A 47,037-nucleotide genomic window follows, 5' to 3' on the forward strand; every position below is an offset into this window, starting at 1 on the left:
TCCTGGCCGAGGGTCATGGGGACGGCGTCCTGTAACTGGGTGCGGCCCATTTTGACCACGGTGCGGAACTCGGCGGCCTTGGCGGCGCAGGCGTCCTCGAGTTCTTCCAGGGCGCCGAGGAGCTCGCGGACGGCGAAGATGGTGCCGAGTTTGACCGCGGTGGGGTAGACGTCGTTGGTGGACTGGGAGAGGTTGACGTGGTCGTTGGGGTGCAGGCGGGCGTAGTCGCCTTTGGGGTGGCCGAGGATTTCCAGGGCGCGGTTGGCGATGACCTCGTTGGCGTTCATGTTCGAGGAGGTCCCGGCGCCGCCCTGGATGACGTCCACGACGAACTGCCCGGCCAGGTGTCCGCCCATGATGTCGGTGCAGGCCTGTTCGATCGCGTCGGCCCGTTCGGGGTCCAGGAGGCCGAGTTCGCGGTTGGTGCGGGCGGCGGCGAGTTTCACCGCGGCGAGGCCGCGGACCAGGTACATGTTCGTGGACAGCGGCTGGCCGGTGATGGGGAAGTTCTCCACGGCCCTCAGGGTGTGCACGCCCCAGTACGCGGCGGCGGGGATGTCCCGGTCCCCGAGGAGATCGTGTTCGGAACGGGTGTCCGGGGCGGTATCGGCAATGGTGGTCATGGGGTCCTCACAGGGCTTCGTTGACGGGCGCGGACAGGAAATCGGTGGCCTGCAACACACCCACGGACCGTCCGCCGCCGAGGACAGCGCCGGTGGCGATGCCGGCGAGCGGTGCGGTGTCGACGTCGAGCGCTTCCAGTGCGCGGACGGTGACCGGCATGCGGGCGCGGTCCCCGCCGTCGGAAATCTTCATCGCCACGGCGCGGCCGTCCGGCAGTCCCACGAGCTGCACGCCTTCGAAGCCGTCCTTGGCCAGAATGCCGGGGGCGAGCCGCATCAGTTCGGTGACGTCGCGGCCAGTGCCGGCCACCATTTCGGGGTGCTGCGTCATCGCGCGGCCGACGGCGGCTTCCGGGCTTTCGGGGTCGGTCACCACTGCGGAGGTGATCCGGCCGAACGCGCGAGCCATTCCACGGAGGGTGAGGGCGAACAGGGGAGTGCCGCAACCGTCGGTGCTGGTGCGCTCGGGTTCTTCCCTGGTGAGTTGCCGGACTGTGGTGCGCACGAGCTGCTGCAGGGGGTGTCCCGGATCAAGGTAGCCGCGGACCGGCCAGCCGTTGATGACGCAGGTTGCTGCCATGGAGGCGTGCTTGCCGGAGCAGTTCTGGGCCAGCTGGGTGGCGGTTCCGCCGTCGCGGAGCCATTCCTCCCGTTCATCCGTCCCGTAGGGGAGGTCCGTGCTGTTTTCCAGGGCGTTCGCCGTGAGGCCATGCATTTCGAGGATGCGGAGGGCGCCGTCGCGGTGCATTGCGGCTCCGGAGTGGCTGGCAGCCGTGAGGGCGAGGAGATCGGCGGGAAGGTCGAGGCCGGCACTGACCATAGCCACGGCCTGCAGCGGCTTGAGCGACGACCGCGGGTAGAAAGGGGCCAGCGGGTCGCCTGCGGAGAAAAGCGTGCGGAGGCCGCCGTCGGCCGATTCATCCGGGGCGGTGGCGATCAATGAACCGTAGTGGATGCTTTCCACAAGCCCGTCCCGGGTCTGCACCGCCAAGGCGGTGTGCTGCGGCAGCGCCTTGAGGTCCGGGGTTTGAACCGGAGTCTGGGCATGGACGGGCAGGGCTGGGGAGAGCATGGGTTCCTTGGGTTTCGGTGCTGTGTGTCGGGTGTGCGTGGGTTGCCGGGAGCTACCGGTTGAGGATGGAGTCGAGGGCCACGCCCACAGCGTGCAGGTGTTCCTGCATGGCGGAGCTGGCCTCGGCGGCATTGCCGGATTCGATGGCGGCCAAAATCCGCTGGTGTTCGTGGTCGGAGGCATGCTGGCGGTCCGCCACCATGTTGAGCATTTCGGACTGGTGTGCCAGAGCGTCGCGGATGTCGGAGACCACGTTTTCGAACACCTTGTTGTGGCTGGCACGGGCAATGGCTGCGTGGAAGCTGGAGTCGAGGGTCACCCAGGCTTCGGGGTCGTCCTCGGCGGCCATTGCAGCGACGATGTCCCGCAACCCGTCAAGCTCCTCCGGGGTGCGCCGTTCGGCGGCCAGGCCGGCGGCCGGGACTTCGATGTGCGGGCGGGCCTCGGTGAGGTCCAGGGCCGAATACTGGCCGAGGACCAGGTCCTTGGCCACCCGGTTGGCCACCACAAACGTGCCGCGGCCGGTTTTAGTCATGGTCAGGCCGAGGGCGTTGCAGGAGCGCAAGGCCTCACGGACCACGGAACGGCTCACACCGTACTCCTGGGCGAGGGTGGCTTCGGCGCTCAGCTTGGCGCCGACCTCGAGCTTGCCGGATTCGATGTCCGCGCGGAGGACGTTGAAGACTGCTTCGGCCGCGCTAAGGCGGGCGAGCGGCTGTCCTGCTGTCCGGCTGTCTGACAGGTTCATCACGCTTCAAATATGGCACGGGTCACACGGACTGTCAATTGTGAAGTCAGCTTCCAGCGCGGGCGGAGGGTCGTGGAGGCCCTACGGGTGCGCCGCGAATCCACCGGCCGGTACGTTCGTTCCGAAGTCCCCTATTCACGCGGGCGCATCCCGCCGTATTATGGGCGGCAGGCAAGAAAACGGTACGTTCGTGCCTATCAGGAGGTTCGGGATGGCGGATGCGTTCACTGACGGGCTTGCAGCCGAGGTCCGGGCCCGCCGGGCTGCCCTGCGGCTCACCCAGCACGACCTGGCCCAGCTCGCCGGAGTGTCCGAGCGCTTCGTCCGCTTCGTTGAGCAGGGGAAGCGCAGCGTGCAGCTGGACTCACTCCTGGCGCTTCTTGGGACGCTCGGGCTGGAGCTTCAGCTGACCACGCGGACACGTGCCGCAGCCCGGGCCATCGACGGGCAGCGAAGCGCCGCAGGCCGTGCCGCCGACAGACCCGTGCCGGAGGACAGGCCATGAGGCACCGCGTCGCCGACGTCTACAAGGCGGGCGTGCTGGCCGCGCGGCTCGAGCGGCATGAGGGCGGCACCAGATTCAGCTACCTGCCGGCGTACCTCGCAGCCGGAGGTCCCGCCGTCGCCAGTTCCCTCCCTCTGACCGCCGAACCGGTGTTGTCTGCCGCGGGTGCCGCGCCGCCGTACTTCACCGGGCTGCTGCCGGAGGGCAGGCGGCTGAACGCGTTGCGGCGCTCGGTAAAAACGAGCGTGGATGACGAACTCTCGCTCTTGATCGTCGCCGGCGCCAACCCGGTGGGCGACGTGCAGGTCGTGGGCCACGGCGAACCCCTGGACCCGGACGAGCACGCGGTTGAGCTGAACCCGAAGACGCCGGTTGATTTCGACGCGCTGCTGGGCGATTCCGGGCTGATCGACCCCGTGGCCCTCGCCGGCGTGCAGGACAAGCTGTCGGCCGGGATGATCTCCATGCCGGTGGCCAGTGCCGGCCGGCGCTACATCCTTAAGCTCAACGCGCCGGAGTTCCCGCATGTGGTGGAGAACGAGTTGGTGATGTTCCGGTATGCCGCCAAGCTGCGTATTCCGCTGAGCAAGGTGCGGCTGATCCGGGACGTCGGTGGGCGGCCGGGGCTTCTGGTGGAGCGGTTCGATCGGATTCCGCTCCCGGGCGGCGCCCACGGAGCGGTGCAGCGGCTCGCCGTCGAGGACGGTGCGCAGGTGCTGCGGCTCTACCCGGCGGACAAGTACAACGTGGGTTACGGGCAGGTGTGCCATGCCTTGGCGGAATACTGCGCGGCGCCGCTGCCGGCGTTGCGGAACCTGGCCATCCAGGCTGCGTTCGCATGGTTGAGCGGGAACGGCGATCTTCATGCCAAGAATGTGTCGATGGTGCAGCAGCCATCGGGGGAGTGGTCCATCGCGCCTGTGTACGACATTCCCTCCACGGTGGTCTACGGCGACAAGACGCTGGCCCTGATGCTGGACGGCAAGCGCACGGGGATCTCGCGGAGGCATTTCCTCGGCTGGGCCACCGGGCTGGGGCTGGCCGAACGCGCCGCGGTGCAAGTGCTGGAGCTGGGGCTGAAGGCGTCGGGTCCGCTGGTGGCAGATCTGGAAGCGGGCACGGCCTTCACGGGAGCGAACGACGACGGCGCCGCACCGTTTTCGGCGATGGTCACCAGATCGTGGCTCAAGGAGCTGAAGCACCGCCGCCGGCTGCTGGAAGCGTAAGGCAGGCCGTGCCGCAAAGGTGGGTCCCGGCGTCGGGCGTCACCTGCAGCCGGGCGTCACCCTGCAGGAGGGCCGTAATTAGAGGTGCTGGATCCCGGCCCGCTGCATCGCGTCCTTGTAGATTTCAACGCTCTTGCTCAGCAGCTCTTCCTGCTTGTTTGCGGAGACCGCGAAGGCCCGGCCGCCGAGGGCGCTGGCTTTGTAGATCTTGATCCCGGAGTTCTTCAAGGACTGGTGGTACGTCTTTTCGAAGAGGGTCAGGAAGGTCTGGGCGTCCGTGCCGTGGGCGATGATGGCGGAGACGCGCTTGTTGATCTTGAGGAACTGGCGGAAGGGCCTGAGGCCGTCCGTCTTTTCCTGGACATTGAGGGCCGACGGCAGATCCGGGTCGCGCACCCAAGGATAGGCGTTCCACGGCATCACGTAGCGGGGATCGAGTTCCACGATTTCGTAAATTGACGTGGCCCGCCGGGCTGCTTCGTCGTCGTTGAAGTGCGAAACGAAGCCGGATTCGGTGCCCTTGCCGGGGCTGACATGGAGACTGACGATCCTGCACTCGTCCTCATCGTGGACGGGGTCGATGTACGGGACTACTGAGCCCGGCTTCTTCTCCATGAGTTCGTCGCAAAGCTGGGTTACAGCAGCGATGTTCGGTTCCTGCAGCAGGGCCTTTTTTTCGTCCCAGTCAATCGTCACGATTTCTCCCTCAGCACACGGCGTCCAGAATCAGGCGTCTGGTTCCACTCTACGCTTTTGGCCGGGGTTGATGTTCTGCGGATTTCAACTCTTACGCTCACTTCGCTTAGTGGTTGGCTCCATGAGTACTGACGTAGCGCACCAAACCCGGTCTCCAGTAGGCCGCGGCCACGGCTCTTAGCTTGCCGCGTTTGAGCGCCTTGGCCGATGCCGGAGTTCGCGCCGGTGACGGGAGGCTGCTGTTTCAGGAGGCAGATGCCCAGGTAATTGCGGGGCGGTGTAGAGCCGCCGGAGCCAAATGTTCATCGGCCGGTCCGGGTCCGGGACGACGATCTCCCGGGCCCGCCCACCAGGGACAACGCCGTAGCCGGGGAGCCGCGTCGGTTCGCTGTCTCCCTGTAACAGCGTGCGGTCAGTCATGACCAGCTGGATCTCGATGCCGCTGATTCCACCCGGCGTCCCCGTGGTGCGTTCAACGAGCGCGTCGGCCATGATTTGGCGACGTGAACGGGGGTCGCCGTCGGATCGCAACGCGTCCGCATGCCTGGTGAGCGCTGCGTGGACAGCCACACCCTCGGCGACCGGGAGGAACGCCGTCACGTAGCACATGGTGTCGGGCGCCCGCCGGAGACTGACATGGCGCTCGGCGGCGTGGCTGGCACGGTCCGCCACGGACCTCGGATCGCGCCGATACGCGGCGGACCGTGCCGCGGCAATCACCGCACGGTCACCTGCTCCACTGAACCTCCCGGCGTCGGACGCCAACTCTTCGTCAACGGCGCTGCGGTCAGCCGCGGACAGGCAGGCAGTCTCACGGACCAGGAGCGTTGCACGCCATTCGTTGAGCCGGCCTGCCTCCAGCCCGGCGAGGGTATGCGGCATCTCGGTGGCGAGCGCCTTCGCCAAGCCCAGGAGCCGGCTGCCCCTGGCTAGCGATTCCCGCCGCGCGAGGGCGATCTGCGCAGCGACGCCGGTGCCGAGCTCTTCGGCGGGGACGCCCGAGCGTGCCTGGTCACTGCGCTGGCTTATGTCAAAGGCAACCGCGACCCTGGCCTGCAGCGCGGCTGCAGCGGACTTTAGCTCCTCGAGTTTACGAAGCTGGTCGATCATCCCCGCACCGTCCGCCTCAGGCCGTGCGATAGCCAGGGTGGCGATCATCTCGGTGATCGCCACCGCGTCCGCTGCTCCCGAAGTCCGTTCCGGCTCCTGCTCGCCGTCCATACATCAAGTGTCTCCGCGACCATCGACAATCAAGTGGGCACAAGAACGGGGCGTCGCCTCCCGTTCTTGACGGGAGGCGACGCCCCTGGTGCTCGCCCCCAGCGAGACAGCCCTAGTGCTGGCCGAGGCTACCGGCCGCCGGAGGGAGGCCGCCGTCGCGGTTTTCTTCGGCCCTGCGTTCGGCCGCGCTTCTCGTGTCGCTATCTGCGGTTTCGTCCGAATCGCCTTCGAAATCGACCAGGCCGTTGGTCTGGTCGAACGGCTTCGCAATCCGGTCGTCACTCAACGCGGAACCGGAACCGGAACCGGAACCGGAACCGACGCCGGATGCCGTTCCGGCCGCCGTGCCGGCCGCTTCCGCGGGTTCCACATAGCCGGACGAGTTGGTGGCCGGAACGGCGGTGATCGGGGTCTCGGAAACGGGTGCCGTGGTGCGGGTGGTGGGCTCCGTGTCCTTGTCCCGCATGCTGGCGGCTGCGCCTACTGCCGCTGCCGCGGCGACTCCTACTCCCGCGGCGACCTTCCCGGAGACGCCGGCCTTGCCGGAATCGCCGCGTGAAGCCGCGGCCGCCTCGACTCCGGGAGCCCCTGGCGAGGCACCTTCGTTGACGGTCCCGCGCCAGGCGCCGCTTGCATAGCCTTCGTCCTCGATGAAGTCCTTGAACCTCTTCAGGTCCGCTTCTACCTGACGCTCGACGACATGCAGCTTGTCGCCCAGGGTCTCCACGATGCCTTCCGGTTCGTATTCGAGCGAAAGCTGCACCGAGGTCTGACCCCCTCCCACGTCTTCGAAAGTTACGGTCCCCGCATTCGTTGCACCTTCCGTCGCTGCCCAGGCGATCTTCCGGTCCGGGACCTGCTCCAGGATTTTCGCCTCCCACTTCCGGCGGACACCTGCGATTTCAGCCACCCATTCAAGGCGGTCATCGCTGAGTTGCGTCACACTCTTTACGCCACCCATGAAGTGCGGAAATTCCTCGAACTGGGTCCACTGGTTGTACGCCGTGCTTGCCGGGACGTTGACCAGAATGCGTTTGTCGACCTTCGTGCTCATGGTGTCTCCTTTGACTGGAACGGTGGTGCAGTGCCTGACGACGACGAGGATTCGCCAAGTAATCAGTATGCTTACTATAACTTTGGCGACGCCGTCCGGCTAGAGTTTCATTGGCGGCCGCCGCCGTTCCACGTGTTCACGAGCCAAGGACCCCAACCATGCAGGTCAACAGACAGGCGCTTCGTGAAGACGGCTTCGCCGGTTTCAGGCCCTTCGCGGAACTGGAAATAAACCGGATTCCGCAGGCTCCGGGGATCTTCGCCGTCCTCCAGCCCGATGGATTCCAGGTGCAGTTCCTGGCCAAGAGCACGGCTGGCGTGTTCAAGAAGAAAGATCCATCGCTCACTCAGACGGCACTCGCGGCTGAATGGGTCGACGGCGCCGACGTCCTCTACGTGGGCAAGGCCGGTCCCGGCAGCAAGGGCAACCGCGGACTGCGCCGGCAGGTTCAGGAATTCCTGGACTTTGGTAACGGCAAGCCGCCCGGTCACTGGGACGGGCGGCTGATCTGGCAGCTCGCGAACGCCAAGTCCCTGCTCATTGCCTGGAAGGAGCTCCCGGCCGGCGGGCTGAATCAGGCGGAGGCCAAGTATCACGCGGACTTCCGCAGCGAATTCGGCCGCCTGCCGTTCGCCAACCTGGTCCAGGCCCGGGTGAAGGGCTAGAACCGGGCTAGCGTTGGGGCCCTAAGTGTCCGTTTGCGCCGGTCAGCTGCCCGGCGTAGTCAGCTCCCCGGCGTAGCCAGCGCGCCGCCATCGTACGTGAACCGCCCCGCAACGAGCGTCGCCGCCACCGGCATCGACGCGAACGTCTTGTCCGGGACGCCGAGCGGATCGGCATCCAGCACCGCGATGTCCGCCGGATCTCCCACGCGGATCCGGGACCGTCCCCGGGAAGACGCAAACAGGGCTTCCGCCCGGGTGATGGCCTGCTCCGGGTGCCACGGTCCGCGGCCGTCCAGGGCGGACCTCGTGGTCGCTGCCGACATCGCAGTCCACGGATCCAGTGGAGCAACGGGCGCGTCGGAGCCGAGCGCCAGCGTGGCCCCTGCCGCCAGCAGCGACCGCAGCGGGAACGCCCGGCCGGTGCGGTCGCCCCAGTTGGCGTCGGCAGCGTCCCTGTCATCAAGGGCATGCGCGGGCTGGACGCTCGCAGTCAGGCCCAGCCGGCCAAAGCGGGCGAAGTCCTCCTGCCGGACAAACTGGGCATGTTCGATCCGTCCGCGGATGCCGGCGGCCTCAAACGCGTTCAGGGCCACCTCGTTCGCGGCGTCGCCGATCGCGTGGACAGCGGGAACGAAGCCGGATTCATTGGCCCGGACCAGCAATGCCCGCAGTTCGGCTTCGCTGACGGTCAGCAGCCCCCGTCCACCATGCGGATAAGGGTCCACGCAGTAGGCGGTCCGGGTGTTGAGCGAGCCGTCGATCAGTACCTTCAGCGGCCCCACGCGGAGCAGGCCGTTCCCGCCCGGAATGTCCTGACCTGTCCGCATGCCCTCAATCCGGGCACGGTCCAGGTGCTCCGGATAGACGCCGGCGTCCACCCTCAGTGAGCCGAAGCCGCCGCTGACGTGCCTGAGCCACACTTCGCGGTTCCAGGTCATCTCGAAGTCCACGATCCCAACCACGCCGCGGGCGGCGGCTTTCTGCGCGGCTTCGCGGACCCAGGCGTCGACTACGGAGTCCGGCAGGCGGCCGAGCTCGCGCGTCAGGGCAAACGCCGGGTCCTCGCGCAGCAGGCCGCTGGCGTCCACGTCCACCCCGTAGCGTTTCGCGGCGGCACTGTTCACCCAGACGCAGTGGAGGTCGTGGCTGATGAGCGCCGCGGGAACGCCCCGCGTCACGGCATCGAGCATCGCCAGGCTGGGGTGGTCCGCCCAGACGGCGTCGCGGAAGCCGACGCCCACCAGTGTCGGGCCGCCGACGCCGTCGTCCCCCTCCGCGGGACGGCCACCGGTGAGATGGGAATGAACGACGTCGACGGCATCACTCGCCGACGCGGCGTGCGAAAGGTCGACGCGGTTGGCGGCCATGGCCCACTGGGTCATGTGAACATGCTCATCCCACAGGCCCGGGATTGCGTACCGGCCGCTGAAGTCAACGGTGCGCGCCCCGCTCCGCTGCTCATCCGCCGCCGTTATCCGAGTGACCACGCCCCGGGCAATATGGATATCCAAACAGTCCGTCCCCCCGGGCTCCCGGACGGAGGCAAGGACGAGGTCGGGCGCAGCGGGTTCAGGCATAGGGACAGGCTACTAAGAGTTCCCCTCTGCGCGGCTTCTGATCCCGTGGAGCATGCGCCGGGACATGACGAAACTGGCAACCTCCACCACCTCGACCAGGCACCGGGCCCACCACTGCCGGTAGGCGTACCGTTCCCGCACCAACAAGCGGGTGGTGCCGGCAGGCTGCGGCTGCAGGACAAATGCCCAGCTGAAATCGAACGGCCCGGGCGGTGAACCGGGAGGAACACGCAGCACGAGCGCGTTGCCCGGGTCCACCAGCCCCACTTCCAGGTCCGCGGAGGCTGCCGGTGCCAGGTGAAAGCGGTCGCCCGCCTTGATGTCCTGCCACTCCGGGTGGACACGGTCGGCACTGTGGATGTCCAGGCCGGCGAGGTTTTCCAGGAAGTCGTAGCTGTAGAGTCCGCCGCGTCCCTGACCCATCTGCGCCAGCCAGGGCCACACCTCATTCGCCGGAGCCTTGATGGTGATGGCCCGCGTGGACTGCAGATCCGCCGTGGACAGGAAGTCGTCGCCCGGGAGCCCGCCGTCGGCTTCGGCGTCCGTGGCACCCCAGTGCAACTGGAAGCGCCGGAACAGGAAGCCCGATGCCACCAGCCAGGCGAACACTGCAGGCTTTGAAATATGTTTCATGTTCCGTGGCTTCGTCATCGGGCAATTCTCCAGACCGCCGATCGCGCTGTCACGGGCCATAAGCCCCGGGCGGGCACCGGCGCCGCCCAGCAGGCCTCCGTAAAGGGGTCTTTCGTCCCTTACCGTTGCTGGGCGGAGCCGCCATCCTTGATGTGGGGCATCTCACGTCTGCGTTACTCACGCACGCACCTTGGGGAGGGGAAATGCTTCGCCGATCAGGAAACCGGTCTCGCTAAAAATTGGGGAAGGGCTGGCGCAGTGCGCCTCCCGGACATAGCAGGAGACCCGGCTTCATGAATCAGCACGCACGAACTGTCCTGGGTACCCGACCCGCCCTCCACTCCCGTCATGGAGCCCCATCCACCACGCATTACGAACATTCAGAGCACCGGCTGAAGATTGTGATCCGCATTGAAGCGGACCTGGAGGCCGCCAGCCTTGAAGTCCGCGGCGTGGTAACAGGGGCCAGCCTCCGCGCCTTGTATGTCGTTGCCCGGCGTACCACTTCACTGCTGCACGGCAAAGAACTCACCATCGATCTCTCGCGCGCACGGGTCACCGACACGGTCCTCGAAGAACTCCACGAATGCGCCCGCCTGTCCCGGCTGGCATCGGGAGTGGACCGTTCCGTAGTGCCGTGCCGCGTGAAAATCGTGGATCCCGGCTTCATCCACAGAGTCAAGGAGTACGCATGAAAGCGCTTGTCTACGGCGGTCCCGGCGAAAAGTCTTGGACCGACGTCCCGGACCCCAAGATCCGGAACCCCAGCGACGTGATCGTCAAGGTGGACACCACCACCATCTGTGGAACGGACCTGCACATCCTCAAGGGGGACGTGCCCGCAGTTCAGAAAGGCCGGATCCTGGGGCACGAAGGTGTGGGAACCATCACCGAGGTGGGCTCCTCGGTCACCAGCCTGAAAGTAGGGGACCGGGTCATCATCTCCTGTATCAAGTCCTGCGGCCACTGCGCCAACTGCAAGACCGGCCTGTACTCGCACTGCATGGGCGAGGAAGGGGCAGCAGGCATCGGCTGGGTCTTCGGACACCTGATCGACGGTACGCAGGCCGAATACGTGCGCGTCCCGTACGCGGAGAACTCACTGCACCTTCTCCCCGAAGGGGTCAGCGACGATCAGGCCGTGATGCTCTCCGACATCCTGCCCACCGGCTTTGAAATCGGCGTGCAGTACGGGCGGGTCAAGCCGGGGGACACCGTGGCGGTTGTAGGCGCGGGGCCGGTCGGGTTGGCAGCAATCGCCACCGCCGGGCTGTACGGCGCGGCAACCATCATCGCTATCGACCTTGACGCGAACCGGCTGGAAAAGTCCCGCGAGTTCGGCGCCACCGACGTCGTGCTCTCGGGCGACGCCGACTGGAAGGAACAGGTGCTGGCGCTCACGGACGGACAGGGCGTGGACGTGGCCATCGAGGCGGTGGGCATCCCGGCGACGTTCACCATGTGCACGGACATCGTCCGCCCCGGCGGCAATGTGGCCAACGTGGGCGTGCATGGAAAGTCCGTCGAACTCCACGTGGAGAACCTCTGGATCCAGAACATCAACATCAGCATGGGGCTGGTCAATGCCAACACCACGCCGATGCTCCTCAAGTTGGTGGCCCAGAAGAAGGTTCCGGCCGAGAATTTCGCCACCCACCACTTCACGTTCGATCAGTTCATGGACGCCTACGACACCTTCGCCCGCGCCGCCGAAACCAAGGCACTCAAAGTGGTGATCACGGCGTGAAATCGGCGCCCGCTCACAGAGCGGGCGCATAAGACTCCGGGGGGCCAAGCAAGAGGCAAGAAAGGACTGGCCATGAAACCAGGCCGGATAGTCATGCTGGTACTCGGCACCCTCGCCGCCCTGATGGGGCTTGGACTGCTGACAGGCGCCGGCGCCGTCGGATGGGTCAACTTCCAGCAGCGCGACAACGGATATTTGACCACACCCACAGAGCGCTACGACGTGGCCACGCGTGCCATCACCTCGCCTGGCCTGAATGTCCTGGTGGACGAGGAACTGCCGGACGTCCTGCCGGTGGACAGTGCGGGGCGATTGCTGTTGCGCGGCACGTCGGCGTCCGGCCAACAGATCTTCATCGGTATCGGACCCCAGGAGGACGTGGCCCGGTACCTGGACAACGTCCGGCATTCCGAAATCACCGAGTTGAATTCCTACCCGTTCCGCGTCCAGTACCGTGAGGTCCCCGGAGACGCGGTACCCGCTGCCCCGGGCGCCCAGTCATTCTGGTCCACGTCCGCCCAGGGAACCGGAACCCAGCAGATTGAATGGGACCTGCGCAGCGGCCGCTGGGCAGTGGTGGTCATGAACGCCGACGGCGCCGCCCCGGTTTCAGTGGACCTGCAGGCAGGCGTCCGGTCCGACCTGTTGCTGCCGGTCTTCATCGGGCTCCTGATCGGTGGCATCGCCCTGCTGGCCGTGGGTGTGCCACTGATTGTGGCCGGCGCCGCAGGGCTCGGCAGGCACGGCCCGCCGCCGCATTACCCGTCGGCTGCGCCCGCGGGCCCCGGGCCCGTGCCGGTGGGCCGGGACGCCCATGCCCCTTACGCCACAACGCCGGGTGCCGCAGGTCCTTACGCCACAGCCGCTGCCGCGATTCCACCCGGAGGCGGCCGTACGCCGCTGCCCACGGACCCGCAGCCTTCGGACACCTCCCGGTACCCCGTGCGGCTGAATGGCTACCTCGACCCCGGACTCTCCCGCGGCATGTGGCTGATCAAGTGGTTCCTGGCGATCCCGCACTACATCGTGCTGTTCTTCCTGTGGTTCGCCTTCTTCGTGACCACCATTGTGGCCGGCTTTGCCATCCTGTTCACGGGCCGCTATCCGCGCTCGCTGTTCAACTTCAACGTGGGCGTGCTGCGGTGGAACTGGCGGGTGGCCTTCTACGCCTACGCCGCGATCGGGACGGACCGCTACCCGCCCTTCACGCTGGCACGGACCGACTACCCGGCAGATTTCGACGTCGAGTACCCCGAGCACCTCTCCCGCGGCCTGGTGCTGGTCAAGTGGTGGCTCTTGGCCCTTCCCCAACTCCTGATCGTCGCCGCCTTCTCAGGCGCGGCGAGCACCTGGGGCAACCGGCGGACATGGGTGGACGGCAGATGGGTGGACGGCACCTGGGTTGATGGAACCTGGGTGGGCTACCAAGGCGGCGGCGGGATATCGCTGATCGGCCTGCTGGTGATTGTGGCCGGGTTCAGCCTGCTGTTTACGGGGCGATTCGGCCGGAGGCTTTTTGACCTGCTGATCGGCCTGAACCGCTGGACCCACCGCGTTATTGCCTACGTGGCGCTGATGCGGGACGAATACCCGCCCTTCCGCCTCGACATGGGGCCGACGGATCCGGCCGACGCTCCGCCGGCAGGCTATTTGCCGCCGCCGGTCCCCGCCTCGCAATCCGCCGCGCCCCCTGGCACTCAGGTGCCCCCGGCGACGGAACCGCCCCCGGTGCCCCCGCGTGCGGAGCCTCCGGGCGCACCCCGCCAACCCTAGGATCGCGCCACCGCTAGGACATGGTGGCCCCGCCGCTTCTGAGGTTGCAGCCGAAGTGGAACCCTTGCCACCTGCCGCCCACGAGAACATAGTGGAGGGATTCACCACTCCGGGGCAGGAGGCCTGCAATGCTGCTGGAAAACGGTACGGGGCCAAATGGAACAGGGCCGGCTGGCCTGCTGCGGGGCCGCACCGCCCTGGTCTACGGCGCCGGCGGCCCGATCGGCGGTGCTGTTGCCCGGGCCTTCGCGGCGGAAGGCGCCGACGTTTTCCTCGCCGGCCGCACCGAATCACGCCTGCAGAAAGTAGCCCGGGACATCCGTGAGGCGGGCGGCAGAGCGGAAACCGCCGTCGTCGACGCGCTGGACGAAAACCAGGTGAACGCCTTTGTGGATCGGACCGCAAAGAAGACAAAACGCATCGACATCTCCTTCAACCTGATCTCCTACGGGGATGTCCAGCGGCCGCTGATGGAAATCTCCGCCGAGGACTTCAGCCAGCCCGTCAGCGTCGCAACCCGGACCCACTTCCTCACCACCCGCGCCGCGGCACGGCACATGATCAGGCAGCGTTCCGGCGTCGTCCTGATGTTCGGTGGTTCCGGCCCGCAGACCTTGGCCGGGCTTGGCGGGTTCAAGATCGCACTGGACGCCATGGAAGGGCAGCGCCGGCAGTGGGCGCTGGAGCTCGGCAAGAACGGCATCCGGGTGGTCACCCTCGTGACGGGCGGGATCGTGGAGACCATTCCCTGGCAGGCCGAGGGGCGTGAAGAGATCGTAGAGGAAATCACGCGGACGGCGCACCTGAACCGGACGGCCACGCTCGCCGACGTGGGCAACGCGGCCGTATTCATCGCCTCGGACCGGGCTGGCGCCATCACCGACGCGACCGTGAATATTTCCTGCGGCGCGATCGTGGACTACTGAGGCGCCGCCTCGCCGTCACGTTCGGCCAGGAGCTGCCGCAGCTCCCGGAGGATCTCCAACTGTTGGTTGTTGATGGCGGTGAGTTTCTGGATTTCGGCCTCCGCCTGTACATCCGTGTCGTAGTCATGCTGGGCCATGGCGGCTGCGATGGCATCCTGCCGCTTGGCGGCGATGAGCAGGATGGCGCCCTGTAGGCCAGCCAGCATGGACAAGAACAGGTTCAGCAGGATGTAGGGATAGGGATCCCAGGCATTGCTGGCAAGAACCACTGAGTTGACCAGCGCCCACACCATCATGGACGCAATGAAGATTCCCACGAACGGCCAGCTGCCCATGCCGTTGCGCAGGACGTCAGCTGCCCGTTGCCCCCTACTCAGTCCGGCCTTGTGCTCCGCATGCCAGGTGTTCCTTTGCTGCTCGCTCATGTGCCCAGCGTAGGCGGTGGAGCAGGGCCTTCTACGCCACCAGGTTGCCCGCCCGCCAGTGATTCCTGACCCAGCCAACGCGAAGACGAAGCATCGCGGCAACTAGTCGACGTTCACCTTCACGCGCTGCACCACGTTGTTGCCCATGCCCTGGTAGTTCCAGGCCTGCTCCAGCGGCTGCATTGATCCGGTGGAATCGGTGGCCCGGCAGGCGAGTTCATGCTCGCCCCGGTCCGCCACCCACGGCAACGTCCAGTCGCACCACGCAAACGGACCGGCGGAATGCCCGAGATGCGCCGGCACCCACTTCCCGTCGATCGCCACCTCGACGCCGACCACGGAACCTTCGCCGGACCAGGCCCTGCCCTTGAGCATCACCGGACCGGCGGACAGGAACCTGCTGCGGGTGAAGAAGTCCGGGATTCCCGGCGGAACCATGAGCGAACGGACCTTGATGCGCGTGACCGGCGTACCGGCGTCGTCCGCGTCCTTCTGGTAGCGATAGGCTACCGACTGCTGGAAGCCGTCATAGGCGTGGGTCACCACCTGGATGGATTCCAGCCATTTCACGCTGGCCATACCGTACCAGCCGGGCACCACCAGCCGCAGCGGGAAGCCGTGCTGCGGGGGCAGCTCGCGGCCGTTCATCTCGTACGCGAGCACGACGTCGGGACGCATCGCCTCCTTGATCGGCAGGCTGCGCCCGTACTTTTGCCGGACGCCGCCCTGGATGCCGTCGTCGGCGCCCGTGAACACCACTTCGACCGCGTCTTCATCTACCCCCGCCTGGGCCAGCACGTAGGCCAGCGGAACACCGGTCCACACCGCGGTGCCCACGCCTTCGAGCCGCCACGGCTGGCTTAGCGGCCGCGGACGGAGGAGCGACCGGCCGTTGCCGGCGCATTCAAGGGTGACGGGAATGCTAATAGCGGGGTCCCGGCGGAGCGCCCGGAGGTTGATTTCGATGGCCCGTTGCACGGCGCCGCCGATCCGCAAATGCCAGGCATTGGAGTCAATAAACGGGATGTCGAAATGCGTCAGGACATAGTGCAGCCCCGGCGGCGTGATGTCCTCCCGCAGGGCCTCCAGCGGCATTGAATGGTTCCTGACCGCAAGCTGCAGTTCCTCTGCAGTGAGCGGGCCGTTCGTGGGTTCTCCGGTATGCGCCGTGGGCTTTTCGGTCTGGCGGCGCCGGGAAATCTGCTTCGTCATGGCACTGCGTTTCTGGGTAGGGCCGGATTCTGGATGGTGCGGATGCTGTGGCGGGCATAGCCCGTGTTCACAGGTCTACGCCGCCTCCACGGGTGCGTCAAGGCCAGTCTCCGGTCTTCGCAGCTAGAGGTGGTGGGCCTCCTTGAGGAAGTCCGCCAGCCCCAGCGGCTCCCTCCCCGTGAGGGCATGAACGTCCGACGTCGGGCCCGCAAGCTCGCCGTTGGCGATGGCCGTGTAGGTACTGACCCACGCGTCCACTTGCCAGCCCGGTGCGCCGTACGGGGCCCGCGACGCGTACGCTTCCTCCACGGTTTCATTTCTGTAGCTGATGCTGCGGCCGGTGCCTTCCGTGAGCAGTTCCGCGGCCCGCTGCAGGGAGATATCCTCCGGCCCGGTCAGATCGTAGGTGCGGCCCACGTGCAGCGCCGGGTCACGCAGCACCGCCGCGGCGCACCGGGCAATGTCCGCGCGGGCCACGGCCGCCATCACACCCTCGCCTGCCGGGCCGCGGATGACGCCGTCTTCTCCCGTGAGCAGGGGCAGGAAGTCGAGGTAGAAGTTGTCCCGCAGGATCGTGTAGTCCAGCCCTGCGGCCTTGATCCGCTCCTCCGTGGCGTGGTGATCCCGGCCCAGTGTGAAAGTGCAGTCAGCGGACGCTCCGAAAAAGGAGGTATAGACGACGTGCCGCACCCCGGCCGCCGCTGCTGCGTCCACGAACGCGAAATGCGTCCGGAGCCTGTCCTCGGCTTCCGAGGCCGACACCATGAAGAGGGTTTTCACACCCTCAAGCGAGGACCTCGCCAGCGCCGGGTCCGCGTACGCGGAGACCACCGCAACGGCGCCCGGAAGGTCAGGGGCCCGGGCGGCGTCGCGCACCAGCAGCCGCTGCGGCTGCCCGACGCCGGCGAGAACCCTGGCCACGAGTGCGCCGAGCTGCCCGGTGGAGCCGGTGACGGCCAGCTCCGGCAGTGAGCCGCCTGACCCGGTGCCCGTCCCTGTGCCTGTGGTGGTTCCCGTGTCCGCCACGGCTAGGCCTCGCGGGACGCGGGCGACTTGGTCTGGGCCGGGTCGCGTTCGGCCAGAGACCCGATGACGTCGTCGATCTTGTCCATGATGGCCTCGTCCAGCTTCACGCCGGCGGCCGCCACGTTGCCGGCAATCTGCTCGGGACGGGACGCGCCCATGATGGCCGAGGCGACGTTCTTGTTCTGCAGCACCCATGCGATGCTCAGCTGGGCCATGGTGAGTCCGGCTTCCGCCGCGATCGGCTTGAGCTGCTGGACGCCGCTGAGCACTTCGTCGGACATCCAACGTTCGATCATCCTGGCGCCGCCCTTGGAGTCCGTGGCGCGGCTTCCCTCCGGCGCCGGCTTGCCCGGCCGGTACTTACCGCTCAGCACTCCCTGGGCGATGGGGGACCACACGATCTGGGACAGGCCCAGTTCTTCGCACGACGGGATGACCTCGGCTTCGATGACCCGCCAAAGCATGGAGTACTGCGGCTGGTTGGAGATCAGTTGGAATCCCAGGTCCTTGGCGAGGGCATGGCCGTCCCTGATCTGGTCGGCTGTCCATTCACTGACGCCGATGTACAGCGCTTTTCCTTGCCGGACGATGTCCGCGAACGCCTGCATGGTCTCTTCCAGCGGCGTCTCATAGTCATAGCGGTGCGCCTGGTACAGGTCCACGTAATCGGTTTGGAGGCGCGTCAGGGAACCGTTGATGGATTCCATGATGTGCTTGCGGGACAGCCCCACATCGTTGTGGCCCTTGGGCCCGGTGGGCCCGAACACCTTGGTGAAGATCTCCAGGGATTGGCGCCGCTCGTCCTTCAACGCTTCGCCCAGCACCGTCTCAGCTGCCGTGTTGGCGTAGACATCGGCGGTGTCGAACGTGCTGATGCCGGCGTCCAGCGCCGCCCGCACGCATTGGGTGGCTACATCGTTCTCCACCTGGGAGCCGTGCGTGAGCCAGTTGCCGAAGGTGATTTCGGAGATCTTGAAGCCGCTGTTGCCGAGGTATCTGAATTCCATGGGTTTCACCGTAGCCCAATTGGTTGCTCAGGGTAAGGGTTTTCCGGCGGCTGCCTTCGGCTTACCGCCGGCGCAGTTCGGCGTATTCGAGGGAGGGGACCACGGCGCCGGCGTCCCGCTCCACGAAGTTCGTTCCGGGCGGCACCAGCTCGTCAATGGCATCCAGCACGGTTTCGTCCAGCACCGTGTCCGCGGCCCTCAGGTAGGCCTGCAGATGTTCCTCGCTCCGGGGCCCCACAATCACGCTGCTGACAGCCGGGTGGTTCAGCGCGAAACCGACCGACAGGTCCACGAGCGGCAGTTCCAGCTTGTCCGCCAGCCGGGCCAGGGAATCCGCCGCCAGCAGCTTGCGCTCGCTCGCCGGGCCGGAGATGTCGTACCTCCCCGGAAGGGAGTGAACCCGCGTGGGCGGTTTGCCGGCGTCCAGCACAAAGCTACCGGACAGCCAGCCGCCGGCCAGTGGACCGTAGGCCAGCACACCCAGGCCGTACTGCTGGGCGATCGGCAGGACATCGCGTTCATTGGCGCGGACCAGCATCGAATACGGAACCTGGTTCGCCACGGGCGGGATGAGATGGTTCGTGGTGGCCAGCCACTGGGCCTCCACCAGCTGCGCCGGAGTGAACACGGACGTTCCGTAGTAGAGGATCTTGCCTTGGCGGATGAGGTCGTTCAGGGCCGTGATGGTCTCCAGGACGTCCGTGTTGTAGTCCGGACGGTGCGCCTGGTAGAGGTCGATCCGGTCCGTCTGCAGCCGGCGGAGGCTACCCTCCACTGCCTGCATGATCCACCGCCTCGAGTTGCCGGAGTGCGCCGGGTTGGCGCTCATTTGGCCGTGGAATTTGGTGGCGATGAACACGTCGTCGCGGCGGCCCCTCAGGGCGCGGCCCACTACCTGTTCGCTCTGTCCCTGTGAATAGACGTCCGCCGTGTCCACTGCGGTGATGCCGGCGTCCAGTGCCGCGTTGATGATGCGGATGCTTTCCTCCGCACCAGTGGGCGCATAGCCCTGGCCGGCGCCGTGCGCTGCGGCAGCGTTTGCTGCGGACGGGCCGGCCGGCGCGCCTTCGCCGAAGTTCATGGTGCCCAAAGTGAGCGGGCTGATCAGCGTTCCGCTGCGCCCGAACACCCGTAGCTGGTTGAGGCTCATCCCGGTTTTCCTCACGTTTGACTCCCACGCTGATTGCTGTGGATCGTCACGAGGCTACACAAAATCAGCCGTGCGCAGGCCGTTCTCGAAGCACTTCTTAGCTTTCCGTAGTCCGGGGTAACGCAGGAGCTGGCAATGACGATTTGTGAACCGGTTTTTTGGCGGTCAATCAGCCGGCGCGGCGCTGCTCCACCGGCAATGTGCCCCTCAAGGCGGCAGGGTGGCCGGCCAGCGAGACTAGGGACCCGGTATCCAGCATGGCCAACGGACCAGGTCCGGGAGGCTTCTCAAAGGAACGCGGGATGGCCCTGACGGTGGCGTGCTGGTCCGTGGCGGACTCCACGAGGGGAGCCACGGCCCTGACGTCCTCGACCGGGGCGTCCGGGCTGGGTAGATCGCGGACTGTGACTTTCACTTCGGGCGCCGCTGCAGCCCTGGCCCTGGCGGCCTCCCGCGCATCGGCCCGGGCAACGGCTGCCGCCCAGTCTTCGGACAGTGCAGGCGCTTCCCGGCGCGCGGCGCGTTTCTGCGCCGCTTCTTCCCTCGCGGTGCGCAGCTTGGCCCGGAGGGAGGAGGGCGCCCGGGCCGTCTTCAGGTTGAACGTCCGGCGTGGGGCGCGGGCAGGGGTGTCCGTTCCGGATGTCTTGCCGGGGCGGCGGAAAAAGGCCATAACCGCGACGCCGACCAGCCGGCCAAGGCCGGCAATCAGAAGGGTGGCCACAAATACCAGGAAGAGACCGATGAACATGACGAACGCCACACCCAGCGTGCCGAAAAATGTCAGGTTTAGGGCAATGGTGTTGGGATCTTCCATTTACCTCTCCTCAGGGCCTGCTGCGCCCGTGTGCCGGCAGTAATCCGCCGGCAATAGGCACCCCTTAACAATACGGACTTTTGCGGTGCAACACGCCCGCATTACAGGTCCGCGGCCGGGTTGTGTCGAACCTGTTATCCGATATGACACGGCCGTTTCCGTCCGGCCTGCGCATATAGTCGGTAGCAGCCAAATCGGCTCCCTCCGACAGCCCCGAAAGGACGCTCCGTGCCCCAGCAGACCGAGCCCGAAATCCCGCGCCCGGGAGGCCGCGAAGATATCAGGGACAGCAGTTCCCCGGCGTTCAGCGGGAACTGTCCGTGCCTGTCCGGTGAGCAGTATGCCGACTGCTGCGGCCGGTTCCACCGCGGTGACGAGGCCCCGACGGCGGAACAGCTGATGCGCTCCCGGTACAGCGCCTTTGTGGTGCGGGATGTCGATTACCTGCTCCGCACCTGGCACCCGGACACCCGGCCCGCGGAGCTCGAGCTGGACCCGGCCATGGAGTGGCGTCGGCTGGACATTGTGTCCACCAGCCGCGGCGGTCCCTTGGACTCGGAAGGGACGGTGGAGTTCAAAGCCCATTTCCGGCACGACGGCGAGCGGGGAGTCCACCACGAAAAGAGCCGGTTCCTGCGCGTGGACCGGCGCTGGTACTACCTCGACGAGGCCTCCTAGCGTTGCGCCGTGGCACCCCCCGGCTTTAGCGTTCCGAGTCAGCTTCCACCGGGGTGAATCCGGCACGGTCCACCTTGCGGTGGAAGCGCATACCGGCCATGCCGCCCACCACTGCGCCGACCAGGGCGACCGCGGCCACCACGACGGCGGCAATGATGCCTGTGGTGGTCAGCTGCCCTTCATTAACGGGAATGCGCGGGAAGCTGTTCAGGTTGGCCAGGATGTTGAAGCGTTCTCCGGCGATCATGGCCAGCAGGGCAATGATCACTGCGAAGATCGCGGCCCAGACCCACACCATGAATCCCTGCTTCGCGCCGCTGAATCGTGCCATGCGGCCGGCAACGTAACCGCCGCAGTAGTATGCCACGAAGAGGATGACCAGCAGCACGATGACTCCAGTCAGGCCCACGGTCTGGTCGGAGGAGGCCTGATTGACGGCATCGTTCACGTCGGTGTTGGTGGCAAGCCCAACGGCCGTTCCGGCCGCAGCGACCAGTGCGGTTAACAACACGGCCGTGCCCGTAGCAGCCAGCCAGCCAAAGAAGGCGGAGCCGATCTTGATGCCGCCGAACTGCTCCTTCTCGCGGGCCACTACGGTCTCGCGGGTCGCGGCATTCGGGTCCGCAAGCGCAGCGGACTCGGCGGTGGGCGTCACCGCGTAGGCGCGGGTGTCGTCGTCGCGCTCTGTTGCAGGGACGTAGTTCCGGCTGGCCCGCGGTGCGTCAGCAGGGCTGCGCCGGCCCTCCAGCCTGTCTTCGACATTCCTGTTTTCAACGTTCCCGGTGCCGACCTCACGGCCGGCGCCGTCCACGCGGTTGGCGTCCTCGCCACGCGCGGCGCGGCGCGACTGTCTGTCTTCGGGCCCTACTGTGCTGCTCATCAGGCGTTCTCGCTTTCATCGATTGAACCGGACCCAGCGGTTGGGCCGGCCACCGCTATGCGGAGACCTGCATGATGGTCTCTTCTCCACCTAACCACGGCGCAACGGCGGTAGCAATGATGCTTAGCATCGGAGGCGGGGCCAAAATCGCCGTGATTCAGCGGTATTTGCGGTGCAGGTTCTCCTTCACGGTGGCCCGGGGAGCCGCGTCGGCGATCCATGGTCCGGTTCCTTCGGACTGGTCCAGCACCCCCGCCTCCAGCCACGTGTAGTCCCCGGCGAGGACCTTTTCCGTGAGTCCGCGGTCGGCGTCGTCCGTATTCCGCCACAGCTGGTCGAAGTACTCGTCAACGCGGACCCGCGCCTGCTCGCAGTAGGCCTCGGCGAGTTCGTAGGCGGTGGCGGCCCGCTCGGGGTTCGTGTGGAGCATTCCTTCGGCCCGCGAGCAGCAGGCCGCCATGGCGAACAGCTCGGCGCCGATATCCACGATCCGTCCCAGGAATGCCTGCTTGTGCTCCAGTCCGGCCTGCCACCGGCCCATCCCGTAGAACGTCTGCCGGGCCAGCCGCCGCGAGGACCGCTCCACAAACCGCAGCTGCTTGGCGAGCCTGCCGAACTCCGAGTAGGACCGCGGGTCCATTCCTGCGCCCGCCACAAGCTTGGGCAGCCATTTCGCGTAGAAACCTGAAGCGCCGACGGCGGCCCTGGCCTTATCGGACAGGCTGGCATCCGCGGAGGCGAGGTCCCCGGCGGCAGCAAGGTGCGCATCCACGGCCTCGCGGGCAATCAGCAGCCTCATGATTTCCGAGGAGCCCTCGAAGATCCGGTTGATCCGGAGGTCGCGGAGCTGCTGTTCGGCCGGTACGGCCCTCTCACCACGGGCCTCCAGCGAATCGGCCGTCTCGAAACCGCGCCCACCCCGGATCTGCACCAGTTCGTCCGCGATCCGGCAGCTGATCTCCGTGCACCAGAGTTTGGCCAACGCGGCCTCGATCCGGACGTCCTTCTGGCCGGCGTCGGCCATTTCGGCGGACAGCTCGAACACGGCGTCCAGTGCGAAGGCGCTTGCAGCGATGAATGCGATTTTCTTGCCCACGGCCTCATGCTTCCCCACGGGCCGCCCCCACTGCGTGCGTGCGTTTGACCATTCGCGGGCGATCTTCAGGCTCCATCGGCCGGATGCCACACAGAGGGCGGGGATGGACAGCCGTCCCGTGTTGAGGGTGGTGAGCGCGATCTTCAGGCCCTGGCCTTCGCGGCCGAGCCGGTTGGCCGCCGGAACCCGCACCTGGTGGAAGCGGGTCACGCCGTTCTCAATGCCGCGCAGCCCCATAAAGGCGTTGCGGTTCTCCACCGTGATGCCGGGGGAGTCCATTTCCACCACGAACGCGCTGATGCCGCCCTTGTGGACGGTTCCGTCGGAATCCGTGTGGCCCGGAACCAGGGCCATCACCACCACCAGTTCGGCGATCACGCCGTTGGTGGTCCAGAGTTTCACGCCGTCCAGGATGTAGGCGTCGCCGTCGTCCGTGGGAACGGCCGTGCTGCCCATCCGGGCGGGGTCGCTGCCGACGTCGGGCTCAGTCAGCAGGAACGCCGTGATGGCGCCGGCGGCGCAGCGGGGCAGGTACTCCCGCTTCTGTTCCGGGGTGCCGAACACCTTCACCGGCTCCGGGACGCCGATGGACTGGTGGGCGGACAGCAGCGCCCCGAGGCTCGGGTGCACCGAACCCAGAAGGGCCAGCGCCCGGCCGTAGTAGACGAGGGAAAGGCCCAGGCCGCCGTATTCGCGGGGGATCTTCATGCCGAAGACGCCCAGGTCGGCCAGTCCGGCGAGGTATTCGTCCGGGATTACCGCGTTCCGCTCGATCAGGCGGCCGGACATGGTCCGGCAGTAGGCAGTGAGCCGGGCCATGAACTCCTCGCCGCGTTCCACATCATCGGTTCTGGCTTCGGGCCAGGGGTGGATCAGCGACAGGTCGAAGTTCCCCAGATACAAACCCTTGGCGAAGCTGGGCCTGTCCCAGGCGGTTTCCCGGGCGGCCTCGGTGATGGCCCGGGCATCGGCCTCGGTGGCGCCGGGACCGATCTTTTCCGGGGCTACGGGAACATCGGCGGCGGGACTGTCAGTGGCAGAGCTCACGGGGCATCTCCTCTAACCGGGGTGGCCGGCTCGAGCCCTGGGTCCGCCTCGGGTGGGGAACCCTTCAGCTGTCCCTCAATGCTACCCGCGGGTAAGTTCCCGTGCTAGGGGCTGGCTGCCCCTGAAAGTCGCCGGGAAGTTCCACGGTGGAGGCGTGGTGCACCAGGCGGTCCCATAGATGGTTGATGCCGTGGACCAGTCCCAGCAGGGTGCCGGCAATGACGAACCACGCAAAGCGGCCAACCCCCACCATCACCATTGCCACGAACGCGGCCGACATCATGAAACCCACGATCAGCAGGCCAAACACGAGCGTTCCGATGAACACGAAAGTGCCTGTCTCTACTGCGCTGAGATCGAACTGCATGGTTTCCCCCTGCGTCATTGCCTGGTTGGATCAAGTAGCACGAGCGTAGGGTGCGGCGCGTCCGTCAACCAGAGTCCGACGCCGTGGCGGGGGCCGTTGATACGGGATCGCAATGCTACCGGTCCGTAGGTCACGGCGCGGTCACTGAAACCCCACCAGTAACACCCGTAACAGGGCTTCGACGGCGGAGCGCCGCCGCGGGGAGGGCATGGGCGCCCACCGCAACGGGTGCCGATGGCCGGGCCGGGCCAACCGGAGCAGCTCCACGGGCTACTGCGTTAACCTTGTAGTTGGCAGTTTTCGGGTTTTCCGCTGCCCAACGAGTTCCGAGGCAGCTGAAGGAGAGTGTGTGTCCCGATCCGCCCCGTCCTCCGCGGACGCGATCAGTGCCCGGCTCCGGGACCTCGAACTCCTCACCAAAGGGCCGGCCTGGGCCCTCACCCGGTCCGCGCCGTGGGTTATCGCCGTCCTGCAGGCATCCTTTACCCGCGCCCGTCCGCAGCTCCCGCTGGAAGAATTCCACGCCGACGTCGACGCCTTCCTTGAGCAGCTCCGCCGGCAGGACCCGGGACTGGGTGGCGCCGCCAACGGAAAGTCCTTCGGTGACGAATGGACCCGTAAGAGTTTCCTGACCCGCCGCAACCAGTCGGGGCAAATCGTCTACGAAGTCACCGAGCCTGCGGCCCGCGTCCTTGCCTTCCTCGACAGCCTCTCCAGCGAACGCTCCACCCTGAACGGATCCCGGCTGGGGACGCTGCTGGGCGATGTCGAAAAGCTCGCCAATGAGACCAACCCGGACCAGACCGCGCGGCTGGAGTCCCTCGAGGATGAGATCGAGGAGCGGCAGCAGCTCATCGAGGACATCAGTTCCGGCGACTTCGACGGGCTCCTGGACGACGACGAGGCCGTGGAGGCCGCCGGAAACATCCTGGACCTCGCGGCCAGCCTCCCGGCGGACTACAAGAAGATGCGTGACCGGATCGAGGAACTGGTGGGCGAACTCCGCAACCAGATCATCGAGGAGTCCCTCAGCAAGGGCGCCACCATGGCGCAGGTGCTGGAGGCGGACAAACGGCTCCGGCAAAGCCCCGAGGGCAGGACGTTCCGTTCATTCACGGCGTTCCTGGAGGACCCCCAGCAGCAGCTGCGGTTCCGTTCCGCGATCGCCGAGGTGCTCAGCCGCCAGTTCGCGGACGACCTCAGCCACGAGGACCGCGAAACCCTGAAGAACCTGGTGGCCGAACTCCGCACCCAGCACAGCCAGATCCAGCGGATCTACGGCAAGCTCAGCGAAAGCCTCAACACCTACGTCCAGAGTGACGATTTCCGCCAGTCCGTGCGGCTCCGCAAGGTGCTCCGCGAGGCTGAACAGGCCATCCGCTCCCTGCCCTACGAGCGGGAACGCCCGGGCCTGGTGCCGGGACCGGTGCTCTTCAATGCCGGCTTCGAGTCCTTGTCCATGGTCAAGCTCTTCGACCCCGACGAGTTCGCGGCGCCGCCCAAGCTCGCCGACCCCATTGCCTTCAGCGATTCCGACCGCGTGCGCTCGCCGCGCACGGGGAAGGCCAAGACGGCGGCAGTCCGCGCCGCGCTCGCCGGAGCCGCCACCCTGCCGGAGGCATGGGAGCAGCTTCCGCCGGAGGAACGCCACATCAACTCCATCCGCGCGCTGCTGTCCCACGCACTGCACGCCGGCGCCGGCTTCGACCGCGCCGGCTGGGACGCCATCGACTTCGAACAGATAGACGGAACCACCCGCAAGGCATTCCTGCCGGTGGTCACCCTCAAGAAGGATTGACGATGACTCAGTTTTCAAACACCACGAGTTCAGCACCAGATGCCGCCCAGGGCGTGGCATCGGGCCTGTCGGAGCCGCGCGCTGAGCTGATCGAAGATCAGCTGCGCGGCGAAGGGGCGGGGGCGGCATTTGGTGCGGAACGTCCGTTCACAGTCACCCCGCGGGATACCTTCGTGGACGGCGCCGCTCTGTTCCCGGGCGATACGGGCGTGCTGCCGATGAAGGTCCGCCAGGCTGTGGTGAAGCTGCTCAAGGGGCCGTATATCGACGGCGGCCGGGACGAGAAACTGTGGACAACACTGCTGGACAACCAGCTGATCCTCCGTAGCCGCCTGTCCGAGCTTTTCCTGACGCTCCAGCTTGACCACGAACGGAAGGTGGCCGTGCTGCGCCCGGTGGATCCGGACGCCATCGGCGGCAGCACCCGCTCCAGCATCCTCCGCCAGCAGCGTGCGCTGAGCCGGGTGGAGACCATCGTGCTGCTGCGCCTGAGGCTCCTCCTGGACCGCCACGTCACGGCTCAGACGGATCCGACGATCACAAAAGAGGAAATCGCCGAACTGGTGGCCCATTACCAGCCGTCCGGTCAGCAGGACGCGCTGCGGGACTCCGACGTCGTCAACCGCGCCATCACCAAGCTCCTGGCCCGCCAGCTCCTCATCACCACCGGCCTCGACGATGTCTACACCATCTCGAACGCCCTCCCCCTGGCCCTCCCCTTCGAAAACATCGGCGACATCCCCGCCCAGATAGAGGCACTGGTAGCAGCCACGGCAGACCCCACCGGTACGGAAGCGCTGATAGAGCTCGACGGCGACAGTTCCGCTAGCCCGGATGATGACACTGAGGACGACGCTGAGGGTGACCAGAACAGCGATGACGAAGGGGCGGGGGCGGCATCGCCGTCGTCGCTCCCCAGCCCGGACACTGACGAAGGGAACGCCAAGTGAGCATCGCAACCATGCTGCCGATGGGCGAGCTCACCAACCCGGGCCAGATGCGACTGGCGCTGGTGCAGGTGGTCAACTGGGGCACGTTCCATGGCGCCCACACCATGCACGTGGACCGCAACGGCACGCTGCTGACCGGCAACTCGGGCGTCGGCAAGTCCACGCTGTTCGACGCCATGCTGCGTGTGTTCGACGCCAGGCCGCGTTCGAACGAGGCCGCGGCCCAGCGCTCCGGCGCCGTGGAGGACAAGAGGACCACGTTCACGTACATGCGCGGCAAGGTGGGCGACAAGGCCGTGGGCGAGGGCTCGGCAAGTGCCTTCCAGCGCCCTGAAGCCATGTGGTCCGCCGTCGCGCTGACGTTCGATAATGCTGCCGGCACTAGGGTAACCATTTCGGCGCTGTTCGACCTGCCGAAGAACGGCACGGAGTCGAGCGTCGGCCGGTTCTACCTGATCGACAACAAGCCCCTTGACATGGAGGCTGTGGACGGCATTGCGGAGAAGCGCTTTACCAAGGCTTCCCTCGATGCCCTCTTCCCCGATGCGCAGGTCTTCGACGTGCACAAGGCATTCGCCGAGCGCTTCCGCCGGCTGCTGGGCATCAACTCGGACCAGGCATTGCCGCTGCTCCGCGTGATCCAGGCCGGCAAGGGGCTGGGCGGGAGCGTCAACACGTTCTTCCGCGACCAGGTGCTCGACGCGCCGGCCACACTGGCCGCGGCAGACGACGTCGTCGAGGAATTCAGCAACCTGATGTCCATCCGGCAGCGGCTGGAGGATGTGCGGCAGCAGCGCGACCAGCTGGCTCCGGTGCCCGGCCTGAACAAGGAGTATGCGCAGTCCCTGCTGGACGCGAACCGCCTGCGGGAGCTGGCCGGCGAAGAGTTCGATGCCTACAAGCAGCAGCTCGCAGTCACAGTCCACGAAAAGACCCTGGCCCGGTACAAGGACCTCGCCCAGGCAAAGGCCAAGGAGCTGGCCGCGGAGCGTGCGGTCCGGGACGGCCTGGCCAAGGATCTGCGGCAGCTGGAGGCGGACTACAACAACCAGGGCGGCAATGCGATCTCGGCGATCGAGCAGTCCCTGGACAACGCCCGGGTAGGGCTCAAACTGGGCCAACAGGTCGAGGAAGCCGCGCGCCAAGCCCTGGCCGAGGCCGGACTGGACCTCGAGTGGACGGCGGAGGGCTGGGAGCAGGCCCACACACACGCCGCCGCACGTACGGCTGAACTGCAGGGCGACTCGGAGGCGCTCAAGGAGCTGCGCTTTGAGGCGTTCGACGGCCACGCCGCGAAGAAACGTGAACTTGCGGCGGCCCAGCAGGAGCTCGTCTCGCTGAAGACGCGCAAGTCCCTGCTGCCGCCGTCGAGCATTGAAAACCGGACCGCGATCGCCGCGGCGACCGGCGTGCCCGAAGAGCAGATGCCGTTCGGCGGCGAGCTCATCGACCTCGCCGAGGGGGAGGACCAGTGGCGGCCGGCCGCCGAGCGCGCGCTGCGGAACCTGGCCACCACGCTGCTGGTTCCCGGCGAACACTTCGGCGCCGTCACCCGCTACCTCAACGGCAACTCCGTCCGCGGTGCACTCCGCGCCGTGGACGTGTCCAAGCCGCTGCCCGGAGGTGCGCTGGCCGTGGAGGACGTGGCCGACGGCGAGCTGCTGACCAAGCTGGACATCCTCACCACGGGTCCGGCCGCCGACGCCGGGCAGTGGATCCGTGAGCGGATCGCCGTCGACTTCGCGTACCCCTGCGTCGAGGACCCGGACGAACTGGCCAGGCTGGACAAGGGCCTGAGCCTGGGCGGCGTGGTCAAGCGCAACCGCCACACCGTGGAGAAGGACGACCGCTTCACCAGCAGGCAGGATTACGTCCTCGGCTTCGACAACGCCTCGAAACTGGAACTCGTGGCCGCCCAGGTGGAGGATCTGCAGCAGGAACTCGCGAAGGCCGCCGAGCTCGCGCGAAGCCGCGAAGAGTCTCACCAGGGCATGGCCCGGCAGCTGGAGGCGCTGCGCCGGATCGCCGAGGACCACCGGCCCTGGGAGCAGGTTTCCGCGGCAGTGGCAGGGGACGAACTCGGAAAGATCGAGCAGCGCCTCCAGGATGCGCTCGCCGCGCAGGCTGACCTGGAGCCGTTGCGGGCCAACATCGAAGTGGCCCGGCAGAAGCACCAAGCCAGTACGGAAGCCGCAGCCGTTCTCCAGAGCGAATACAAGGCACTGGACCGGCAGCTCACTGCCGGGGATTCGCTGCTGGAATCCGCGCGCACGCGCCTGGGCCAGGCGCCGCCGTCGGAATCCACCGTGACGGCGCTGGAACCGTACTTCGCCGCGTTCGGTGAGGTCTCCGAGATGCATGAGCTGGACAACCTGGCCAACGAGGTGCGGACCCGGCTCCTTGCCGAGCTGCACACCGCCGAGTCCCGAGGCCAGGCCACCTCGGAGCGCCTCACCCGCATTTTCGAGGGCTTTGTGCGTGAATGGGGCACGGCGATTTCCGCGGACCACGGCACGTCCATCGGCGCCGCCGGGGAGTTCGAGGCCCGCTACCACGCCATTGTCAGCGACGGCCTGCCCGCGCAGGAGGCCGAGTTCCGTCAGTTCTTCAACCAGCGCACGCACGAATCGTTCAGCACGCTGCTGCACCTGCTGGATGAGGAGCGCCGCTCAATCACGAGCCGTATCCTGCCGCTGAACGGCATCCTGTCCGAGGTCAATTTCCATGAGGGCAGCTTCCTGGAACTCGACATCAAGCAGACCCTTCCGCCCACCGCGAAGCAGTTCAAGGACGCCATCCAGAACGCGCTGAGGATACGGCACACGCGGCCCTCGCGCGCTGCGGGAGCGGCAGCCGCCGGGACGGAAACGGACGACGACGCCGAGCTCACCAACCGCTACAAGTCGCTGGAAACGCTCGTGAAGCGTTTGGGTTCGCAGACTCCGGAGGACCGGCGCTGGCGTGCCGAGGTGCTGGATGTGCGCGGGCACCTGTTCATCCAGTGCAAGGAGCACCGCGGAGTGGTTGACCCGGCCACGGGCAAGAAGCGCGGCAAGCGGACCGACGTGTTCATGCACGCGGACACAGGCTCCATGTCCGGCGGCGAGCGGCAGCGCTTCACGGCGTTCATCATGGCGGCGGCCCTCAGCTACCAGCTGGGCATCGCCGAGCAGGGCTTCACCACGTACGGCACCGTGATGATGGACGAGGCGTTTGTCCTGGCCTCGGAGGAATTCGCGGGCGCCGGCATCAAGGCGCTGCACGAATTCGGCTTCCAGCTGCTCCTGGCCGCCCCGGAGAACGTGATCGACCTGTCCCGGCACCTGGGCTCCGTCACGGAGATCCTGCGGGACAAGCGCACCAACCGCTCCGGTGTCCTGACTGCTCCCGTGATCGGGCCGCGCGTCGGTGCCGAGGGGCAGTGGAGGTCCGAGGCGAACCCCGTGGACATAGTCCTGCGCTAACCCCCGCCCGGCCTGACCGGGGACCTCAACCCGCGCCGCCCATCAGGACGCTCTCTCACTTCCTGCAGCGAAACGGCCGACGCTCTCTCACTTTTCGCTGGGTTTCCACGGACGCTGTCTCACCGGAGGTGAGCGAGCGTCCGCGGCTGAGGCGGACCTGGCTGCCCCGCTAGCGTCCCTGCACCCGGTCCAGGAACAGGCCGGTCCGGGCTGTCAGTCCGTCGATCCGGCGAAGTACGACGGCGGCAGGGTCCGGGTTGATCTCGTTGGCCGGTGGCTCCACGCGGACGTTGCCGCAGCAGAGGAAATCGGCGCAGATGAGCGTCCCCACGGTGTTGCCGTCCCTGCCGGACTGTCCGGCGCGCTTGGCAACCCACATCAGCACGTCATCTTTGGAGAACACGTCGCGGCAGAGCTCGCAGAGTACGGAACGGCTTTTCTTTGCTCCGCCTTCAGGCGCACGAAGCATGATCCCGGTCAGGCCTCCGGGCCGAGGCAGAACGAGATACCCGCGCAGCGGCATCTTGGGGTCCCGCCACCCGAGGAAGTCCAGGCTGTCCCAGTTCAGCGTGTCGAAGGTCCGGGGCAAGGTCAGCTTGGCCGCCTCGGAACGGCTCGCATTTACAAAGGATGAACGGATCTGCCGGGCAGTGATTTTTTGCATGATGGTGAGCCTTCGAAGTCGTGTGGTCCCCGTTGGGGGATGACGGTCCGTGTCAGCAGAATCCGCGCACACTAAAGAAGGCCCATTCGTGGGCATTGCTCGTCGGGTCGGCTACAGGCAGATCCGGTGCGGGAAGGCTGACGTCGCTACGGACGCAAAGCAGGCCATTGCGGCCGCCCCGCTTCCCACGGCTGCGATGACCTCAACGGCCTTCAGCATGCTCATCCCCTCGTTCCCGGCCGGTCCGATCTGAACCGCCTGTTGGCCGGGCGCCAGTGGCCCGCCTCGTCATCCTCCCAAATCCGCGACATCTCGGCAACGCCGCCACACGCAGGAAGTGAGAGAGCGTTCGGGAAAGGGCGGCAGGAAGTGAGAGAGCGTGGGGGGTGTCAGGGGCAGGCGGCCCGGCAGGCGTCGATCTGCGCCTGGACGATCACCCCGTAGTGGGCCACCAGTTCGTCGAAGTCCCAGCCTTCGAACATGCCTAGCGTGCGCACCGCCTCGCCGAACCCGGTCATGAGCGCCACCACTGTGGAGGCGTAACGCCGCTCCGGCGTCGTGTCCTGCAGGAGGCCGGCAATGCTGGAAAGGTACCGTTCCCGCGTTTCCGCACGGGCGTCGTCGGGCGTGGGGGAGTCCTGGATGATGAACGGAAGCATCGCCCACGGCTCCTTCAGCCCGCGTTCCCGGCGCATAAGCACGCGGAATACGAGGGCGCTGCCCAGTTCTGCGGCCGGCACGTCGAGGTCGGACAGCAGCGATTCGTCCGGCTTGGCCCGGGCGAACAGCTTTTCCTTGGAGCTATACAGCTTCATCACCAGCGCTGCGGAAACACCGGCGTCGGAGGCGATGTCGCGGACTGTCACGCCGCGGTAGCCTCGCTCACCGAACAGCCTGCCGGCGGAATCCAGGATGGCGTCGCGGCTGGAAACACCGTCGCGGCCGGCTCCGGCACCTCCCGAATCACCGGCGCGACCCGTAGGACTGCCCGAGCTCATGCGTCCACCAGCTGTCCGGCCGGAGCGTCCATCGCCAGGTCCGCCGTCACGGAGCGGTTGTCCACAGCGAGTTTCCGGGCCATGGCCTGGTGGGTCTCCGGATGCAGCAGGGTCACGATGTAGCGGCCGGCCAAGGGCAGCGGCAGCGCATACCGGCCCCGGGAGTCTGTGCTGGTGGTTCCCACATGTTCGCCGGAGGCCTGCAGCAGCGTCACCACGGCGTCCGGAAGGACTGCACCTCCCACGGTGGCAGTTCCGGCCAGTTCCAGGCGGTGGTCCAGGTGGAAATTCTGCTGAAGCGTGCGGCCGTCGAAATCGAAAACCTCCGCCATCGGCGCCCATCCGGCGGCGTTGGCAACCATCAGGTATTTGCCGGCGCCGGGCAGCGCCACCGAATAGTTGCCGTCGCTGTCCACCCGGCTCCAGTCCACCGGGTCGCCGCTGGTCTGCAGGACGGTGACGACGGCGGGAGTAACGGTGCGGCGGTCGGACGTCAGGACGCGGCCCTGCACCACCAGCTCGGTGGCAGCCGGCACGGGGACCACGGCCTTCGCGGCGGCCGCGGCCCGCGGAATGAACACCGCGGCCACCATGGACGCCGCGGACGCCAGGGCGGCCAGCCAAAAGACATCCTTGAACGCCTCGAAGGACGGCAGCCGGGTGGATCCCACGGTGATGGTCACGGACGTGAGGACCGCAGCGACGGCTGCACTCGACGTCGAGGTTCCGATGGACCGCACCAGGCTGTTGAGTCCGTTGGCCGAGGCTGTTTCGGTGATGGGCACGGCACCCATGATCAGGGTGGGCATGGCCGCGTAGGCGATTGCCGTGCCGATGCTGACCACCGTGGAGCCGATGATTACCGAAGTGATTGAATCCCAGAAGAAGACGCGGCCCACGTAGCCCACCACCATGACTGCCGCACCCGAGATCAGCGCTGACTTCCCGCCGAACCGCCTGATGATGCCGCCGGAAACGGGTGCGAAAACCACCATCGCCAGGCCGGAGGGAACCATGCAGAGGCCGGCCGTGATGACGCTCAGCTGGAAGCCGTAGCCGGTGGAGGCAGGCAACTGAAGCTGCTGGGTGGTGAGCAGCATGTTCGCGAACATGGCGAAGCCCACCAGCAGGGACGCCAGGTTGGTCAGGAGGACGGGGCGCCGGCCGGACGTGCGGAGGTCCACCATCGGCTGGCTGACCTTCAGTTCGTACGGCAGCCAGGCGGCCAGGAGGACGGCGGCGGCTAGGAACAGCAGCAGCACCGGCTCGGAACCCCAACCCCACGATCCGCCCTTGGAGATGGCCAGCAGCAGTGCCGCCAGGGCCGCGGACAGAATTACGGCGCCGAGGTAGTCGAACCGGCCGGGGGTGCGCACCTTGGACTCGGGGACCACCAGTACGACGGCGGCCAGCAGCAGGGTGCCGGCGGCGCCGGATACCCAGAAGATGGATTCCCAGCCGAGGCTTTCATAGAGCAGCCCGGCGAGCGGGAGGCCCAGGGCGCTGCCGATGCCCAGCGTGGCGCTCATCAGGGCGACGGCGGACCCCATTTTTTCCTTGGGAAGTTCGTCGCGCATGATGCTGATGCCTACCGGAATCAGGGCCGAGGAGAATCCCTGCAGCGCCCGCCCGACGATGAGCCAGAGGAAGCTGCCGCCGACCGCCGCCACGATGGAGCCGGCCACCATGATGGCCAGGCAGATTACCATCATCTTCCGCTTCCCGTACATGTCCGCACTCCGGGACACGATCGGGGTGGCCACGGCGCTGGAGAGCAGGGTCGCCGTCACAAGCCAGGACGCGTCGTCGGCTGTCACGCCAAGGATCTTGGGAAAATCCGGAAGGAGCGGCACCACGAGGGTCTGCATCAGCGCCACCACGGTGCCGCTCAGTGCGAGGACCGCCGTAATGGCGCCGGGGGATAGGGATCTGCTGCGGGGTTGGGACATGGGGCGGGACCTTCTGGGCATGGAGGCGGCCACAAGGGGTGAACACGCGTTTACTCTCTTAAAAGTGAACCATCGTTCACCCCGCGGCATCAACCAATTTCACCGTGTGACGCGCCACTTTTGCCCGCGAATGCCGCCCTTTTGGGAGGATTGAGACAATTACGTTACGCAAACCTTGCTTAATTCACAGAAGGATAGGCTAGCCTTACTCGGGTTCGCATCCCTTACTTAAGGAGTCCCGTGGCTACCCTTCTCCCACGCCGCGCCCTGCTGAAGACCGCAGGCAGCGCGACGGCCGCCCTGGCCGCCGTCGCCCTTTCACTTACCGGCTGCTCCACTGGGCCCGCCACCACCGCTCCGGCGTCGTCCGCCGCCGCCTCGGCTGCTTTCCCCGTCACCATCAAGCACGTCTTCGGCGAGACCACCATCAAGTCCCAGCCCCAGCGCGTGGTCACGGTTTCCTGGGTCAACGACGACGTTGCCCTGGCCCTGGGCGTTGTTCCCGTAGGCGTCCCCAAGAACGAATGGGGCGGCAACGACAAGGGATCCACGCCGTGGAAGGATGCCAAGCTGGAAGAGCTGGGCGCCGGCTTCGGCACCGAGAAGGCTCCGGTCCAGTTCTCCGAGGCTGACGGGATCAACTTCACAGAGATCGCCAAGCTCAACCCGGACGTCATCCTGGGCGCCTACTCCGGGCTGACGGAGGAGGACTACAAAAAGCTCAGCGAAATCGCACCGGTCGTGGCCCATCCCGAGATCGCCTACGGCACCTCCTGGCAGGACTCCACGAACATCATCGGCAAGGCCCTGGGCAAGGAAGCCGAGGCCAGCAAGCTGGTCTCCGACACCGAAGCCACTATCAAGGACAAGGTCTCCAAATACCCGCAGCTGGCCGACAAGAGCTTCATCTACGGCAACCTGGAACCGGCCAAGAGCGACGGTGTCAACGTCTACACCGCCAACGACAACCGCCCCCGCTTCCTGAGTGAAATCGGCATGAAGCTGGCCCCCGTCGTTGAAGACAACTCGAAGGGCTCCAAGGAGTTCTTCATCCCGTGGTCCGCTGAGAAGGCGAACGAACTCGAATCAGACATCTTTGTCACCTGGGTTCCGGATGCCGCCACCACTGATTCCATCAAGGCAGACCCCCTGCTGGGCCAGATCCCGGCCATCAAGAGCGGCGCCCTGGTCGCGGACTCGGACAACACGCTCACGCTGTCCATCTCGGCCTCCTCGCCGCTGAGCCTGCCGTGGTCGCTGGACACGTTCCTGCCGCAGCTGGCTAAGGCCGCGGACGCAGTAAAGTAACAGCCTTTCCATGACGAAAAGTACGACGACGGCGGCCGCCGGCAGTGCGCCCGGCGCACCCCCGGCTCCCGGCACCACGCGCGAACGGGCAGTTGAGGCGCTCAAAGCGCCTGAACAGGGGCCGCAACTGCCCGTTCGCGCCGGGAAAAGCGCAGCAGGCAAGCAAACCGCCTGGCTGCTGGCCGCCGTCGTCGTACTTGTTGTCGTTTCCGCAGTGTCGCTGGCCGTCGGTGCCCGCGGGCTTCCCCTCGGAACCGTGTGGCAGGCGCTCACGCAGTTTGATCCCGCCAACGGTGATCACGCCGTGGTCCACGCGCGCATCCCGCGCACGGTCCTGGGCCTGCTCGCCGGCGGGGCCCTCGGCCTGGCCGGCGCCGCCATGCAGGGTGTGGCCCGCAACCCGCTGGCGGACCCCGGCATCATGGGGGTCAACGCCGGAGCCGCGCTGGCAGTGGTCACCGGCATTTACGTCTTTGGAATCTCTTCCCTGACCGGCTACATCTGGTTCGCATTCATCGGCGCCGCGGCCGCTGCCGCCGTCGTCTACCTGGTAGCTTCGCTGGGCCGGGACGGTGCGACGCCGGTGAAGCTCGCCCTTGCGGGCGCCGCCCTGAGCGCGGGACTCTACTCGCTCATGAACGTCATCCTGGTTTCGAGCCAGGACACCCTGGACCGGTTCCGGTTCTGGCAGGTGGGCGGAATCGCCGGGCGCGACTGGTCAGTGGTGCTGCCCGGCGTGCCGTTCCTTATTCTTGGTGCAGGCATTGTGCTGGCCACCGGCCGGATCCTGAACAGCCTGGCCCTGGGTGACGACATCGCCCGCGGCCTGGGACAGCGGGTGGGACTGGTCCGCGGTGTCACCGCCCTGGGCATCGTCCTGCTGTGCGGAGCCGCCACCGCCCTCGCCGGACCCATCGGCTTCGTGGGTCTCGTCATCCCGCACGCCGTCCGATTCCTGACCGGGCCCGACTACCGCTGGATCCTGCCCTTTTCCCTTGTCCTGGCCCCGGTGCTCCTGCTGTCCGCCGACATCCTGGGCCGCGTGATCCTCCTGCCCGGCGAAGTCCCGGCGGGCATCATGACTGCCCTCGTGGGCGCCCCCGTCTTCGTGTGGCTGGTCCGCCGCGGGAAGGGGGCCGGGCTGTGAGCAAGTCAGACCTCGCCTCCCTTGGGCGCGAACTGGGCGAAAACGCACCCGGCGCGGGGCGCGAACGGGCAGATAATGGCCTCAAAACCGCGGAAACAGGGCCTTACCTGCCCGTTCGCGCCGGCATGCTGAGCCGCACCGTCCTGAACCGGACCGCCATCCTGGCGTTCGCCGTCGTGGTCCTTTTCGCCGTAAGTGTGCTGCTGGGCAGCTACACCGTGACGATCCCCGACTTCTTCAAGATCCTGCTCGCCCACCTCACCGGCGGCCAGAAAATCCCCGGCGCCAGCTTCATCGTGATGGAAAACAAGCTCCCCCGGGCGGTGATCGGCACCATGATCGGTGCCGCGTTCGGCCTCGCCGGCGGCCTCTTCCAGACCATGCTCCGCAATCCGCTGGCCAGCCCGGATGTCATCGGCATCAGCTACGGGGCCAGCGCCGCCGCCGTCACGGCAATCGTGGTTTTCGGCGCGTCCGGCGCCGTGGTTTCCGGCGCTGCCCTCGCCGGCGCCCTGGGTGTTGCCGCGCTCATCTATGGCATCTCGCGGGGCGGATCCCTGGGGACGGGCGGCGGGAACAGCGGCAACGCGGCCGGCAGCCGGCTGATCCTGGCGGGCGTGGGCATCGCCGCCGCGCTCCACGCCGTGGTCAGCTTCCTTATGACCCGGGCGGACATCCGCACGGCCGCCGACGCCCTGGTGTGGCTCAACGGCTCCCTCAACTCCGCCAGCTGGGACCGTGCCGGAGTCCTCAGCCTGGCCCTGCTGGTCCTTGTCCCTGCCGTGGCTGCCCTGTCCGGCCCCCTGCGCATCCTGGAGCTCGGCGATGACGCTGCTGCCGGGCTCGGCATCCGGGTCGGCTTTACCCGGCTGGCCGTGGTGGTCGTCGCCGTGGCCCTCGCGGCAGTGGCGACGGCGGCAGCCGGCCCGGTCGCGTTCGTCGCCTTCCTGGCCGGACCCATCGCCCGCCGCTTCACCGCAAAAGCCAGCCTCCCGGCGTCGGCCTTCGTCGGAGCGCTGATCGTGCTGGTCGCGGACTACTTCGCCGCGAATATCGCCCCCGTGCTGCTGGACGGCACCGTCCTGCCGGTAGGTGTCATCACCGGCGCACTCGGCGCCCCGTTCCTGCTGTGGCTGTTGGTCACTTCCAACCGAAAGGATGCCTGAGATGGCTGTTCTACGCGCCACGGACCTCACCCTTAAATATGCCCAGCGCACCGTGGTTGAAGGGCTGCACGCGGAGATCCCCGAAGGCAAAGTGACCATGATCGTGGGCGCCAACGCGTGCGGCAAGTCCACGCTGCTCCGCGGACTGTCCCGGTTGCTGAAGCCGGCGGCCGGCGTCGTGACACTGGACGGCAAGGACATCCACGCCCGCTCCGCCCGCGACGTAGCCCGGACCCTGGGCCTCCTGCCCCAGCATCCCACCGCCCCGGACGGCATCACCGTCCGCGACCTGGTGGGACGCGGGCGCTACCCGCACCAGGGCTTCTTCCGCAGCTGGTCAGCGGACGACGACGCCGCCGTGCAGCGCGCGCTCGAGGCCACCGAAACGCTGGAACTCGCCGGGCGCAACGTGGACGAACTGTCCGGCGGCCAGCGCCAGCGGGTCTGGATCGCGATGGCACTGGCCCAGGAGACCGACGTGCTGCTCCTGGACGAACCCACCACCTACCTGGACCTCGCCCACCAGGTGGAAGTACTGGACCTGATCACGGACCTCAACCGCAAGCGGGGCACCACCGTGGCCATCGTGCTGCACGACCTGAACCTCGCGGCGCGCTACGCGGACCACGTGATCGCCATGAAGGGCGGCAGGATCGTGGCCGAGGGCGCCTCCACCGACGTGGTCACCGAGGACCTGGTCCGGGACGTGTTCGGCCTGGACTCGCGGGTGCTTCCCGACCCCATTTCCGGCACACCGCTGATCATTCCGCTCGGCCGGCACCACACTGATTTCCCAAAAGCCGAAACCACAACCCTGGAGTTGGTCCTATGAGGGCAGTTAACAGCAATGCAACCGACAGCAAAGCAGTAGACATCAGCCAGGCACGGGCGCGCCGTGCAAACGGGACCCGCGCGAATTCGGCGGTCAGGGACCAGCCTGCCACCGAACCCATGACCCTGGCGTTCGACGTAACGGTCTCCGCCGTTCAGGAACTCAGCCCCAACTTCCGCCGCATCACCTTGGGCGGGTACTCCCTGCGGGACTTCGGCGTCCACGGCGGAACCCTGGACCTTCGCGTCAAGCTCATGATCCCGTCCCTTGCCGAGGACGGCACGCAGCTGCCGCTTCCGGTTTTCCAGATGGAGCAGTCCGGCTGGTACCGGGAATGGCTGGCCATGGATCCCGCGACCCGCGGTTCCATGCGCACCTACACCGTGCGCCAGGAACGGCTCGACGCAGTCTATCCCGAGATCGACGTGGACTTCGTGATGCACTTCGACTCCGCGGGCAACGGCGGTCCCGCGGCAAACTGGGCCCTGAACGCCAAGCCCGGCGACGCCCTCACCCTCATCGGACCCAACAACCGGGCCGCGCACTGCGTCACGGCCGAGATCTACTCCGGCATCGAATGGCGGCCGGGCCTGGCACAGCGCGTGCTGCTCGCAGGTGACGAAACCGCTGTTCCCGCCATCAGCGCCATCCTGGAAAGCCTCCCGGCCTACATGAGCGGGCACGCGTTCCTTGAGGTCCCCGAGGCCGGCGACTTCCTGGACCTGAAGTCGGACGCCGACGTCGAGATCACCTGGCTTGCACGCGGCGCCTCCATCGGGCGCTCACGTCCGCACGGCGAACTCCTGCAGGAAGCCGTCCGCGCCGCTGTTCCCGAGCCGGGCTGGGTTGGCATCAAGTCAGCCTCCGGCGGGGCCGGTCCGGAACCGGAAGACGTGGACGTGGACCAGGACATCCTCTGGGAGACGCCCGCGAGAATGGAAACCGCAGCCATCGCCGCCACGAAGAACCCCGGGATGCCCGCAGGTGCCATGCCGTTCTACGCCTGGATTGCGGGTGAGGCGGGAGTCATTAAGGACATGCGCCGGTACCTGGTGCGCGACGTCGGGATCGACCGCAAGCAGGTCGCCTTCATGGGCTACTGGCGTCAGGGCAAAGCCGAGCTTTAAGCCCTTTGCCGGTTCGGTTCGCCGTCGGCCCCGCTTTGCCGTCGCTTAGACACCTCCCGCCGCTTCCCTCGGCCGCGGGCGGCCTTAGTGCGCTCTGGTCGGCGATGCGCTCCATGCAAAGCAGCGCCGCCGGCTGCGCCGTCTCTCACCTTGGGTTCACCTCCCCTTTCCCTGCTGGTTTTGTTAAGTGGGTAGGGTGCCGGGGTGGGTTCATTTCCTTTGCTTCCGGACCGGGAAGGGCGACGGCGGTTTGTTGCCTTGGGGGATTCGTTCACCGAGGGCGTGGGGGACCGCAGCAAGCGGCTGCCCAATGGCGTGCGCGGCTGGGCTGACCGGGTCGCGGAGAAGCTGGCCAAGGCCGAACCGGGGTGGCAGTACGCGAACCTTGCCATCCGCAGCAAGAGGCTTCGCCACATCATCGACGAGCAGCTGGAGCCGGCGCTGGCGATGGAGCCCACCCTGGTGACCCTGTATGCCGGCGGCAACGACATCCTCGACTTCGGAACCGATGTGGATGCGCTCATGGCCGACTATGAAACCCTGGTGTCCCGGCTCGCCGCCACGGGTGCCACGGTGGTGCTGTTCACAGGTTTCGACGTCAAGGTGTCCGCTGTCCTGGAGCCCCTGAAGAAGCGCAACATGGCCTACAACCGGCGGGTCCGGGAAATCGCGGCCAAATACGACGCCGTGCTGGTGGATTACTGGTGCTTCGATGCGTTCCATGACCGGCGGATGTGGGATTCGGACCGCTTGCACATGTCCAAGGCAGGCCACAAATACCTTGCCGCCCAGGTCCTGGACCATCTGGGCGTGCCGCACAAGATCAGTCCCCTGGAGTGGGAGCCGCCGGCCAGGCTGAGCCTGCGGGAGTGGGAACAGCTGCAGCGGCGCTGGGTGCACGACTGGGTGTTGCCGCTCTTTGGCCGCAAGCTGCGCGGCGTCACCCTCGGGGACAGCCTCAGCCCGCGCTGGCCGGAACCGGTGAAGGTGCCGCGGAAGGGCGGACTGAAGAAACTGACGGCAAAGTCGCCGGCAGCGGCACCGAAGAAGAGCTAGATATCGAGCAGGTTCTCGTAGCCCGGCGCCACCCTGCCGGCGTGGAATTCCTCGACGTCGAACTCCGCCACCCCGTTCGTGTAGAAGGGGTCCTCGACCAGCGACGCATCCAGGCTGGCACGGTCCGCATTGGACAGCAGCAGGGCACCGGTGCGGGGGATTTTCCGGCCGGCGACGATGAAGATGCCCTGGTCGAAGGCGTCCTGCAGCCACTCGACGTGCGCCTTCAGATGGAAATCGACGATCTCTTCGGGAACCTTGTAGGTCAGGGAGACTACGTACATGCGGTCAGCCTACCGGTTCCGCAATCTAGGATGTATCCATGACCGAACCGCGCTGGCTCAACGCCGACGAACGCCGTGCCTGGCTGGCCCAGCTCAGCATTAATACCTTGTTACCGGCAGCGCTGGACACGAAGCTCCACGCGGCGGGCAAGCTTTCGCTCTTCGACTACAACGTGCTCGCCATGCTCTCCGAAGCGGAAGGCCGCTTCCTGCCCATGAGCGAACTCGCCGCCCGCACCAGCGCCTCGCTGTCGCGCTTGTCGCATGTGGTCACCAAGCTGCAGAACCGCGGCTGGGTGGAGCGCCAGCCGCATCCGCGCGACGCACGCGTCACCACCGCCCACCTGACCGACGCCGGAATGGCCACCATCGTGGAACTAGCGCCCGGCCATGTGGAAGCCGTCCGTTCCCTGTTCCTCGACGCCCTGTCCGAACGCGATGTTGCTGACCTGGCCCGCATTGGCGAGAAGATCGTGGGCCGCCTGGACTCTGATCACTGGATCCTGCGCGAGTCCTGACTTTCCTGCGCCGGAGCCCCGGCCGTCCCGCTTTGTTGCTCCCGGCAACAGGTGGCAGACTATCGATATGGAATTTGCCGCCCGTTACGTAGCCCTTGGAGATTCGTTCACCGAAGGCCTCGGCGACGACGATCCGGACCGGCCCAACGGCGTGCGCGGCTGGGCGGACCGGGTGGCGGAGCAACTCGGCGCCGCTGACCCTTCCTTCGGCTATGCCAACCTGGCCATCCGAGGGAGGAAACTCCGGCAGATCATGGCGGAGCAGGTGGACGCCGCCGTCGAACTTAAACCCACGCTGGTGAGCATTTACGCCGGGGCCAACGACATCCTTCGGCCCAAGGTCGACATCGATGACCTTTTGGTGGAGTACGACGCCGGCATCCGCAAGTTGAGTGCCACCGGCGCCACCGTGGTGATGTTCACGGGCTTTGACTCACGGGGTTCCAAGGTCTTCAGCACCACCCGGGGCCGCACCGCCATCTACAACGAACTGGTGCGCGGCATCGCAGGAGACCACGGCGCGCTGCTGGTGGACTACTGGCGTTTCAGCGAGTACTACGACTGGGGCATGTGGGCCAAGGACCGGATGCACATGTCCCCGGCCGGCCACGCCAACATGGCGAAAAGGGTCCTGACTGTCCTTGAACATGACCACTCCATCGAAGTGCCGCCGATGACACCCGTGCCCGAGCTCAGCCGGGCAGAAGCCATCCGTGCGAATGCGCGCTGGGTGCGGGAATTCGCCGCGCCGTGGGTGGTCCGCCGGATCACGGGCAAGTCCTCCGGCGACGGCCTCCAGCCGCGGTACGGCCAGCTCACCAGGATCTAGCCTCCGCCGGACACCGCTGTGCACCTAGCGCCGGAACCCGGGCGTCGCGAGCAGTTCGCCGCCGGCGCGCACGGCCAGCACCTCAATGTCCCACCCGTCCGTGGCGCGGTCCAGCATCGGCAGCCCGCCGGCCACGATCGCCGTCGCCAGCACGTCGGCCGTGACGATGTCCACCGCAGCCACTGATACTTGGCGGAACACCGGCGCCGCCGCCCCTGTACGGACCCGGCTGCCCGCTCCCGCGGCCCAGATGTGGTCACCCCGTTCAGCTGAGCCGGATGTTGCCAGCGCCAGTTTCGCACCGGCATGGCCGCCCAGCGGATAGCCTGCAATCAGGGTGCGGCGGTCCTCCGGATCCACAATCCCGGCACGCCACGGCTCCCTGCTCCCGGGGTCCGCGCCGTGGGGCCCTACGTTCGAGGGCGCCGGTGATCCGCTGACCAGCACGTCGCCGCCGGCGTTCAGGCACCAGTCGCGCAGGCCCAGCGCCAACAGGGATGTTCCGGCCTCCTGGATGGCATGTCCCTTGACGATTCCGGAAAGATCCAGGACGCCGTCGGGCCGCTCGGGACTGAACGCGCCTTCGGTCACCAGCCTCCAGCCGACCGCGTCGGCATAGAGCCGGCGCATGTCTTCCGAGGTGTCGGGCAATTTGATCTCTGCCCGCGCCAGCCTGCTCACCGCCGATTCGGGACGGTACAGGCTGAACGTCTCGTCCAGGCCCGCAAAGAGCCGTTCGACGACGGCGGTGGCGGCCACCAGCTCATCCTCACCCGAGGCTGAGGGCAGGGTCAGGCTGATGACCGTTCCCATGCAGTTGAATGTCCTCGCCTGCAGCGTGCGCCGGTCTGGCTTTGACGCCGTCCCCTGTGGTGCGGCTCCCAGGTGATTAGAGGTTCGCTGCATCGATGGCCGCCTGGAGGGAGCTCAGGTAGGCGTCGCTGGTCACGGTGGCGCCTCCGATCGTCTGCACGTCGGCTGACTGGGCAGCGAGCACTTCAGCCCTGAGGAGGGGTGCTGCCCGGTTGCTGATCTGGATGGACTTGCGGTCGTCGTCGGTCAGTTGCAGGGCCTCGACGTCGGTAATGGACCCTGACTTCACGGTGATCTGCACCTGGACGGCGCCGAATCTGGTCTGCACCACACTGCCCGCGTATGTTCCGCCGGCCTTCGCCGCGGCCCCGGTTGTGGGCTCGGCGGCCGTGCCCGCTGTCCCTGCGGATGTGCTGGCCGCGGCGCCCCCGGTGTCCTCCACATAGGTTCCCGACTGCCAGCCGGCCAGGAGGATCCCGGCCGAGGCAAGTGCTGCGGATACTGCTGCCCGTAATCTCACCAGTCAAACCTTTCGTAATGGAGCTGGTCTTCTTTGACACCCGCGGCGCGGGCATCCATGAGCACGTTCCGTGCCCATGCTGCCGGCCCGCAGACGTAGACGTCCGCGTCCGCGATGCCGGGCACGTAATCCGTTAGCCGGTGGCCGGCGTCGGTGGCATGATCAGGAAGCCAGCTGTCAGCGTGCCGGCCCGAGCGGGCACCGGTGAGGTGGAACAGGGTGGCGCCTCGGCGCCGGGCAAGGTCCAGGATTTCGTCGCCGAGGTAGAGTTCCTGCTCGCTGCGGCCCCGGAGGATCACGGTCGCCTGCCCCGGTGTGAACGGCGTCGACTCAAGCAGCGCGCGCAGCGGTGTGATGCCGATGCCGGCGCCGATCATCACCACGTTGTCCCGGCTCCGGGCCGCCGTACTGAAGATTCCGTAGGGCCCCTCCAATGCCACCTTGGTTCCGGGCTTCAGCCCGGCGAGTTGGGCCGATCCCTTGCCGAGGTTCCGGACGGTGATCCTGAGCAGGCCGCGCCCCGCAGCATCGAACTGGAGCGGTTCGGCGGAGAGGCTGAACGGATGTGGATGCCACCACAGGCCGCGGGCCAGGAACCGCCAGATGAAGAACCTGCCCCCGGTTCCGGCCAGTTCGTTGAGGTTTAGCCCGTGCATCTCAATGCTGACCACACCGGGCGCCACCGTCACCACACGGCTGACCGTGAGCTGGTGCCGGAACGTTGCAATGACGGGTTCCAGGACACGGTAATGAAGCAGGGCCGCACCTGTCGCAAAGCACGCAGCCAGCCAGTACCAGCGCTGCCACGTCCCTTCAGCGAACAGCCCGCCCACGCTGAACTGGTGGGGAAGGGAGGTTGCGACGGCGGCATACGTCAGCAGGTGCACCGCGTACCAGAACTCGTAGGGAAACCGACGGCGGACTGCCACGAGGGATGTGATCACGACGGCGATGAACAGCGCCATGGAGATATAGGCAAGGCACATATCCGGCACCAGTACCCACAGGGACACGGCTTCGCTTACGGGATCCAGCCCTTCGGCCATCCCGTAGCCGAAGGCGATCAGGACTCCGTGCGCCAGCAGGAGGTAGAGTGACGGTTTGCCGAGCTTCCGGTGGAAGTCCAGGGCGCGGTCATGGCCAACGGTCTGGTTAATGAACGGAATCCGTGCCGCCAGCAGCAGCATCAGCAGGACCAGGTCCATGCCGGCCAGCCCGGCCACAATGCCCAAGGCTGTGAATGATCCGGCGAGCGTCGAGAATACTGTTGCTCCGCCGTCGGCCAGCCACAACGCCACCGCAGCAGCCACGGACGCCCAGGCAACAGTTACCAGCAGGTCGGCGTGAAACAGCCGACGGCGGTGCCTGGCTTCGATAGTGCCGCGGGCAGCATCTGCGGCCCGGGAATCGGCGGCCAACGCCGGCAGGAGCTCTGTGTTCATGCCTCAAGACTCCGGCGGCACCCTTTCATTCTGCTGTGAAAAGACTGCGGCGCCGATGTGACTTCGGCACGTGAGGGCGGCGGCCTTATACACCCGCGGGCGGCATTGACGGCTACCCGATTGGCCTTTAATTAGTCAAGCTCGTAGACTTGGTAGGCGCTAGGTGGCGCGGAGCGTGTGCAATTGCTCCGGTTGGCGGGATTTGTCCTCAATGATGGCAGTCCTCAAGGCCGGTAGTTAGGGGCTCAAGTTGCGTGCACTCCTGTATTCGCCCAGCATCCCGGTACTTCGCAGTGGATTCCTCTGCCAGGTACTCGTGGCCAATCATCTTCGCCGCAGTGCGGAAAACAGCCGGCTTTCGCCGGATGTCCACGCCTGCGGAACACCGGAGATGTGAACGCTGGATGCGGACGCCCCCTGTCGCACGGTACGCGGAACGCTGCGGACCGTTTCATTTATTTTCATGAGGAGAGTCGTCATGGCAGCACACTGCCAGGTGACCGGAGCCGAGCCGGGCTTTGGACACAGCATTTCGCACTCGCACCGCCGCAACAAGCGCCGGTTCGACCCGAACATCCAGAAGAAGCGCTACTGGGTTCCGTCCCTGCGCCGTAATGTCACCCTGCAGGTCTCTGCACGTGGCATCAAGACCATCGACGTGCGTGGCATCGACGTAGTCGTAGCCGCCATCCTGGCACGAGGAGTGAAGCTCTAATGGCTAAGGACAAGGACGTACGTCCGATCATCAAGCTCAAGTCGACCGCTGGCACGGGTTACACCTACGTCACGCGCAAGAACCGTCGTAACGACCCGGACCGCATGGTTCTGAAGAAGTACGACCCCCGCATCCGTAAGCACGTCGAATTCCGAGAGGAGCGCTAAGCACTATGGCTAAGAAGTCAATGATCGCTAAGAACGAACAGCGTAAAGTCATCGTCGAGCGCTATGCTGCAAAGCGCCTCGAACTGAAGAAGGCCCTGGTTGACCCCGCGTCGACCGACGAGGCACGCGAAGCTGCACGCCTCGGCCTGCAGAAGCTGCCCCGCAACGCCTCACCGGTACGTCTGCGTAACCGCGACATCATCGATGGCCGTCCCCGCGGTACCTTCCAGAAGTTCGGTATCTCCCGTGTTCGCTTCCGCGACATGGCTCACCGCGGTGAGCTCCCGGGCATCACCAAGTCTTCCTGGTAATTCAACACTGCTGCTAAGCCAGCACTGCTGATTCCAGTGGTCTAAGAAGGGCCGGCAACCTCACGGTTGCCGGCCCTTCTTGCGTTTAACCCTGGCTGGCGCTGCCGGGCAGGGGTTCCAGGACGACGCTGGTACAGGCTTCCGCCGCCAGGTTCCCGCGCCGGGTCCCGGCGCGGTGACACAGCCCACAGAAACCAAGAACGACGCCGACGCGGCGGAAAGTGCCTCCGATGCCTGTTTTGGCCCGGATTGGCGGGGGCTGGCACCCATACCGGGGAGGGTTTGCGGTGGGGCCAAAGTAGGTGTATTGTTTTCTAAGTCGCCGAGAGGGGGCCGGCGAGATGCTGGTTACCGAAGGCGGCCAAACCCCCTTCTAAACAGCCTGAAAAACGGTTCGCCACTTGGCGTGCGGTGTGACGGCGGGGTTGGTCTTGATGACCGGCGGATCGCGGAAACGCTGATTTGCTTTGAGTCTTGAAACCGGGTAAGTTTGGGAAGTTGCTCCGGAGCGATCCGCGACCGAAATGTGGTTGTGGTGGTGCCGGGTGTGTCTGTTGTTTGAGAACTCAATAGTGTGCCAAGTTTGTTGATACCAATTTATTTATATGGATTGGTTGAATGGACCGGGTTGTGCCACCCCGTGGTGTGATCTGGTTGTTTTTCAGCTGGTTTCAAATTTTGTGCAGCCGTTTTCTCCCGTTTTCCCGGGGGTGGTGGTTGTGTCTGTTTTTGTTTTACTTCAACGGAGAGTTTGATCCTGGCTCAGGATGAACGCTGGCGGCGTGCTTAACACATGCAAGTCGAACGATGA

At 66.5% G+C, this 47,037-nt stretch carries 45 protein-coding genes, 1 rRNA gene and 1 pseudogene; 23 read left to right on the top strand and 24 right to left on the bottom strand.

What is annotated here, in order from left to right:
* The 3 genes from AB0N24_RS24855 to AB0N24_RS24865 all read right to left on the bottom strand — a co-directional run.
* The coding region (locus tag AB0N24_RS24855; RefSeq protein ID WP_364130477.1) for a lyase family protein at positions 1 to 623 on the bottom strand (623 nt) is incomplete at its 3' end.
* Positions 624 to 630: 7 nt separating this feature from the next.
* Positions 631 to 1,695, bottom strand: a complete 1,065-nt coding sequence (locus AB0N24_RS24860) for an asparaginase (protein ID WP_364130479.1) — start codon at positions 1,693 to 1,695, stop codon at positions 631 to 633.
* A 52-nt stretch (positions 1,696 to 1,747) separates the two neighbouring features.
* Entirely contained in the window at positions 1,748 to 2,443 is a 696-nt protein-coding gene (locus AB0N24_RS24865; RefSeq protein WP_364130568.1) for a FadR/GntR family transcriptional regulator, read from the bottom strand.
* Positions 2,444 to 2,654: 211 nt separating this feature from the next.
* On the opposite strand from AB0N24_RS24865, the gene AB0N24_RS24870 reads away from it, so the two are divergent.
* Together AB0N24_RS24870 and AB0N24_RS24875 are read left to right on the top strand one after the other, a co-directional pair.
* The gene (locus tag AB0N24_RS24870; protein ID WP_364130482.1) at positions 2,655 to 2,948 is read left to right on the top strand and encodes a type II toxin-antitoxin system Y4mF family antitoxin; all 294 of its coding nucleotides are present in this window, start codon (positions 2,655 to 2,657) and stop codon (positions 2,946 to 2,948) included.
* The gene (locus AB0N24_RS24875; RefSeq protein ID WP_364130485.1) at positions 2,945 to 4,174 is read left to right on the top strand and encodes a HipA domain-containing protein; all 1,230 of its coding nucleotides are present in this window, start codon (positions 2,945 to 2,947) and stop codon (positions 4,172 to 4,174) included. The genes AB0N24_RS24870 and AB0N24_RS24875 overlap by 4 nt, the downstream gene beginning before the upstream one ends.
* A 78-nt stretch (positions 4,175 to 4,252) precedes the next feature.
* Here AB0N24_RS24875 and AB0N24_RS24880 read toward each other — a convergent pair whose 3' ends face one another.
* From AB0N24_RS24880 to AB0N24_RS24890, 3 genes and pseudogenes are all read right to left on the bottom strand, one after another.
* A complete protein-coding gene (locus AB0N24_RS24880; protein ID WP_347899077.1) occupies positions 4,253 to 4,870 on the bottom strand; it encodes a uracil-DNA glycosylase in 618 nt (205 codons plus the stop codon).
* A gap of 270 nt (positions 4,871 to 5,140) precedes the next feature.
* Positions 5,141 to 6,028: pseudogene (locus AB0N24_RS24885) on the bottom strand (DUF222 domain-containing protein); the annotation flags it as partial.
* Positions 6,029 to 6,203: 175 nt separating this feature from the next.
* Positions 6,204 to 7,145, bottom strand: a complete 942-nt coding sequence (locus AB0N24_RS24890; RefSeq protein ID WP_364130488.1) for an SRPBCC family protein — start codon at positions 7,143 to 7,145, stop codon at positions 6,204 to 6,206.
* A 158-nt stretch (positions 7,146 to 7,303) separates the two neighbouring features.
* Between AB0N24_RS24890 and AB0N24_RS24895 the strand changes: the two genes are divergently transcribed.
* Entirely contained in the window at positions 7,304 to 7,810 is a 507-nt protein-coding gene (locus AB0N24_RS24895) for a hypothetical protein (protein WP_364130490.1), read from the top strand.
* Between the two features lie 59 nt (positions 7,811 to 7,869).
* Here the strand turns inward: AB0N24_RS24895 and AB0N24_RS24900 are convergent, their stop codons facing one another.
* The gene (locus tag AB0N24_RS24900; RefSeq protein ID WP_364130493.1) at positions 7,870 to 9,387 is read right to left on the bottom strand and encodes an amidohydrolase family protein; all 1,518 of its coding nucleotides are present in this window, start codon (positions 9,385 to 9,387) and stop codon (positions 7,870 to 7,872) included.
* A gap of 12 nt (positions 9,388 to 9,399) precedes the next feature.
* On the bottom strand, positions 9,400 to 10,020 hold the full coding sequence (locus AB0N24_RS24905) for an SRPBCC family protein (protein WP_364130496.1): 621 nt from the start codon (positions 10,018 to 10,020) through the stop codon (positions 9,400 to 9,402).
* 293 nt (positions 10,021 to 10,313) lie between these two features.
* On the opposite strand from AB0N24_RS24905, the gene AB0N24_RS24910 reads away from it, so the two are divergent.
* The 4 genes from AB0N24_RS24910 to AB0N24_RS24925 all read left to right on the top strand — a co-directional run bounded on the left by AB0N24_RS24910 (position 10,314) and on the right by AB0N24_RS24925 (position 14,466).
* Entirely contained in the window at positions 10,314 to 10,715 is a 402-nt protein-coding gene (locus tag AB0N24_RS24910) for a hypothetical protein (protein ID WP_364130499.1), read from the top strand.
* Entirely contained in the window at positions 10,712 to 11,767 is a 1,056-nt protein-coding gene (locus AB0N24_RS24915; protein WP_364130501.1) for a zinc-dependent alcohol dehydrogenase family protein, read from the top strand. Before AB0N24_RS24910 ends, AB0N24_RS24915 begins: the two co-directional genes overlap by 4 nt.
* A 72-nt stretch (positions 11,768 to 11,839) precedes the next feature.
* A complete protein-coding gene (locus AB0N24_RS24920; protein ID WP_364130504.1) occupies positions 11,840 to 13,540 on the top strand; it encodes a DUF4389 domain-containing protein in 1,701 nt (566 codons plus the stop codon).
* 128 nt (positions 13,541 to 13,668) lie between these two features.
* Positions 13,669 to 14,466: an SDR family oxidoreductase gene (locus tag AB0N24_RS24925; protein ID WP_364130506.1), complete on the top strand. Its 798-nt coding sequence runs from the start codon at positions 13,669 to 13,671 to the stop codon at positions 14,464 to 14,466.
* On the opposite strand, the gene AB0N24_RS24930 is transcribed toward AB0N24_RS24925, so the two are convergent.
* The 6 genes from AB0N24_RS24930 to AB0N24_RS24955 form a co-directional block, all read right to left on the bottom strand.
* Positions 14,460 to 14,891 carry a DUF1003 domain-containing protein gene (locus AB0N24_RS24930; RefSeq protein WP_364130509.1) on the bottom strand — a complete coding sequence of 144 codons (432 nt, stop codon included), beginning with the start codon at positions 14,889 to 14,891 and terminating at the stop codon, positions 14,460 to 14,462. The genes AB0N24_RS24925 and AB0N24_RS24930 overlap by 7 nt on opposite strands.
* Before the next feature lie 102 nt (positions 14,892 to 14,993).
* Positions 14,994 to 16,103, bottom strand: coding sequence for a sulfite oxidase (locus AB0N24_RS24935; protein WP_364130511.1), 1,110 nt, complete (start codon positions 16,101 to 16,103; stop codon positions 14,994 to 14,996).
* A 123-nt stretch (positions 16,104 to 16,226) separates the two neighbouring features.
* A complete protein-coding gene (locus AB0N24_RS24940; protein WP_364130514.1) occupies positions 16,227 to 17,129 on the bottom strand; it encodes an SDR family oxidoreductase in 903 nt (300 codons plus the stop codon).
* Positions 17,130 to 17,131: 2 nt separating this feature from the next.
* Positions 17,132 to 18,136, bottom strand: coding sequence for an aldo/keto reductase family protein (locus tag AB0N24_RS24945; RefSeq protein WP_364130518.1), 1,005 nt, complete (start codon positions 18,134 to 18,136; stop codon positions 17,132 to 17,134).
* A gap of 61 nt (positions 18,137 to 18,197) precedes the next feature.
* Positions 18,198 to 19,286, bottom strand: coding sequence for an aldo/keto reductase (locus AB0N24_RS24950; RefSeq protein WP_364130521.1), 1,089 nt, complete (start codon positions 19,284 to 19,286; stop codon positions 18,198 to 18,200).
* A 169-nt stretch (positions 19,287 to 19,455) separates the two neighbouring features.
* Positions 19,456 to 20,100 (bottom strand): hypothetical protein, encoded by a 645-nt coding sequence (locus AB0N24_RS24955; protein ID WP_364130523.1) that lies wholly within the window; start codon positions 20,098 to 20,100, stop codon positions 19,456 to 19,458.
* A 279-nt stretch (positions 20,101 to 20,379) separates the two neighbouring features.
* Between AB0N24_RS24955 and AB0N24_RS24960 the strand changes: the two genes are divergently transcribed.
* Entirely contained in the window at positions 20,380 to 20,778 is a 399-nt protein-coding gene (locus AB0N24_RS24960; RefSeq protein ID WP_364130570.1) for a YchJ family protein, read from the top strand.
* A gap of 25 nt (positions 20,779 to 20,803) precedes the next feature.
* On the opposite strand, the gene AB0N24_RS24965 is transcribed toward AB0N24_RS24960, so the two are convergent.
* The 3 genes from AB0N24_RS24965 to AB0N24_RS24975 form a co-directional block, all read right to left on the bottom strand.
* Entirely contained in the window at positions 20,804 to 21,658 is an 855-nt protein-coding gene (locus AB0N24_RS24965; RefSeq protein ID WP_364130525.1) for a hypothetical protein, read from the bottom strand.
* A 157-nt stretch (positions 21,659 to 21,815) separates the two neighbouring features.
* Positions 21,816 to 23,801, bottom strand: a complete 1,986-nt coding sequence (locus AB0N24_RS24970; RefSeq protein ID WP_364130528.1) for an acyl-CoA dehydrogenase family protein — start codon at positions 23,799 to 23,801, stop codon at positions 21,816 to 21,818.
* Positions 23,802 to 23,865: 64 nt separating this feature from the next.
* Positions 23,866 to 24,168: a hypothetical protein gene (locus AB0N24_RS24975; RefSeq protein WP_104176024.1), complete on the bottom strand. Its 303-nt coding sequence runs from the start codon at positions 24,166 to 24,168 to the stop codon at positions 23,866 to 23,868.
* Positions 24,169 to 24,517: 349 nt separating this feature from the next.
* Here AB0N24_RS24975 and AB0N24_RS24980 point away from each other — a divergent pair, with 349 nt between their 5' ends.
* The 3 genes from AB0N24_RS24980 to AB0N24_RS24990 are packed head-to-tail and all read left to right on the top strand — an operon-like array spanning position 24,518 to position 30,380.
* Entirely contained in the window at positions 24,518 to 25,966 is a 1,449-nt protein-coding gene (locus AB0N24_RS24980) for a DUF3375 family protein (RefSeq protein ID WP_364130530.1), read from the top strand.
* Positions 25,967 to 25,968: 2 nt separating this feature from the next.
* Positions 25,969 to 26,916 carry a DUF4194 domain-containing protein gene (locus tag AB0N24_RS24985; RefSeq protein WP_364130533.1) on the top strand — a complete coding sequence of 316 codons (948 nt, stop codon included), beginning with the start codon at positions 25,969 to 25,971 and terminating at the stop codon, positions 26,914 to 26,916.
* Complete coding sequence (locus tag AB0N24_RS24990) at positions 26,913 to 30,380, top strand: ATP-binding protein (RefSeq protein WP_364130535.1); 3,468 nt, start codon at positions 26,913 to 26,915, stop codon at positions 30,378 to 30,380. The genes AB0N24_RS24985 and AB0N24_RS24990 overlap by 4 nt, the downstream gene beginning before the upstream one ends.
* Positions 30,381 to 30,549: 169 nt before the next feature.
* Here AB0N24_RS24990 and AB0N24_RS24995 read toward each other — a convergent pair whose 3' ends face one another.
* The 3 genes from AB0N24_RS24995 to AB0N24_RS25005 all read right to left on the bottom strand — a co-directional run bounded on the left by AB0N24_RS24995 (position 30,550) and on the right by AB0N24_RS25005 (position 33,991).
* Positions 30,550 to 31,044 (bottom strand): FBP domain-containing protein, encoded by a 495-nt coding sequence (locus AB0N24_RS24995; RefSeq protein ID WP_364130537.1) that lies wholly within the window; start codon positions 31,042 to 31,044, stop codon positions 30,550 to 30,552.
* 389 nt (positions 31,045 to 31,433) lie between these two features.
* Entirely contained in the window at positions 31,434 to 32,042 is a 609-nt protein-coding gene (locus AB0N24_RS25000; protein ID WP_364130540.1) for a TetR family transcriptional regulator, read from the bottom strand.
* Complete coding sequence (locus AB0N24_RS25005; RefSeq protein WP_364130542.1) at positions 32,039 to 33,991, bottom strand: MFS transporter; 1,953 nt, start codon at positions 33,989 to 33,991, stop codon at positions 32,039 to 32,041. The genes AB0N24_RS25000 and AB0N24_RS25005 overlap by 4 nt, the downstream gene beginning before the upstream one ends.
* A gap of 240 nt (positions 33,992 to 34,231) precedes the next feature.
* Here AB0N24_RS25005 and AB0N24_RS25010 point away from each other — a divergent pair, with 240 nt between their 5' ends.
* The 6 genes from AB0N24_RS25010 (at position 34,232) to AB0N24_RS25035 (ending at position 40,627) form a co-directional block, all read left to right on the top strand.
* The gene (locus tag AB0N24_RS25010; protein WP_364130544.1) at positions 34,232 to 35,299 is read left to right on the top strand and encodes an iron-siderophore ABC transporter substrate-binding protein; all 1,068 of its coding nucleotides are present in this window, start codon (positions 34,232 to 34,234) and stop codon (positions 35,297 to 35,299) included.
* Between the two features lie 10 nt (positions 35,300 to 35,309).
* Positions 35,310 to 36,446, top strand: coding sequence for an iron chelate uptake ABC transporter family permease subunit (locus tag AB0N24_RS25015; RefSeq protein WP_364130547.1), 1,137 nt, complete (start codon positions 35,310 to 35,312; stop codon positions 36,444 to 36,446).
* 125 nt (positions 36,447 to 36,571) lie between these two features.
* The gene (locus AB0N24_RS25020) at positions 36,572 to 37,612 is read left to right on the top strand and encodes an iron chelate uptake ABC transporter family permease subunit (RefSeq protein WP_364130572.1); all 1,041 of its coding nucleotides are present in this window, start codon (positions 36,572 to 36,574) and stop codon (positions 37,610 to 37,612) included.
* A gap of 1 nt (position 37,613) precedes the next feature.
* The gene (locus tag AB0N24_RS25025) at positions 37,614 to 38,444 is read left to right on the top strand and encodes an ABC transporter ATP-binding protein (RefSeq protein WP_104176013.1); all 831 of its coding nucleotides are present in this window, start codon (positions 37,614 to 37,616) and stop codon (positions 38,442 to 38,444) included.
* Between the two features lie 119 nt (positions 38,445 to 38,563).
* Positions 38,564 to 39,571: a siderophore-interacting protein gene (locus AB0N24_RS25030; RefSeq protein ID WP_364130575.1), complete on the top strand. Its 1,008-nt coding sequence runs from the start codon at positions 38,564 to 38,566 to the stop codon at positions 39,569 to 39,571.
* Between the two features lie 204 nt (positions 39,572 to 39,775).
* Positions 39,776 to 40,627 (top strand): SGNH/GDSL hydrolase family protein, encoded by an 852-nt coding sequence (locus AB0N24_RS25035; protein ID WP_364130550.1) that lies wholly within the window; start codon positions 39,776 to 39,778, stop codon positions 40,625 to 40,627.
* On the opposite strand, the gene AB0N24_RS25040 is transcribed toward AB0N24_RS25035, so the two are convergent.
* Entirely contained in the window at positions 40,624 to 40,911 is a 288-nt protein-coding gene (locus AB0N24_RS25040; protein WP_364130553.1) for a YciI family protein, read from the bottom strand. The genes AB0N24_RS25035 and AB0N24_RS25040 overlap by 4 nt on opposite strands.
* A 38-nt stretch (positions 40,912 to 40,949) precedes the next feature.
* Between AB0N24_RS25040 and AB0N24_RS25045 the strand changes: the two genes are divergently transcribed.
* Positions 40,950 to 41,429 (top strand): MarR family transcriptional regulator, encoded by a 480-nt coding sequence (locus AB0N24_RS25045; RefSeq protein ID WP_104176016.1) that lies wholly within the window; start codon positions 40,950 to 40,952, stop codon positions 41,427 to 41,429.
* Positions 41,430 to 41,496: 67 nt separating this feature from the next.
* A complete protein-coding gene (locus tag AB0N24_RS25050; protein WP_364130556.1) occupies positions 41,497 to 42,258 on the top strand; it encodes an SGNH/GDSL hydrolase family protein in 762 nt (253 codons plus the stop codon).
* A 24-nt stretch (positions 42,259 to 42,282) separates the two neighbouring features.
* Here AB0N24_RS25050 and AB0N24_RS25055 read toward each other — a convergent pair whose 3' ends face one another.
* The 3 genes from AB0N24_RS25055 to AB0N24_RS25065 all read right to left on the bottom strand — a co-directional run bounded on the left by AB0N24_RS25055 (position 42,283) and on the right by AB0N24_RS25065 (position 45,033).
* On the bottom strand, positions 42,283 to 43,071 hold the full coding sequence (locus tag AB0N24_RS25055) for an FAD:protein FMN transferase (protein ID WP_364130559.1): 789 nt from the start codon (positions 43,069 to 43,071) through the stop codon (positions 42,283 to 42,285).
* A gap of 76 nt (positions 43,072 to 43,147) precedes the next feature.
* Positions 43,148 to 43,591: an FMN-binding protein gene (locus tag AB0N24_RS25060; RefSeq protein WP_364130562.1), complete on the bottom strand. Its 444-nt coding sequence runs from the start codon at positions 43,589 to 43,591 to the stop codon at positions 43,148 to 43,150.
* The gene (locus AB0N24_RS25065; protein WP_364130564.1) at positions 43,588 to 45,033 is read right to left on the bottom strand and encodes a ferredoxin reductase family protein; all 1,446 of its coding nucleotides are present in this window, start codon (positions 45,031 to 45,033) and stop codon (positions 43,588 to 43,590) included. The genes AB0N24_RS25060 and AB0N24_RS25065 overlap by 4 nt, the downstream gene beginning before the upstream one ends.
* 478 nt (positions 45,034 to 45,511) lie before the next feature.
* Here AB0N24_RS25065 and rpmB point away from each other — a divergent pair, with 478 nt between their 5' ends.
* From rpmB to AB0N24_RS25085, 4 genes are all read left to right on the top strand, one after another.
* Positions 45,512 to 45,748 (top strand): 50S ribosomal protein L28, encoded by a 237-nt coding sequence (gene rpmB / locus AB0N24_RS25070; protein WP_011693744.1) that lies wholly within the window; start codon positions 45,512 to 45,514, stop codon positions 45,746 to 45,748.
* On the top strand, positions 45,748 to 45,915 hold the full coding sequence (gene rpmG, locus AB0N24_RS25075) for a 50S ribosomal protein L33 (protein WP_011693743.1): 168 nt from the start codon (positions 45,748 to 45,750) through the stop codon (positions 45,913 to 45,915). Before rpmB ends, rpmG begins: the two co-directional genes overlap by 1 nt.
* A gap of 5 nt (positions 45,916 to 45,920) precedes the next feature.
* Positions 45,921 to 46,226 carry a 30S ribosomal protein S14 gene (gene rpsN / locus AB0N24_RS25080; RefSeq protein ID WP_011693742.1) on the top strand — a complete coding sequence of 102 codons (306 nt, stop codon included), beginning with the start codon at positions 45,921 to 45,923 and terminating at the stop codon, positions 46,224 to 46,226.
* Positions 46,227 to 46,965: 739 nt separating this feature from the next.
* Positions 46,966 to 47,037 (top strand): 16S ribosomal RNA (locus AB0N24_RS25085); the annotation flags it as partial.

This window comes from Arthrobacter sp. NPDC093128, from assembly GCF_040683875.1.
GTDB lineage: Bacteria > Actinomycetota > Actinomycetes > Actinomycetales > Micrococcaceae > Arthrobacter.

Excerpts from the sequence above, each read along its gene's own strand:
- AB0N24_RS24975 (WP_104176024.1), bottom strand. The coding sequence starts at position 24,168 with ATGCAGTTCGATCTCAGCGCAGTAGAGACAGGCACTTTCGTGTTCATC.
- AB0N24_RS25045 (WP_104176016.1), top strand. The coding sequence starts at position 40,950 with ATGACCGAACCGCGCTGGCTCAACGCCGACGAACGCCGTGCCTGGCTG.
- AB0N24_RS25005 (WP_364130542.1), bottom strand. The coding sequence starts at position 33,991 with ATGTCCCAACCCCGCAGCAGATCCCTATCCCCCGGCGCCATTACGGCG.
- AB0N24_RS24995 (WP_364130537.1), bottom strand. The coding sequence starts at position 31,044 with ATGCAAAAAATCACTGCCCGGCAGATCCGTTCATCCTTTGTAAATGCG.
- AB0N24_RS25015 (WP_364130547.1), top strand. The coding sequence starts at position 35,310 with ATGACGAAAAGTACGACGACGGCGGCCGCCGGCAGTGCGCCCGGCGCA.
- AB0N24_RS25020 (WP_364130572.1), top strand. The coding sequence starts at position 36,572 with ATGCTGAGCCGCACCGTCCTGAACCGGACCGCCATCCTGGCGTTCGCC.
- AB0N24_RS24870 (WP_364130482.1), top strand. The coding sequence starts at position 2,655 with ATGGCGGATGCGTTCACTGACGGGCTTGCAGCCGAGGTCCGGGCCCGC.
- AB0N24_RS24945 (WP_364130518.1), bottom strand. The coding sequence starts at position 18,136 with ATGGAATTCAGATACCTCGGCAACAGCGGCTTCAAGATCTCCGAAATC.
- AB0N24_RS24865 (WP_364130568.1), bottom strand. The coding sequence starts at position 2,443 with ATGAACCTGTCAGACAGCCGGACAGCAGGACAGCCGCTCGCCCGCCTT.
- AB0N24_RS24890 (WP_364130488.1), bottom strand. The coding sequence starts at position 7,145 with ATGAGCACGAAGGTCGACAAACGCATTCTGGTCAACGTCCCGGCAAGC.
- AB0N24_RS24910 (WP_364130499.1), top strand. The coding sequence starts at position 10,314 with ATGAATCAGCACGCACGAACTGTCCTGGGTACCCGACCCGCCCTCCAC.
- AB0N24_RS24930 (WP_364130509.1), bottom strand. The coding sequence starts at position 14,891 with ATGAGCGAGCAGCAAAGGAACACCTGGCATGCGGAGCACAAGGCCGGA.
- AB0N24_RS24935 (WP_364130511.1), bottom strand. The coding sequence starts at position 16,103 with ATGACGAAGCAGATTTCCCGGCGCCGCCAGACCGAAAAGCCCACGGCG.
- AB0N24_RS25065 (WP_364130564.1), bottom strand. The coding sequence starts at position 45,033 with ATGAACACAGAGCTCCTGCCGGCGTTGGCCGCCGATTCCCGGGCCGCA.
- AB0N24_RS25030 (WP_364130575.1), top strand. The coding sequence starts at position 38,564 with ATGACCCTGGCGTTCGACGTAACGGTCTCCGCCGTTCAGGAACTCAGC.
- rpsN (WP_011693742.1), top strand. The coding sequence starts at position 45,921 with ATGGCTAAGAAGTCAATGATCGCTAAGAACGAACAGCGTAAAGTCATC.
- AB0N24_RS24955 (WP_364130523.1), bottom strand. The coding sequence starts at position 20,100 with ATGGAAGATCCCAACACCATTGCCCTAAACCTGACATTTTTCGGCACG.
- AB0N24_RS25040 (WP_364130553.1), bottom strand. The coding sequence starts at position 40,911 with ATGTACGTAGTCTCCCTGACCTACAAGGTTCCCGAAGAGATCGTCGAT.
- AB0N24_RS24860 (WP_364130479.1), bottom strand. The coding sequence starts at position 1,695 with ATGCTCTCCCCAGCCCTGCCCGTCCATGCCCAGACTCCGGTTCAAACC.
- AB0N24_RS24985 (WP_364130533.1), top strand. The coding sequence starts at position 25,969 with ATGACTCAGTTTTCAAACACCACGAGTTCAGCACCAGATGCCGCCCAG.
- AB0N24_RS24875 (WP_364130485.1), top strand. The coding sequence starts at position 2,945 with ATGAGGCACCGCGTCGCCGACGTCTACAAGGCGGGCGTGCTGGCCGCG.
- AB0N24_RS25000 (WP_364130540.1), bottom strand. The coding sequence starts at position 32,042 with ATGAGCTCGGGCAGTCCTACGGGTCGCGCCGGTGATTCGGGAGGTGCC.
- AB0N24_RS24895 (WP_364130490.1), top strand. The coding sequence starts at position 7,304 with ATGCAGGTCAACAGACAGGCGCTTCGTGAAGACGGCTTCGCCGGTTTC.
- AB0N24_RS24900 (WP_364130493.1), bottom strand. The coding sequence starts at position 9,387 with ATGCCTGAACCCGCTGCGCCCGACCTCGTCCTTGCCTCCGTCCGGGAG.
- AB0N24_RS24950 (WP_364130521.1), bottom strand. The coding sequence starts at position 19,286 with ATGAGCCTCAACCAGCTACGGGTGTTCGGGCGCAGCGGAACGCTGATC.
- AB0N24_RS25050 (WP_364130556.1), top strand. The coding sequence starts at position 41,497 with ATGGAATTTGCCGCCCGTTACGTAGCCCTTGGAGATTCGTTCACCGAA.
- AB0N24_RS25025 (WP_104176013.1), top strand. The coding sequence starts at position 37,614 with ATGGCTGTTCTACGCGCCACGGACCTCACCCTTAAATATGCCCAGCGC.
- AB0N24_RS24905 (WP_364130496.1), bottom strand. The coding sequence starts at position 10,020 with ATGAAACATATTTCAAAGCCTGCAGTGTTCGCCTGGCTGGTGGCATCG.
- AB0N24_RS24915 (WP_364130501.1), top strand. The coding sequence starts at position 10,712 with ATGAAAGCGCTTGTCTACGGCGGTCCCGGCGAAAAGTCTTGGACCGAC.
- rpmG (WP_011693743.1), top strand. The coding sequence starts at position 45,748 with ATGGCTAAGGACAAGGACGTACGTCCGATCATCAAGCTCAAGTCGACC.
- AB0N24_RS24925 (WP_364130506.1), top strand. The coding sequence starts at position 13,669 with ATGCTGCTGGAAAACGGTACGGGGCCAAATGGAACAGGGCCGGCTGGC.
- AB0N24_RS24920 (WP_364130504.1), top strand. The coding sequence starts at position 11,840 with ATGAAACCAGGCCGGATAGTCATGCTGGTACTCGGCACCCTCGCCGCC.
- AB0N24_RS24965 (WP_364130525.1), bottom strand. The coding sequence starts at position 21,658 with ATGAGCAGCACAGTAGGGCCCGAAGACAGACAGTCGCGCCGCGCCGCG.
- AB0N24_RS25055 (WP_364130559.1), bottom strand. The coding sequence starts at position 43,071 with ATGGGAACGGTCATCAGCCTGACCCTGCCCTCAGCCTCGGGTGAGGAT.
- rpmB (WP_011693744.1), top strand. The coding sequence starts at position 45,512 with ATGGCAGCACACTGCCAGGTGACCGGAGCCGAGCCGGGCTTTGGACAC.